Genomic DNA, 57,671 nt, shown 5'->3' with positions numbered 1-57,671 from the left:
TTTAGAACATGATCAGCCTATTATGCCAATATTCTTCTATAGAAAGATAGTAGGTTGGCATGCTTTATTGAATTTAAATAGAAAAAGCGAAACTTCTAAATATGAACCACCGTTTTTAAAAATAAGTGACAATAATAGAAGTGATCTTGATCAAGCTATAAATTATGTGGGGAGTTATGAATCACAAATATTTGATGGTGGTCATTTGTTAGGTAAATTTACTAAAAAATATTTTGATTTTCCATTATTCTATGGTAACCATAATAGAAAGAAAGTAAGAAATAGAAATATTTGGAATGAATATCCTCAATTTAAACGAGCGAATGAAAACACTACGAACGATGTAGGACAGTTGCGATTTGAGCAAGAAATTACTAAAGACAAAGATAATTCTATATTTTACTATGAAATAGAAGCTATTTTTAGAGAAGAGTATGATCAAATACCTATTGGTAATAGAATTAGAATTGAGAAATATTCTAAAGATAAAAAACAACTTTTAAAGCAACTATCACATACGTTTATTCCTAATTGTGACTATGCTGAAAATACCAATAAATCTACTATACTTAAAGAAAACACAATAGAAAATTATAGAGATTTTTTCAGAACTGGTAATATTGGTTATTTGAAGAAAAAGAATATTTATAATTAAAGAAAGAGCTATTAAATGTTTGGTAAAAAAAGTAAGGAAATTTATAATTTGAAATTAGAATTGGAGAATATTAAAAAGCAAGTTCCATTTAATTATCCAAGTAAATTAGTAAAAACAATTGACTATAAATCTTATGATCTTAATACTAATTATAATATGGGGGGTGGATTAATGTACTTACAGAAAATAATTTGTAATAGTATTATTTATAATGACTTTGCATATTCTGTTATACGAAATCCACATTCTGCACCTAAATTAGAAATATCAAATTTTATACCGAGGAATAATAATTATATCTATTATAATATATTTGATAAACCAATTTATTTAACTACAGAAAATACTCCTTTTATTACTTGTCCTTGGAGTAATAAAAAAATAATTAATAATATTTATAAATTAGGATTAGATGCTAATAATAAATTTGCTGCTACTACTGATAATATCAATAATACATATATTTATCCATTAGGAATTGTTATAGTAAATAATGGAAATCATAGTCAATTTAGTGCTCTACTAAAAAATGAATTAGATAAAATTAAAATAAATTCGGTATATAATATTTCATTTGAACTAGATAATCAAAAGGATATAAATTTTAGAGATTTTTATGCTCCTAAAAATAATTTGATTTATGACAAATGGTATTCTTTAATGATTATAGGAACTTATTTAAAGAATACAGAAGATTGTTTCCCATCTAAAATATTAAGTTTAATAAAAAATAATAGAAATAGTTAAAAGGATGAATTATATTAATTTATTGGTTGGAATATTTTGTTTAATAATAGCTATTATATTAGTTATTATTAAAGATATAAATGTTTGGTTGAAAAATACATTATTAACAATATTTTTCATTTTTCTTACTTTGGATTTTATATTTTGGATAGTATCATATTTTAATGATGGAATATGGGGTGTACCAGCTAATTGGCTAGGTAGTTTAATAACTTCTTTTTCAATTTTTATTGCATATTGGACATTTTTAGGAAATCATCGTCCCGAGTTATTACTGGATTTAGATAATCAATTTAAGCAAGTCATATTTAGAAAAAGTGATGAAGATTATTTACCTCTGTTAAAGTATTTTATCATTAATGTAGGCAATGAAGCTGCAAAAAATATAGTTATAGAATATAAGGTTGATAAAAATTTAATTAATAAATTAGATTTAGATTGGGAGATTAGTCCTGATAAAATAGTATGGACAGGGATAAACAAGTCTGATTCTATAAAAGCTTTTGATTTATCATTGTCAACTACTATAAATGGTCTTTTAAAGGAAAAACAATATGAGATTAAGATTCCTGAAACATATATTGCAGCACTAATTAATTACTCAAGGTCTATAGGTTCGAAATATAAAAATGATACAGAATATCTGGATAAACTCAAAGATTTTCCTTTATTACAAATAACTTTGTCATATAAGAATTTAAATGATAGAAGCTTTACAAAACGATTTTATATTGAGGGATATGCAACTGCGAAAGATAGAAAAAATATCAAAGAAAGTGATATGGTTATAAATTTACGTATGCATGAATCAAATTCTAAAATATTGAGTTTAGAGTCTAATAGAGATTTAACAAGTAAGTGACTTATTTATATAGATTAAACTTCAATTTTATTAGCAAATTACATGAAAAATGATATAATTTAATTGTCTATTGAACTCTCCGGTAGTAAATGAGGCATTTTATTACAAGGAGATGATTTTAATGGACATAAATTTACTTTTAGTAGTTTTATTGTTTTTAATAATTTATAAGACTACTAAGTAATAAGAAAGGCTTTCGGAATAAGATTCCGAAGCTTTTTTTATTAGTAAGAAGGTGCAAAAAGTGAGTATGGATAAACAAATAATTCCAATTGATGAAGAAGCATTTTATAATAATATAATTTCTTGGAAAAATCTAATTATAAAAGGTTATTTTGATTTTCAAGAGTTTAATAATCAAAATATTGATACGGAAGATAATGACTACGGTAAGACAGATGTAATATATCCAAATTATTTTAATTTAAAAGCAATTAATAAGTTAAATGCTTGGGAAACTCTAAAAAGAAAAAACTATAGTATTTGTAATACAACTCCAATATTATTTACAATTCCTAAGTCTCAAAATGTAAGAAGACCGTTAAAATTTCCAAATCTATATTCATATTGTTTATTGGCTAAGATTATTGTAGATAATAAAGATGAAATTATTAAAGGATTAATATCAGACACAGAAAGTACATCTAGATATTTTGGGTATAGTCCATATAGTTTTTCAGTTACTAAGTCTATACAAGATAAATTACTAATTGGACATACACATTATTTTAAAACTGATTTTAGTAATTTCTATCATTCGTTTTATACTCATGCTATTGCCTGGATTTTAATGGGAAAAGAAAAAGCTAAAAAATTCAGACATGATAGTGATAGTACGGCTAATTTATTAGATCATGCAATTAGAGCAGAACAAAATGGGGAAACGCATGGGTTACCAACTGGAAATCTTATAACTCGCATTATAGTAGAATACTTTATGTCATATATTGATAGAGAACTTCGAGAAAGTTTTAAAGAAACTGGGATAACCTTTAATAGGTATGTGGATGATATAACGTTTGGATATGATGTTCCAGAAGAATTATCATTAATAAAACGGGTATTACAAAAAATTACTCAAAAATATGATATATCTATTAATGATGAAAAAACTGAAGATACTACTTTTGTAGAAATTAAAAAAGGACCACATTTAATAGGATATTTTGATAATTTGTTGGAAAAAATTAAGCTTGATACAGTGACTAAAATATCAAAAAAGCAAATATCTAAATTAGAATTTGATTTTCTTAGTAACTATAATTCATACAATATAAAAAAGAGCTATGATAATTTTTATGATGTATTAAATAGAGAACAATTATCAAATACGAAAGGTGCAGAAAAACTATCGCTACGAGTATTAATGTTTTTTATAAATTCAATTAACTATGAAAAAAATATAGAAATTAAATCACAACAACCACTTTATAAAGCTCTTCATGCATTAATAGAAAAAGAAAATAAAGTAAATTTAGATTCTCAGGCTTCATTTATTGAAAGAATATTACAATTAGCACTTTCGGATTCAAAATTAATGTTACCATTTATTCAATTACTGGATAAAATACAAGAAAAGGAAAATAAGTTACACGACAATTTTGTTACTGATTATTTAAAACATTTTATAGAAAACTTAGGAATGGGATTAAATATAGATAAAGAAAATTTTTTCTCTGAAAGATTGTATTTTTATTTAGAAAATGAAATGAATCAAGAAGCATATAGCATTCTTCTATTATTTGACAAATTAAATATCTCATTATCATCAAAAATGAATAATAAAATACAAAAGTTAATTGTTAAAAAACAAATTGAGGTAGATGATTTTACTTTATTATTTTTAGTCCATAGTTTTATTTTACAAAGCAATATGAGTCAGTTAGATAAAAATAATTTCTTCGATATGATCGAAGGCTTGCTTGTAGTAGATGACTTTATCCATGATGCATTTACTGGAAAGCACTGGTTATTGAGATATGAGATATTATATAGAAGTATAACAAATGATAATTTTAAAAAAGATATAAAACAATATTACGTAGATCATAAGGATATTAAAATTCATAATATGGATTTTGATTATTTTAAAGAACAGATATATAAAGTTAAAGATAAGAGTAATAAGAGTAATAAGAATAATAACAGTAATAAAGTGAATGAGTTCTTTATAGAATTGTTAAATAAAAAAGTTTCATTTACAAATTTTGAATATAAATAGTTTTAATAAACTCAAGTAAAATATAATAATTCAACTAGTACCTCGCATAATTTCAATAATTAGTTAACTAATTCGACTTCAAAAACTCCCCAAGTTCAAGCGAACCTGAGGAGCTTTTTATTTTCTAGTAAATCTAAAAAATAATTCCACTTTCAGCAGCTATACAGATAAAGACAAATAGCATAATTATCCAGTTTAAGACTTTGAGAGCTTTTTTAGCATTTTTATCTACTAAGTACTTGTGCAGAATCAACATAGTAAACATTGCTGCTGTGATTAAGTTAATAATACCAGACTGGGAATTGAGTTTAATAAATTCAAAAATTGAAAAGCTTAAAGATAGTGTTAATCCTAGAATCATAATTACATAAAATTGAATATTTTTAATTTTCATTTTAAGCACCTACTTTTTAATTCTCATTGAAATAATGTCGAATCAAAGTATAAATTTGGCTTTTGCTTCGACTATTAATTATTTTGTTAAAGAGATTCTTATCTGAAATTATATTAATCAAATCAGCTAATGCTCTATCATGTTCATGGTGAAAGCCAGGAGATAGTACGATAATGCATTCAATTTTGGAGATTGATCCATTTACTTCTATACTTATTGAATTTTTTAAAATTCCAATTTGAATCCCAGCTTTTAAAGTATGAGAACTTGGTGCTGCGTGAGCTAAGAAGACATTAGTCGACATTAACATATAAGGTCCATATTGCTTAATTAGATTAAGAATGTCTTCTTTATAGTCGGATGTGATAACTTTTCTTTGTTCTAAACTAGAACAAAGTGTACAAATATTTTCATTTAAAGAGTTATGTTTAAGAAATTCAATATTAGTAGATGATAGTATATCTAATAATCTTAATTTAGTTTTTTCAGATTGCTCATTTGAAGAATAAGGATAAAGGTATTCACGTAGATCATTTTTGAGCTTTTCTTCATTATATATTTGTGCATTTTGGTCAATAATTTCCATTAATTTTTTAATAGATTTATTTTGATCTATAGATAATTGAGGAAAGAGCTTTTTTAAAGTTTTATCTACTTTATAGTTATCTCGCTGATCCATTAATGATTTTACTTTGATTACTGGAATATCAAATTTAGTCTCATTAATTGGGGCAGTAGTAATTATTAATTTTGCAGTATTTGGGATTCGGATTAGTTTTTCTAAATTATTAATACTTAATGATTTAGAAAACTTAATAAGAGGGTAGCGCTTGTGGAGATTAGAATAAAGGATTGTTGAAGAACTTACTCCACTAGTACATACTAGTAAAACGTCTGCATTTAAACTTTCTGTAATATCATTAGTTTTAGCAAGAAAATCAGAAATATCATCAGAGATTCCATTATAAGAAATAAAGTACAAACAAATTAGAGCAATTTCATCTATAGGAATAGGTTTTCCAATAATTTTTGATAGTGGATTACAAGCTAGTTGAACAAACTTTACCATTTCAGGAAACTTATTTTCAATAGTTTTTAAAATTGGAGTAGAAAAAGTAAAAGAATATTTACTCCTAAAATAAGTTGCATAAAGATGGTTACTCAATGCAAGAATAAAGTTCTTAGAATTGATATTAATACCAGAGATTTGATTATAACGATTGATAATTAACTTAGTAGTTGCTAACATCTTTTCTTGAAATTCAGAGTTAATATAATTGATTACCTTTACTTGTTCACACAAGATTAGTTTACTAAAGAAAATTATTTCTGATTTTTGATTAATATTATATTGCCTTAAAAAGTTTGTAATAGCCGTGATGAATTCAGGTTTTACTTCAGTTAAGTCACTGATAGAAGTATTTTCAATGATATTATTGTGAACAATTCTGTAACTTATAAAGTTAAGTAATTGAAGCAATCTTTTACGCGCGCTTTCTGTAAACTTTGATTGAAGCTGATGCTCTAAATTATTGAAATTAAATTTTAGTTGAGCAGAATTTATGGTAGATGTATTTAGGGATGCTATTTTATGATTGATAAAGTCATTATCTTGGAGTGCTTGATAAATAAACCTGCGTTTATTGTATTCACTACAATTTAAGACATGGCCATTTGTACTAGTTGTTAGATTCAGAAATGGGTATTTTTCTTTGATATATTTAAAATCATTAATAATTGTATTTCGAGAAACCTCTAAACAATCGACTAACCTATTAATTGAAACAGGGGTATCTTTAATAATTAATTGCCAAATTATTTCTTTAATTCTATTCTCTTTATTATTTTTTATATCAAGTTTTTGAATTTTAGTTGTTTGAAATTTATTATTTATATCTTTATCTAACCAATAGCCCATTCCACGAATATTTTTTATTTTAGGCAAATGATTTGCTTCTAATTTATTATTTGCCAGTTTAATTCGATAAAAAATAGTTCTTTTTGAAACATCAAAATATTTACATAATTCTTCTAAACTAACATAGCGCTTTTGATTAGTAATATAATTTATTAATTCTAAAGCTTGAGTTGTTTGTTGCATATTTTACTCCTATAAAAAAGGTTAAGACTATGGCAGTCTTAACCTTTTTAAATTAAGTTGATGTTATTCTTTGACTAGTTCCTCAATTTGGTCAATAACTTCGTCAGCTCCAATTCCTGTAAGAAGAGGTAAACCATTTAATACAGGGATTTTTATTTCATCATTATCATATTGGGTTGTAGTAATTGCCATATCAGCTTCATCTGCCATTGATGGGACCGATTGAACGCTTGTTTGAATCAACTTATAGTCTGTACCTTCTGTGTAGCCACGATCTGACAATTCTTCTTTAATTTTATTCATTGCAGTTGTACTTGTTACAACACCTGCACCACAAGCAACAATAATCTTTTTCATAATTTTATCCTCCTAATTATATTTAAATTTATATTACGCTTTTGCAATATCTGGTTTTTCTTGAGATTTATCTTTAGTACCTTTTTCACTTTTTACAATGCAGTGGTGATTCCAAGCCAAGAGAATACCGCACACTACAAGCCCAAAAAGATAAGCAATCCATTTAGTATGAGCTAATTGGAATAAGATCCATGGAAATGGGTTTGACTCATAGTCAATTGAACCAATTAAGGTTGAATTCTTAGGAATTGCAAAGTGCGCAGCTCTAGCAGCTTGAGTAAAGAATGGTGATAAGTTAGTACCAATCCATAATCCAATAATTACGTTAATTGCACCAATAATGAATGAACGGAAGAAATCACCGTGTACTACTGCAACGATTAATGGAAACATAAAGACAAATCCAACTAAACCAATTGTTGGTAAGAATTTGTTTCCTGGTAAAAGGAATGCAAATATCAAAGATAATGGAATCATTAAAGTAGCACAAGCCAAGACTACTGGACTACCAATACCTACAGCAGTATCCATACCAATGTAAAATTTACGTCCACCAAAGTGTTTTTGAGTTAATTTTTGAATTGAATTGGAAACAGGAACCACACCTTGAAGAAGTAAAGCAGCCATCTTTGGTGTAATAATCATAACTGCTGATAAAGTTACACCCATCAATAAAATTTTACCAATCTTGGTTGGCCAATCCATTCCAGGAACAAAACCATATGCAAGAAGTCCAACTAAGACACCAATAACAAAACCTAAAAGAGTAGGTTCACCCCAGTTACCAAATTTCTTATTAAAGTCTTTAGCATCGAGGTGAATTTTGTTAATACCGGGAATTTTATCAATAATCCAATTAATTACTACAGCAAATGGAACAAATGATGCTGCATAACCATGAGGGATTGATATACCAGGCAGTCCCAAGTATTTTTCTGATAAAGGTGCCGTTCTGTCAGCAATTACCATAATAATAATCATATTCACACTAGCTAAGAACAGACTTAATAACATATCATTAGTCAATGCATAGACGAGGGATCCGGTAAATGCAAAGTGCCAAAAGTCCCAAATATCAACGTCAATAGTGGAAGTTGTTTTGGTTAAAAGCATTACAACATTAATCGCAATTCCTAAAGGAATCATAGTTACTCCAACTACTGAACCATATGCGATTGCGGAAGCTGAAGGCCAACCAACGTCAATTACAGATAAGTTAATATGCATAACTTTGATAATTTGTTGGACGGCGGGATTCATAACTTCAGTTAGAATTGTAACAGTAGCATTTAAACCAATGAATCCAATACCAACCATTAAACCGCCACGAAGTGCTTTAGTGAAAGGTACTTTTACACATAATCCAAAAATCAGAAAAATAATTGGAATCATGACAGTTGGACCCAAATTGACAATATATTCGATAAAGTCAACTATATATTTCATTATTCATTAAACCTCCTTTTCAAAGTAATTTGATAGTTGTTCAAAAAGCCGAGAACTACTAGTTATTGAAGTAAGTTCTTTTAACAAATTCTGTTTTTGAAATAGTTTCATTAAGTTTTGTAATAAACTAACTTGACTATGTGGTTCTTTCATAGCAAGCATTGCAATAAAATTAACATCTATTTCTTGTGATTTATCTGCCATGTTTTTGAACTTAATTGGTTTTTCAAGGCTTGCAAATGCAATAGCTGGAGAATTTACATATTTAATATCTGTATGTGGGATAGCAACATTGACTTTGCCACTTGGAAGACCTGTAGGATAAATTTCTTCTCTGTCTAGTACTGCTTGAGCAAAATCTTTATTAACATAGCCTTGCTTTTGCAATAAGTTTGCTAGTTGAGTAATTGCATCTTTGTAGTCAGTAGCTTTTAGTTTAGCAAGTACTAGATTTTTATTAACATATTCCAAGCTATTAACCTCCTTTTCTTTTTTATTTCTCTTTACATTTATATAGTACTAGAAAAGCGCTTACATAAATTAGTGCAATTATAAGTTTTGTTTACTGCAATGAGTTGACTAGTGATTGGAAGTTTAAATATTAAAAAGTAATTTTAATGCAGTTTACAAATAATGATTGAATAAGTATATTTAAATAGTAAAGAAAATAAAAATATAAGTTTAATAATTAATAAGTTAATCACCATTTATTCCAATCTTTAAGAAAATAAGGTTATTAATTTTTGTAAGCGATTACATTAATATTGATAATGTAATAAGCAAGCAGAAAGGAAATTTAAAATGAAAGATTGGCTAAATATTAAAGACAGAGTTTACATTGTTACAGGTGGTTCATCTGGTATTGGAGCAGCAATTGTAAAAGAACTAGCAGATGAAGGGGCTATTGTTATTGATGCAGATTTAAATGAACCAAAAAATATGGATAATCGTATTATTTACTGTCATACAGATGTAACTAATAAAGATGATGTTGAAGCTACTGTAAAAACAGCAATTGATGAATTTGGACATATTGATGGTGTTGTTAATAATGCGGGAATTAATTTACCAAGATTATTAGTAGATAATAAAGAAGCACAAAGTCAATATGAAATGACTGAATCTGATTGGATGAAGATGTTTACAGTTAATGTTAAAAGCGTAATGTTATTATCTCAAGCTGTCGGTAGATATTTAGTAGCACAAAGGCATGGAGTAATTGTAAATATGTCATCAGAAGCAGGACTTGAAGGTTCACAAGGACAAAGTATTTATTCAGCTACAAAGGGCGCAATTAATGGCTTTACTAGATCTTGGGCTAAAGAACTTGGAAAGTTTAATGTTAGAGTAGCTGGAGTAGCACCAGGAATTATGGAAGCAACAGGATTAAGAACGCCAACTTATGAAAATGCACTAGCATATACAAGAAATATTACAGTAGATCAATTACGAGCTGGTTATAAGAGTACGACAACTACACCAATGGGACGAAGTGGTCACTTATATGAAGTTGCAGATTTAGTTGCATATCTTTTGTCAGATAGAGCAAGTTATATCACTGGTGTAACTATTAATGTGGCAGGTGGCAAATCTAGAGGCTGATAGAAAGGAACGAGATGGATAGTTGTTTATTTAAACTATTAAAACTTTTTGTTGAAAATGGTTCAATGACGATGCAAGAAATTGCAGTATATAATGATATTTCTGCTAAAACAGTTAATAAGCGAATAGCAGAGTTAAATAATATTTTAGGTGATTCTGCACATATTTCAGTAGGTGTTGAAAGATTTCAATTAACAATAAATAACTATTCAAAATTTATAAACTTAGAGACTCAATTTCTAAAAGGTGAATTAAATTTAAACGATCCAATAAAGCAAAAAGCATATATTATTGATATTCTAATTAAAAATCAAGATTATGTTTCAATTGATGAAATTGCTGATAAATTAACTGTTAGTAGAAAAGTTATTAATAAAGTTCTTAAGGATATTAGACAGGAATTAGTGTTATATAAAGGTAAAGTAATTTCTAAAACTGGTAAAGGAATAAAAATCACTTTTGCAACGAGCTTTGATGAAATTTCTGTCCTTCGAAATTTAGTTATTAATTATACTTCAAAATATGACTGGATTAATAGTCTACAACAATTTTCGGAATATTTAAGTAAAATTGAAATTCCAAAACAAACAGCTAATCGAATAATAAATAATATTATTTCATTAAAGCTATTTAATAAATATGGCTATACATTAAATAATTTGCCTAAAGGATTTTATCCTTTATGGAATAAAAATTTAGCTAATGATTTGCTTGAACAATTGCAGGAAATTTTTCCAAAAGTTACGGAATTAGAATTAACTTATATACTTTCTCCTCTAAATTTGTATAAAAATAAATATTTAAATTCTAAAAAAATTATTGCAGTTTTTCAAGAAAATTATCAAATGCTTTTTAAACCATTTAGAAAAAAGCTATTACAAAATGGTTTAGTTCCTGAAACAGTATATGAGAGATTCAAATGGCATTTACTTTATTCAATTAATCGGAGGTTATTGTATATTCCATTAGTTGAAGTGTTACCACAAAATATTTCAGATAGTTATCCTATTTCATTAGAACTTAGTTTGGAACTAGCAAATATAATTAATGAAAAATATGATATTGAACTTACTAAAAATGAAATAAATTATTATGTGATTTATTTTGAAATGTTTTTAGAAGAAATATCTGCAATTACAGTAAATCAAGTAAAAATAGCTTTTATCGGTTCAATAAGAAGTTCTGTTCGTGAATTTATTCAAAATAAATTAAATAATGTATTTGAAAATTTAAAGATAGATGTTTTTAATAATATAACTACTTTTAATCAATCGGATAAAAAATATTTATTAATTTTTGCAGATAAACCATTAGCAATTAATAATCTTCAAGTAATTAATGTAGGAACAGCATTTCGTCCAGAAGCACTAGCTATTATTATGCAAATTTCTGTAATTGAGCAACTAATAAAACAAAATAAAATTATTTTATCAGTGAATCATCTTGAGGCAGAAACATATTATGATGCTGTAAATAAAATGATTGATCAGCAAATAAAAATTGGTGAGTTAGATTTAAATTTTAAACATTCTTGGATGAATCGAGAAAAGAAAACAAATAATATTTTTGCTAATGGAATTGCTATTCCTCATGCAATTGATAATTCTAATAAAGATAGAATATTAGTTAGTGTTGGAATAGTTGATAATAAAATTTCATTTAGAAAAAATAAGTTAGAATTAATTTTTTTAATAGGAATACCAGACGGTATAAATAAGGATTTAGTTGACGCTACATCTCGATTATATGATTTTATAGGTTTGGTTTCTAGAAATGAAATATTACATAAAAATTTCATGGAATATGATAATTCTCAATCCCTAGTTCAAATAGCAGAAGGTATTTAAAATGGATGTTTTATGTATATCAATACTATTAGGAATAGTATTTTTACTTCAAAGTATTTTAGGTTTTTTACAAATTAGAAATTTTGTGAAAACATTTAGAAATATGAGTAGAAATGGAAAAATTTTAATAGGAAAAAATCCTAAAAAATTTAGAGCAGGTACATTAATTCTGTTAAATATTGATAGGGATGCAAATATAAAAGATGCAAAAATAATGAAAGGTGTAACTATATTTGCAAGATTTAAAGAATTCAAAGTATTAAATGGAAAGTCATTACCACTACTAGCTAGTGATTATAATCAACTTCAAAAATATGATTCATTGACTAGAGAATGTATCTTAAATGCTTATCGTAACTATATAAATTATAAAACTGGAAAATTGAGTCGATCAGATTTAGATACAAGTACAAATTTTCTTTCATTACCAGTTTTTGATTTATGGAAAAATGAATTAATAAGTAAATTTAATGCAATAAAGAGAAGGCGACAAATATGAAAACCGTAATTAACTTTGCTACATGGTTTATGGGACTGTTTCAAGCTGGTGGTAAACAATTTGCTAATTGGGTAGCAACCATTATTCCGTTAGTTTTAATAATGTTAGTATTTATGAATGCTTTAATAGCTATGATCGGGCAAAAAAAGATGAACAAATTTGCTCAGGCTTCTTCTAGTAACCCAATAATGAGATATATGGTATTACCTTATATTGCAGCATTTATGTTAGGCAATCCTTTGGCTCATACAATGGGAAAGTTTTTACCAGAATATTATAAGCCAAGCTACTATGCTTCATGTGCACAATTTTGTCATACAAGTAATGGAGTGTTTCCACATATTAATCCAGCTGAATACTTTATTTGGATGGGAATAGCAGCTGGTGTTCAAAAGTTAGGCTTAAATACTATGGATTTAGCTATTCGTTATATGCTTGTAGGATTGATTATGAATTTTATAGGTGGTTGGATTACTGATTTTACTACTGCTTATGTATGTAAAACAACTGGAATCAAGTTATCTAAAAAAGCTAATGTTTCTCAATAGTCTAATTATGGAGGTGAATTGAATTATGAATAAATGGAAAAGTGTAAAGATTGTTCATGGCTCTGGAGGCTGGGGTGGTCCTTTAATTATCACACCTACTGATGAAAAGCATACTATTTTATATGTAACAGGTGGCAATCGTCCAGCTATCATTGATAAATTAATTAAATTAACTGGAATGAAGGCTGTTGATGGGTTTAAAACATCAATTCCTGATAATGAGATTGCAGTAGCAGTAGTAGATTGTGGTGGTACTTTGAGATGTGGTATCTACCCAAAGAAAGGAATTAAGACGATAAATATTTTACCCACCGGAAAATCAGGTCCATTAGCACAATTTATAACTCCTAAATTATATGTATCAGCTGTTGATGTTGATCAAATTACAGCAACTGATAATACTGAATCTCAAAAAGTATCAGCTGTAAAAGTTGATACTAAAGATAATAGAGCTAATATTGATACTCAAAAGACATTAACTCAGCAAAATAATGATAGTTGGGTAGCTCGAATTGGTGTTGGGGTTGGTAAAGTAGTTGCAACCTTTAATCAAGCTGCTAAAAAGTCTGTAGATACTGTAATTAAAACAATTTTACCATTTATGGCATTTGTTTCTTTGCTTATTGGTATCATTAATGCTTCTGGAATTGGTAAATGGTTTGCTAAACTTATGACACCTCTAGCCGGTAATATTTGGGGATTAATGATTTTAGGATTTATTTGTTCTTTGCCATTTTTATCTCCATTACTTGGACCAGGTGGTGTAATTGGACAAATAATTGGAACTTTAATAGGTGTAGAAATTGGTAAAGGAAATATTCCACCTCAATATGCTTTGCCTGCTTTATTTGCTATTAATACTCAAAATGGATGTGATTTTATTCCAGTTGGATTAGGATTGATGGATGCAGAAGCAAAGACAGTTGAAGTCGGTGTTACTTCAGTATTATATTCACGCTTTATTAATGGTGTACCGCGTGTATTTGTTGCATGGTTAGCAAGTTTTGGTTTGTATACAGGAAAATAGAAAAAAGGAAGGTTTTTTAAATGAAAATAATGTCTCGACCAATATTTAAAACTGTAGTTAAAGAAATCGGTAAAGATGCAAAAGATTTTGAAGCAGTAAATATGTTAATATTTTTTGGAGATGAAGCACCTAGTGCTCTTCGTGATTCGTGTTTTATTATTGATATTAATAATCTTGAAAGAGATATTCAGGCAGGAATGATTCTTAAAATTGGTAAGAGTAGTTACAAAATTACTGCAGTTGGTAATGAAGTTAATACAAATTTGAAGAATCTAGGGCATATTGCTGTAAAATTTACAGGAGAAGAAAAGGCAGAATTGCCAGGTTCATTATACGTGCAAGCTAAAGAATTTCCATGTGTAGAAGTTGGAACTAGAGTTGAAATTTTTTAATATAGATAAAATTACTATTTTTGAAAAATAAAAGAATTAAAAAAATATACCAGTGCTAAAGCTTTTGAATAAGTTTTAGCGCTATTTTTTGACCGATTATTGCTTAAAATATACCGTTAACTAGATAAATTATTATTTCTTTTATAAATTTAATATACTTAATTACGAAAGGAGAAAAAATGAAATTTAAGCTATCAATTAATTCTGATAAAGAAGAATTTGTACATGCACAATTACATCGTGAAAGTATATTTAGTGATCAGCTAAAAAGATTTGTTCAAAATAGTGATAATATCCAATCAATTATCGCTTTTGATAAAGAGGGTAATTTGATTAATCTAAATTTTAACGAAATTGCATTAGTTACTATTATTGAAAATAGAATTTATGCTTTGACTGTTAATCAAGAAAAATTACTTTTAAAAGAACGTCTTTATCAAGTTGCAGAAAAATTACCAAATTTCTTTTGGAAAATTAATAAATCAAGTATTATTAATCGCTTTGAAATCAAGAAGTTTACTGTAAATTATGGAGCTGGAATCAATGTGGTCTTAAAAAATGGAATTAGTGATTATGTTTCTCGTCGTTGCTTTAGAAAAATTAGGAAGGAGCTTCAAAAATGAAAAACTTTTGGAAACACTTTTTTATAAATGGTCTGATGGGGATGGGCTTTGGTCCAATTATTTTAACTGCAGTGTATTTTTTTCTAAAAATAAATAATGTAATTAGTGTTTTAACGGTTAATGAAGTAAATCTAGCTATTGTTTCTGCTTTAATTATTACTTTTGTTCAAGGAAGTAGCATGACAATATTTCGAATAGAAAAATTATCTCTAGGTAAAGCTACTTTGATTCAATCTCTACTAATATATTTCACTTTGATTTTTATCTATATTATTAATAAGTGGATTAAATTTAATTTTATTGAAGTTTTAATTTTTACTATTATATATTGGGTTGGTTATCTAATTATTTGGTTAAGTATTTACTTAAATATTCGTAGACAAATAAAAAGTGCTAATTTAAAGTTATAAAATCGAACTATTTAGATAATTTGTTGAAAATCTAGTTTTTAGTATTCGCGTGAAACTATCAAATCTTTTGTGTAAATAAAATCTCTTTTGTATCAATGAATTTAATAGAAGGTGAGTAAGAGTAGATGAATAAAAAGAGTTATACTGGAAAAAATATAATTGATTTACCACAAAACTTTACTGTGGTTCAGTTAGAAAGTGCAGATTTAAATTCTGTCACAGATGATATTACTGAATTTTCAGCAAGAAAGTATAAGAATAATAAGCTTGTTGATCAGCTTGATAATGAAAATGTTATGGATAATCCAGTAAATGCTTTTGCATCCTTAAGTGATTTTATTGGAAATGATATTGTGGTTGTTAATCGTACCGCATATTTTTGGCCTTTCATTGGTAATGCATATTTAAGTTTCTTAAATAGACCATTTCCTAATGATATTGTTGATATTCAAAGATTATTTAAATATATTGAGAATAGTCAACGTGCAAAACTTGATATTATGATTAAATTCTTTCAGTTGAATACTACACATAATTTAATTGCGAGGGATGATATTGAGTCAGTAAGTCAAGTTTATCAAAAACTTAAAGAAGATTTTAACAAGAAAAAATTGACTATCAAGAATATTCAACCTAAGCATAAAAAATTCCGTATTAGTGATTTAGAAGATAATCCAGAGAAGCATGATTCTACTAATAAATTTTATGGAAAAGTCGTTTCTGCTTCTGGTGAAATAAGTAGTTATACAAGAAAAGAAATCGCACAATTAATTACAGATATTGGCGGAAAGTTTCAAATTACTCCAGGAAAGAAAACGGATTATTTTATTTTGGGTGAGTTAAAAGATGGTATAAGTAATAAAGAAAAGAAAGCTAAAGAATTTGATGTAGAAACCCTAACAGAAGAAGAATTTTTAAATATAGTTGCTAGTTATAATAATTGATAAAAGTTATTCAAAGCTCTTTAAGTTTCTAACTTGAGGGGCTTTTTTATTTTGTCTATTATATATTGTGAAATGCTAACCGAGTTAGTTAGTTACATTTATTTTGTAGACTGAGACCAAAATCATGACCGCTTATTTAACTCAAGTGTTTAGTTCAATATATTTACTAAAAAATATTTTAAGTGGAAAACTAATCTGTTTAATCAGCAATATGTCAATTTAATATCGTCTAATGGATATGCGATGCAGCTTAATTGAAATTTTGCCTAAAGGTATCAATTGGAATGAAGGAAAACAGATAAATAGTAATACATTTAAAGTATGTCCAAATGATCTTAATAAACATCATAGTATAGTTTTGTGGTCTATAAAGGCTTATAAAGAATTTTACAAAGAAAATAGTGCACTATATATGAAAAATACAAGAAATATGGTAAGATATAAAAGCTAAATAAGTGTGAGATAGAGGGTTTTATATGATTGATTTAAATGGATTTCAAGCATTTACTTTTACTACTGGAGAAAATACTATGACTGTTACAAGCTATGGGATACGCTTTTCAAAAGCAACTATTGTACAGTTAGGCATGCCCAGATATGTAAATATTTTAATTAACTATGATAGTAAAGAATTTGCAATAAAAGTTACAAACTCTAGTGATATTCAAAAAACACAGTTTTTAAATCCAGAGCGTAAAAAAATGGAAGTACAATGGAATAATTCGCTTTTAAAAGATAATTTAGTAAATTTAATGGGGTGGGATTTAAAGAATGTGAGCTATAAGATTAAAGGAAAATATATTCCCGATCAAAGTTTAATGTTGTTTGATTTAAAGGAAGCTAAAGTAGAAAAAAAATAAAATAAAACACCTGCTTTTATCCCAAAAGGATAAGGAGCAGGTGCATAAGTATTTATTTTATTTATCGAGGTAATAGACTTTATCCGTTGGGATAAGGCATCTAATTACACATCTATATTCTCATAAAAAGCATATTTAGTCAAGGATGATGTTATGGAAAATCAATTAAATATTTATATGGATGAATCTGGTAAAGAAAAAAATAATGTCTCATTAATGGGTGGAATTTCAATACCTAAGGATTATTATAAAGAAGAAGGCATTCAAAAATTAAATGAAAAGTTAAAGTCGAATGCCATTAAGCTTCACTTTACAGATTATAAACCTCATAGTTTGGAACTTTATGTAGAAGTTTTTGATGCGTTTTTTAAAATAAAAGATGCGATGAATATAAATATTATGGCATATAAGAGATCTAATTTTAAAAATCATCCACTTTTGGCTAGTAAAATTAATGATATGATTTATGAGAAAGTCCCTCAAAGAGTGATTTATGGATTGTTAAGGAAACAAAGTGATTTAACTCCTGTAATAGCAAACGTATATGTTGAAAGTTCAACGGAATATCATAATAGAAATTTAGATAAAAAGATAAAAAAGCAAGTAAATGAGCATGCCCTATATAGATTTAATAATTTTAAAATTCAAATATCAAAATTAATTCCTAAAAATACAGAAATTGGTGTAGAGTTTACAGATTTAATTATCGGTATTGTTCGATTTATTATGTTAAATAGACCAGTCGTGAATGAAGATGGACAAATATCAAAAACGGCGATACATAAATATGAATTGATATATAAATTGATGCCTAAACTAAAAATTTTATTGTCAGAAATAAAGCTTTATGAATTAAGTCAACAGGATCATCTTGATGAAATACCTTTTAAAAACTATCTTAAATTTTTTGAAGCACATATGAACTTACTAGCTGAAAAAGGATATTTAAAAGTCTAAAGAGATGCCAACAAAATACTACACAAGTGGCGAATTTGCTAAAAAGGCACATGTGTCGATTCGGACAATTCGCTATTATGATCAAAAAAATTTACTAAAACCGGCAGTACGAACAAGCGGTGGCGCACGACGTTATACAGAACAAGACTTAGTTAAACTGCAACAAATACTACTGTTAAAATATCTAGGATTTTCTTTAGAAGAAATACGTGAAATGACGATTGGGTCTGGAGACACACAACTATTAATTAATTCGCTTCAAATTCAAAAGCGGCTTGCTGAAGAACGCCTTGAAGAAATGAAGAATGTGATTAATGCAATTGATTCAACAAGGGATGCTCTAGAGGATAATCAGCAAGTGGATTGGAGTAAGATGCTAGATTTAATTCATTTAACATCGATGAATCAGTCTCTAAGTGTGCAATATAAGAATGCAACTAATATTTCAGCTCGAATTCGCTTGCACAGTGATTATTCAACTAATAAGGAAGGTTGGTTTCCTTGGCTTTATAGTAATTTGCATTTGAAGCCTGGAATGAAAATTTTAGAATTAGGAGCAGGTAATGGTGCATTATGGTCACAGAATATTGATAAAGTGCCTGAAGATGTAACGATTATTTTGTCAGATATTTCCGAGGGAATACTTGCAGATGCTAAAAAAGAGATTAGTTATCATCCGCAGTTTCAATATGCTGTTTTTGATGCAGAAAAGATTCCGTTTGCTGATGAAACTTTTGATATTGTAATTGCTGATCACATGCTTTTTTATTGCGATGATATTTCAGAAGTCTTAAGTGAAGTTAGTCAAGTTCTTAAGTCAGAGGGACGCTTTATTTGCAGCACTTATTCTAAGAAACATATGCATGAAATCACTGATTTAGTTCAAGGCTTCAATTCTAATATTGTATTGTCTTCTACTAACTTATATGAACGATTTGGTTTAGATAATGGTCAAAAAATTCTTGAACCATATTTTAGGAATATTTCTTGTCATAAATATTATGATTCGATTGAAATCTCTGAAGCTATACCAATAATTTCCTATATTTTGTCTTGTCATGGTAATCAAAACTCAATTTTATTAGATAATTATCAGGATTTTAAGCAATATGTGGATGATAAGGTTCAGGATGGTTTTCATATTAGTAAAGATGTGGGCTACTTTATAGGAAGAAAAAAATAATTTTTTATTTACTCTTGAAACTTACGTTACGTAAGGTTGTATACTTCATATGAACCTGAATTTTTTCAATGTGGAGGATTTAATATGAAAGTTATTGTTACTGGTGGTGCTGGTTTTATCGGCTCAAACTTTATTTTTTATATGATGAAGAAGCACCCGGATTATGAAATCATTTGTTTAGATAAATTAACTTATGCAGGCAACTTATCAACCTTGAAAGATGTAATGGATAAGCCTAACTTCAAGTTTGTTAAGCTTGATATTTGCAATCGTGATGGGGTTTACAAGTTATTTGAAGAAGAAAAGCCTGATGTTGTAGTTAACTTTGCTGCAGAAAGTCACGTTGATCGTTCAATTGAAAATCCAGAAATTTTCCTTGAAACTAACATCATTGGTACTTCCGTTTTAATGGATGCATGTCGTAAGTACGGTATCAAGCGTTTCCACCAAGTATCAACTGATGAAGTATATGGTGACTTACCACTGGATAGACCTGACTTATTCTTCCACGAAGATACACCGCTTCACACTTCAAGCCCTTATTCATCAAGTAAGGCAAGTGCTGACTTACTAGTTGGTGCGTATGGTAGAACTTACCACTTACCAGTAACAATTTCACGTTGTTCTAACAATTACGGTCCATATCAATTCCCAGAAAAGTTGATTCCATTAATGATTCAAAGAGCACTTAATGATGAAAAATTACCAGTTTATGGCGATGGTAAAAACGTTCGTGACTGGCTTTATGTAGAAGATCACTGCAAGGCGATTGACCTTATCTTAGAAAAGGGTACTCCTAGTGAAGTCTACAACATCGGTGGTCACAACGAAATGCACAATATTGATATTGTTAAGCTTATTTGTGACTACTTAGATAAACCTTACTCATTAATTGAACATGTTACTGATCGTAAAGGCCATGATCGTCGTTATGCAATTGATCCAGAAAAAATTCATAATGAATTAGGTTGGCTTTCAGAAACCATGTTTAAAGATGGTATTAAGAAGACTATTCAATGGTACTTAGATAATAAGGAATGGTGGGAAAACATCATTTCTGGTGATTATCAAAACTACTACGATGAAATGTATGGTAATAAGAAAGTTTTAGATAAGGACTAATATTAATGAAGGGAATTATTTTAGCAGGTGGATCAGGTACACGTCTATATCCATTGACTTTAGTAACTAGCAAGCAATTATTGCCTGTTTATGATAAACCAATGATTTATTACCCACTGTCTACCTTGATGTTAGCTGGAATTAAGGATATTTTGGTTATTTCAACTCCTCAAGATACACCGCGTTTTGAAGAGTTGCTTGGTGATGGATCACAATTTGGTATTAAGTTAAGTTATAAAGTACAACCAAGTCCTGATGGATTAGCTCAAGCCTTTACTTTAGGCAAAGATTTCATTAATGGTGAACCTTGTGCTATGGTTTTGGGTGATAATATCTTTTATGGAAATGGCTTTACTGATTTACTTAAAAAAGCAACTAAAGATGCTCAAGCAGGTAAGGCTACTGTATTTGGTTATTATGTAAATGATCCAGAGCGTTTTGGTGTTGTTGATTTCGATAATAAGGGTAACGCAATCTCAATTGAAGAAAAACCAGAAAATCCTAAGAGTAACTATGCAGTAACTGGTCTATATTTTTATCCAGGAGATGTTAGTGAAAGAGCTGCTCAAGTTAAGCCAAGTGAACGTGGCGAAGTTGAAATCACTAGTTTAAATGAAATGTATTTAAATGATAACAATTTAGGTGTTCAACTTCTTGGACGTGGTTATGCATGGCTTGATACGGGAACTATGCAAAGTTTAGTTGATGCTGGAAACTTTGTTAAAATGACTGAAGAAAGAGCTGGAGTTTCAGTGTCTGCGCCTGAAGAAATTGCCTTTACTCATGGCTGGATTGATAAAGATACATTAGTTGAAGCAGCTAAGCGTTATGGTAAGAGTCCATATGGTCAACATTTAAAGTCGGTTGCTGAAGGAAAATTGCGTTACTAGTTTTTAGGAAAGAAGATTAAAAATGGGACAAATTAAAGTTGAAAAAAATGTTGGTGGTATTGAAGGATTAGCAGTTATTACTCCAACTGTTCACGGTGATAATCGTGGTTATTTCATGGAAACATTTAATCAAAGAGACATGATGGATGCTGGTTTTAGTATAAATTTTGTTCAAGATAATCAATCAAGTTCTACTAAGGGTGTACTTCGTGGCCTTCACTTTCAAAAGCATTATCCACAAATTAAGTTAGTTCGTGCTGTTCGTGGATCAGTATTTGACGTTGCAGTTGACCTTAGAACTGATTCTAGAACTTATGGTAAGTGGTATGGGGTAGAACTTACTGAAGAAAACAAGAAGCAATTTTTGATTCCTCGTGGTTTTGCACATGGTTATCTTGTTTTGAGTGATTTTGCAGAATTTGCTTATAAGGTTGATGATTTTTGGCATCCAAATGATGAAGGTGGTCTTGTATGGAATGACCCTGAAATTGGTATTGAATGGCCACATCTTAAAGGTGAATACCCAGGAAATGGTTCAGCTGCTGGTTATGAATTAGAAGATGGCACCAAGCTTAATATGATTGATCGTGATCAAGAATGGAAAGGCATCAAGGATACCTTTAAGTTTTAGTTAGGAGAAATCAATGAAAGTTTTCGTAACTGGAGTCAATGGTCAATTGGGCCATGATGTAATGAATGAACTTGCTAAGCGCAATTATGAAGGCGTGGGTTCTGACTTAGCACCTGAATATGCAGGTGTAAAAGATGGTAGTAGTGTTACATCTGCCCCATATATTTCATTAGATATCACTGATGGGGATGCAGTTGATAAGGTAATCACGGAAGTAAATCCTGATGTAATTATTCACTGTGCTGCTTGGACTGCAGTTGATATGGCAGAAGATGATGATAAGGTAGAAGCCGTTAAAAATGTGAATGTCAATGGTACTCAAAATATTGCAAATGTTGCTAAAAAGCTTGATGTGCCAATGGTTTACATTTCAACTGATTATGTCTTTGATGGTCAAGGAACTAAGCCGTGGAAACCAGACTTCAAAGGTTATAAGCCAATGAATGTTTATGGCGAAACTAAGCTTGGTGGTGAAGAAGCCGTTGCTAATACTTTAGATAAATACTTCATTGTTCGTATTGCATGGGTATTTGGTGTCAATGGTTCTAACTTTATAAAAACAATGCTCAAGGTTGGTTCAAATCATGATGAAGTCAAGGTTGTAGATGATCAAATTGGTACTCCGACTTATACCTTTGACTTAGCCCGTTTACTTGTTGATATGATTGAAAGTGATAAGTATGGTTATTATCATGCAACTAATAGTGAACTTGCGCCTAGCCGAGGTGATTATGATGAAAATGGTACTAAAACTGGCTACATTTCATGGTATGATTTTACTAAAGAAATTTATCGTCAAGCAAATTACACTACTAAAGTTACTCCAGTAACTACTGTGGAATATGGATTATCTAAAGCGGTTCGTCCTTTTAATTCTCGGCTTGATAAGACTAAACTTACTGAAAATGGCTTTAAGCCGTTACCAACTTGGCCAGATGCAGTTAGTCGGTACTTAGAAATTTTGAAGAAACAAGGTTTCTTTGATGAATTAAATAAGTAAAATTAAAATCAAGCAGTCGAAAGATTGCTTGATTTTTTTGTATAAAATTACCAATGAAACCACTTACACCGCCATACTGTCTTTCAAAAGCTCCCTTAACATGATATAATTACACCGCTAAATATAGGGAGGAACAAATGATTATTAACAAAAAGCGTTCAATTATAACACTAATGTCAACTGCAGTTTTGCTTAGTTTGTACACTGCAAATACTAGCCAAACAGTTCATGCTGATACTGTTAAAGGTGCAGATGTTGTTCAAACTAATAATCAAAATAATAAAGAAACTCAAAAAACTGTTGCTGATTCCAAGACCACCACTAATAATGTAGCTACTCAAAAGCAAAATGGGGGAGTAAAAATACCTACCCCAACCACTACAGATAAGGAATCTAAGACTGAAACTGATAAAACCGCTACAGTAAATCCTAAAGCCACAGTTAATACTGATAAAGCTGCAACTAATACTACTGCAACTGAAGCTACTAACACTACTAAAGAAATCGTACCAACTAAGGAAGACTCAAAGACTGATAACACCACTCAGGATTTGAATAATAATACAAATCAAGCTAATAATACAGCTCAAACTAACAAGAATGAAGTTCAAGTTGATATTGATGTTCAACCAGCTAATGAACCTACTGTAGGTAATGTGGTTTTACCAGATACTGTGCATAGTAATGGTGACAAGGTTAACTTAGTACCATCAATTTCAACTAGTTCTGATACTCAAACTGATAAAAAAGAGGAATCTAAATTTAAGTTAAGTAGTTCAGCTTTAGAAGTATTAGCTGATGCTGAAATTAGTCTTAGTTCTTTAACTAAGGATCAAATTGAACAAATTAATAAGATTGATTTCAAAGGAAGCAATCTAGACAATAGCACTAAGTGGACTTATGCTGAATATGCTGGTGTTGCTAATAAGATGCTTAAGCAGAACAAGAAGTACCGTGTTCCTTACTTCAATGCTAAGCTTATGAAGAACATGCCTGCTCTTAGAACTCGTGATGCTCAAACTGGAAAAGTTGAAACTCTTGAAATTTGGGATGCATGGCCAGTTCAAGATGCTAAGACTATGAAGGTAGCTAATTACAAAGGATACCAATTAATGATTGCTATGATGGGTATTCCAAAGCAAAATGATGCCCACATTTATTTGTTATACAATAAGTATAATGACAATAATTTCAGTCACTGGAAGACAGCTGGAGCAATTTTTGGCTACAAAGCTACTCCAAAGCATCAAGAATGGTCAGGTTCAGCTACTGTTAATAAGAATGGTACAATTCAATTATTCTACACAGATGTAGATACCACTGAAAATACTAACCATCAAAAGATTTCAACTGTTAATTTGAAGTTGAATGTAAATAAGAAGAAAAATAAGATTACAATTGCTAAAAGAAGCAATCGCCATGTCATTTTTGAAGGTGATGGTGCTTACTACCAAACTTATGACCAATGGAAGTCAACTAATAAAGGTGCCGATAACGTTGCAATGCGTGATGCTCACGTTATTGAAGTTAAAGGACGTCGCTATTTAGTATTCGAGGCTTCAACTGGTGATCATAACTACCAAAGTGCAGATCAAATTTATAACTGGCAAAATTACGGTGGAACTAATAAGGAAGCAATCAACAATTTCTTGAAGATTACTTCTAATGCTGATATGACTAGCCGTGCAACTTGGGCTAATGCGGCTATTGGTATTATTGAATTAACTAAGAATGAAAATAATCCAAAAGTTGCTAAAGTAATGGCACCACTTGTTACTAGTTTAATGGTTTCTGATGAAATTGAACGTGCTAATGTTGTACCTTTAAATGGTAAATATTACTTATTTGCTACTACTCGTCTTAACCGTGGTACTGGTGACGATTTATGGCAAGAAGCAGATAAAAAAATCGGTGATAATGTTGCCATGCTTGGTTGGGTATCAGATCATCTTGATTATGGCTACAAACCACTTAATGGAGATGGTACTGTATTAGTTGCAAGTGTGCCATTTAATTGGAGAACTTCAACTTATTCATACTATGCTGTTCCAGTAAAAGGTAGCAAAAACGAATTACTTGTTAATGCGTATATGACTAATCGTGGTATGGCTGCTGGAGAAGGTAAGATTTCAACTCTATCTCCTTCATTCATTATTAAAGTTAATGGTGATAAAACTTCAGTAGTACAAAAAGCTACTAACCAAGGTGATTGGGTATACGATAAGAAGAGCGTTAACAAGAAGATGCTTGTTAAGACTATTAAAGGTGCACATCTTAAAGGTGAACCAACTGATCGTAGTTTCCTCAAAACTCAAAAAGCTTAATTAAGAAGTCATGTTTTCGATATGAAAGCATGGCTTTTTTATTTCCTGGGAAATAATAACTTTTTGGCAAAATAAAGATAAAAAACAATAAGAAGGATATTATTACGTTTATAGCAGCTGGTTTAGTTGTTTTGAGACTATTGCAACAACTACTTCTCAACTTCTAATAGATACCAGTATTGTAGTTTAAAAAATAATAAGTTTTGTTTTAAATGTGTTGGACGTTTAAGGGATAGGAATGACACTCAAGTTATTTATAATATTAAAAAATATGTGGATTAATATGTAGAATTTGCTAATGTGAGGATGACACATTACAAAAGGCAAATTAAAAATTTACTGAACATAAAGGATGAACTTTAATTTTAAAATAAATAGTGCAAAATTAATTCCTGGGAAATATTTGAGTTATAATAAAAACATAAATTTCGTGGAGGAGTAAAAAATGAAGAAAAATATCATTCCATTAATTGCAGCAAGTGCAATTCTTACAATAGGGACAATCGCAACTGACACAGTAGATGCGGCTACTATGCATGTAACACATAATTCATATGTGTATAATGCTAAAGGAAAACGAACTAAACATAAGTTATTGCGCCGTGGTAAGAGTATTAAGACTTCTGGCTTGAAAAAGATTAAGGGTAAGTATTACTGGCGAATTGGTAAGAATCAATATGTTCGCAAGACCAATATCTCCAAGACTGTCAAAAGATCTGTTAAGAATTATAAAAAAGACAATCAAATTTATAAACCAGTTGTAACTAAAAATACTGACATAAATTTAGATAATAATCCTAGTTTGCCAGATGCAAAGACTGTTGTAGAAAATGCTTCAAGTTTACCAGCTGGAACCAAGTTTAGCTGGGATAAAGATTCTACACCTGAATTTAAAGCAGATGGTCAAAATAATGGTACAGTAAATATTGTTTATCCAGATGGTTCAAAAGATAGTGTAGATATTGAATATACCTACCATGGTACTAATCATATTAAGCTTCCAAAGACCTATACTTTAGCTGGACTTGAAGAAGCAGATAATAATCCTACTGAACAAATGAACAAGGCTTCAGAAGAAGGAGATAAAATAAATAATTTTATTTCAGAATCTTCACAAGATGATAAAGAAAAGCTTGACCCACTTCATTTAACTAAGGAACAAGAACAAACAATCAGTAAATTTGCTTTGAACCTAATTAATGAAGCACGCAGTCAATTAGGTCGTCCAGCTTGGTATTATAGTGATGATGCTCAAAATTTAGCCGATGACATTGCTGCAAAATATCAAAAAGATAAGCGCGGAATTCAAGATGGTGACCATTACGTTTCGGGAATTGTAGAAGTTGCAGCTAAACATGGCTATGATTTAGATGGTGTTAATCAAGTTGAAGATATGTATGGTGATACGACTGACAAGCCTAAAACTATGACTGATTTAAAAGGAATGGTATATAATGGGATTACTTGTTTCTTGTTTAATACCGATGAATATCATCATGCTGCAGATATTATGAGTGGTCATAGTGATGAAGATTGGAACGCTAATACGCAGAACAATCCATTTGCTATTTCGTATTCACGAGTTGGTGGTTGGAATTCAGTCCATTATATTAGTATTCCAAGTAATGTAAGATAAATAAATTGATTAGGACATGTTTAAGTAAAACATGTCTTATTTTTTCTCTCAAAAATTCACTAAAATTAACTTTTTAGTGAAAAATCTCCAAAATAAATTCAAAAAAGTGTAAAATCTTAAAATGTAGTATTGATTTTTGGGAGGAAAAGAAAATGAAAGTAAAAAGATTATTGATTGCGTTGATGGTTAGCTTATCAATGACTGTGGGAGTAATTGATGTTGAGCAAACTATCAATCATAACGATGCGCAAGTTGTAAATGCAGCTAGAAGAAGACATAGAAGACGTACACGTAAAACTCACAAGAAACGTACGCGCCATTATGTTGATCGCACCAAGATTTACACTTCAACTAGACCAGTAATTATTGGTAATAAAAAATCACATATCTATCATGTTTATCGCCAGCATAGTTATCGCATGAATCGCGGAAATGCAGTTTACTTCAAGTCTGAAGCTGCAGCACGTGCCGCTGGTTACCGTAAGTCATTGAGATAGGTGACTAGAATGCAAAAATTTTGGAATATAATTCGCTGGATACTTTTTTGGTATTATTTAATTCCATATTATCTGCTTAAGAAATATATTTTTCGTGGAAAACATCAAATTGCTTGGTCAAGTATTGGATCATTAGTAGTTGTTTTTGCACTATTTATAACTTGGATGAACAACATTTCTGATGATAGTGAAAGTGCCGAAAGTGCATCGAAACCGCGGGTTCATTATGTTGTAAAAAAGGTAGGAAAAGCTGAACTTGCTAGTGCAAAAACCAAAAATAAACTCTTAGCAAAAGAAGAAGCTAAAAAAGAAGCTGAATATGAAAAGCTCAAAGATGAATTAGATTCACAAAAAGAAAAAGAACAAGCGGAAAAAGAACAAGCTGAGGAAGCAGCAAAAAAGCAAAAATCAGAAGAACAAAAAGCTGCCAGAAGAGTCGCAAAACAAAAGCGTGAAGCCGAAGATATTCAAAAGTCAGATGATGATTCTGATAATGATTCTGATTCTGGTACTGGAGCTGGTCGTGGAGGCGATATGAATACCGCTGAAACTGGAAAAATTGTTGGAAATGTCAATTCCCACATTTATCATACTCCAGGTCAAGCTGGCTACAGAATGAATTCTGCAAACGCGGTTTACTTTGATTCAGAGCAAGATGCAATTAATGCAGGATATCGAAAGGCTAAGAGATAATGAAGAGAAGATTTTTAACAATTGCTTCAACATGTCTGGTTTTACTAGGGATAGTCGGTTATAATAATCAGGCTATTGATGGACTAGTTTTAGCAAAAGATAAAGTTATCACTAAGTATAAATATGATCGAAGTGATGAAGAAAAAGCTACCAAAATTGAAGCTGATAATAATAAAAAAGAAAAGCATATTCAATCGTTAGATAAGAAAATTGCAGCTTTAAGAAATCAACTTAAAAAATATTCTGGTGCTCATAGTGTCGAATCAGTTAGTCAGGCAAAACTGGCAAGTCTCAATTATTCTGGTCAAAATGTGATTACAGTGAATAATAATGAGCCAGAATTTTCTAAGAGTGATTTAAGTACAAGTCAAGGTGCTTGGCAACGTTATGGCAATCTTGATAGTGAAAATCGTGTCACTGCAGCAAATGCACTACTTAATCAATCTTTAATGCCGACTAGCAAACGCGAAGCACTTCACGTTAATCCAACTGGTTGGCACAATAAGCGTATTTCTAGTGGATGGCTTTACAATCGTTGCCACTTGATTGGGTATCAGCTAACTGGACAAAATAATAATTTGAAGAACTTAATGACAGGAACTCGTCAATTAAATGATCCAGATATGCTTCGTTATGAAAATGAAGTTGCGGATTATATTAAGCAAAGTCCTAAGAACTATGTTCGCTATCGTGTAACGCCGATTTTTAGAGGTAGTGAACTTTTGGCGCGCGGGGTTGAAATGGAAGGACAATCTGTTTCTTCAAATAGTGTTCACTTCAATGTGTATATCTTCAATGTTCAAGATGGTGTAAAATTGAATTACACAGATGGAACAAGTCGAATAGAATAATAAAAAGCTCAAGTTAAACTTGGGCTTTTTTAGTTAGATAGAACTAAGCATAGCTATTTTATAAAATTAAAAATATAAAACTACATTTTCTAGGAAATAAATTCGGGTGTAAAATAGTTTTATGAATTATTAAATCAAGGACTTATATAATGAAGAAAAAATTTTTAATCTTAATAGGACTTTTACTAACAGCATATCTTATAGGCTATTTTATTTTTAAGCCGCAAACTAACCCTAATGCTACTGGTCCAAGTCTTACACAAGATCAAATTACTCAAATTCAAAATACGGTAAAAGAGTCACAATTTAAAGGCACAGTAACAGTTTATAAAGATCGCAAAAAAGCATGGCAATTAACAACTGCTAACAATCCTAATTCTGCCTATTTAATTAATTCGACTCAAAAAATCCTAACTGCTGGGTTAGTTATGCAACAAGTTGATGCTCATAAGTTAGACTTAAATGCTAAATTAAATCAATTTTATCCCAATATCCTCGGCGGAGATAAAATTAGTGTGATGAATTTGCTTGAAATGACCAGTGGCTTAACAGCATCTGCCTTAGGCAATTCTCCATATCAAAACGATGATGATAATGTTAATAAATTGATTTCAAGTTTGAATTTTGACCAAAGTAAACTGGGTCAGTGGAATTATCAAGATGTGAACTATGCCTTGCTTAGCCATATTTTAGAAAAAGCAACTGGGCAGAGTTATGAACAACTTTTCAATAATATGTATACTGATCCATTGAAATTAAAACACACTGGTTTCATGTGGAATGATGATGCTACTAAGAATAGGATTCAGTTGGCGCCTGCAACTAAACCTGTAGACATGAATGCAGTACATGGACTATTGGGAGCAGGAAGCGTAGCGATGTCTAATGATGATTTATATAATACAACTGAAAGTTTACTTGATGAAAAATTACTATCTGATAATAGCCGCGTAGTTATTTATGGTACAGGAAATAATTCTCCACATTATCGTGGTGGTTTTTATGATAATGGTTCTTACTTTAGTGCTAATGGAGCCGGATATAATTATTTTACGTTTTTACGAATTTCTAAAGATGGAAAAGATGCGGTGATTTTTCAGACAAATACTGGCGGCAACTTTAACGATTTATCTAACAAAGTTACCCAAATTTACAAGAATATTGCGCAATAGAAAAAGACCTAAGTCTGCGTATGGCAGAGTTTAGGTCTTTTGTTTAGTTAATTTTTATTAATAAAAGTTAACAGACTTGATGTATCTCTTGTTGTTGTCACGACAACCTTCAATACGGTAGTATTTCTTACCGTTCTTGAACTTGTATGGAGCACCATAAGTTGTGATAGTTTGACCCTTGTAGTACTTAGTAGTGCCAGGTGTGCGACGGTATGATGACCAGTAAATGTAAGCATTGTGCTTTAAAGTACGCTTATTACCAGTAATGTTAGTTACACGAACATAAGTATCTTTTCCGTCAACTTTGTACTTGTCACCAACTTTGTAGTAAGTCTTACCCTTGATAGTAACAACAGTTGGAACGATGTCAATGTCTGAGTAAGTTTCAAAGTTGTGGTTTAAGTAATTACCATCTTTATCAAATGCACGTGATTCAACCATAACTGTCTTAGTTTCAGTCTTTTCAGTAACTTGTGGCTTTACAAGAGTTGAAGTCTTGATCCAAGTATTACCGTTGTTTGCATCAGTCTTAGATTGAGTTGAAATCTTTGAGTAAGATACATTGTTAATGGTTCTAGTATCATCACTTACGTAAACCTTTGTACCAGCATTAATTGTGCTACCAGTAGCTACAGGGTTGTTACCATACATGTTGTAAGTTTCAGCATTAGTATAAACTTCTTGTTGACCATTTGAAACAACTAAAATAGTGTAAGTAAGCTTAGAAGTTTTATTGTTACTGTTAGTTGCAGTTAAAGTTACGTTATAGAAACGGCCTTCTTCTGAAGTATTAACTGGGTTTGAAGTAGCAGCTAAACTAGCAGCTTGAGTATTAGTGTTGCTTTGTTGAGCTGAGAACTTAACTGAATCACCGTTGCTTGTAGTAAAGTCAAGTGGGTTAAAGTTGCTACCAGCTGCTACTTGGAAGATGGTCTTAGTAGTTGCGGCACCATTTTCAGTAATATTGATTTTTGGTTCACCACTAGTTACTGTTGTAGAACCAGCAAATGGAACAGTTACTTGAACAGTATTACCATTGATTGAACTAGTACCAGTTAAAGTAATATTTAAGAAACTGCTTGGGATGTTTTCAACTTTACCATCTTTAAAAGTTACACCTTGCTTAGTAAGTTGATCTTGAACTTGTGAAGCAGTGGTTGAAATATCACCAGTTGAGGATTGACCTTCTTGATTGTAAACAGTTAAACCTGATTTAGCTGTATTTAAAATAGCTGCAGGAGTTTCACCCTTCTTAATTTGAACTGGGTTGGTAATTGGAACAACTCCACCAGTTACCTTTTGTCCATTATATGAAAAGAATGGAACACTAGTATTACTTGAATCATAAACATGGATGGTAAAAGTAATAGGAACACTAGTAATGATATTGTTGCTTACTGAAAGTGTCTTTCCAGAAGCATCTTGATAAGTATTCTTTGAACTATCTAAACCACCAATGGCAACATTTGCGGTATACTTGTAATTTTTTCCACCTTCAAATGAATTACCAATAGTTTCGTCAGCCTTAACATCATTTACAGAAATAATGTTACCAGTTGAGGAAGAGATATTCTTTTGTACCCAATCTTTGTTAATTTCTGAAGGTTTTACTGAACTCTTGATATTAACAGTTTGAGTACCAGCAGTAATAGTTACAACGTTCTTTTTTGGTGTAACTTTAGTGGTTTTTTTACTTGAAGCAGCATTGACAATATTACTATTGGTTGCAATAGCATTTGTTGCTACAGGAGCAACTGCTAATAGTGCAGCAGCTGCTGCACTAATCATACGTACATTTTTCTTCATTATATAAATTTCTCCTTAAAATACAAACGAATAAGTAGACATTTTACTCACTCTATCTGTATTTTATTGAACCTCTTTATAAAAAGCAAGCAGGATAAAACAATGTACACGAAAAGTAAGAAAAATGTAAGAATTATATTTTTAATTTTAACTTATATATAAAGCTTGCTTTCCTTGTTGATTATAACTTTTTTCAATATTTTTCCAGTTGATTGTTTTGTTTTTTGTGCCGTATGGATCATTAACATAAACTTTTTTAGTTTTTTTGTTATATCCAGTAATTACGCAGGCATGACTTGAAGGAGTTACCTTGACTTTTCCTTGAGGAGTATTCCAAGCTTGCATATCATCTACATGGTTAAATGTAAGAGTAGTGATAATCATTACGGGATGTCCATCGGATACTAGTTTTAATACATCTATGAAATTATGTCCGGTGTAATTTTGAATTCGATTAGTATATTTACGTGCCACATTATAAAGTGGTTCATTGTATACACACCACCCAGCATTTTGAACACTCATTGAACCAACAAATCCTACATGTGGATTTCCGCGCATTTTTCCATCTTGAGTATAAGAATCTACATGTTTGATTTGACTTGCTAGAGTATCTTTTGAAACATTAATTTTATAATAATTAAGCAGCATTGCTAAAGATGTAACTTCACACCCATTAGGTAAGTCAGGGAGTTGCTTTATTTCAGGTACATCAAGTTTTTGCTCTTGCTTCATAGTTAACCAGTTCCATTGGTCTTGAATTTTTTGAAAATTTAATCCGATTACAGTGAGCAGAATGATTAAAGGGATGCCTAAAATTACGAGTCGATTATTTTGTTTATTTTTTTGTAAATTTCTTCTTGATTCCATAGCAAGTATTTAATCATGGTTTTTGTAATTTGTCGAAAATAATTTCTTTTCACTTTTTAACTGATAATGCTAATATTTAAGTAAAGAAATTAATATTAGAAAAAAGGAAAATTTGTTTTGAAAATCAATTTAAAAGACTTAACAGAAAAAATTGAAAATGAAGACTATTTACAAGATTTAGAAACCGTTAAATATGGAGACATTAGTAAATCTAAAAAGAAATTACGTGAATATGCAGATAAAATGATTAAGGAAGCTGTAGCTGCATTAAAGCATAATTCCTTGATTCAAACTCAACTTGCGGTAACAGGGCAACGTCCAGCAACATTTGCTTTAGAAATTAATATTATTAATTTACCATATAGCAATTATAAGAAAATCTCTAATTTCTTTGAAGATGGAATTGATTATGATGTAAATGTCTACTTTGAAACACGTTCAGATTATGTTAATGTTTCAAAATTTAGAATTGATCAATTAGCAACTGAAAAAGAATTATTAGCAGATCCAGATGCAATGACAGATATTTTAACTGATTCAATAATTGAAAAGCTTAAAGTCATTCGTGAATATCAAAAACCTGAAAAAAAGGATACAACTAAAAAAGCATCTACCAAGAAAAATGAAAAAACTGAAAAGAAATAAAATAAACCACTGCTCAAAATGAAGCAGTGGTTTATTTTATTATTTTTCTTCTTTAAAATGAATTAAAGTATTGTCATTTTGATAGAAGAAGAAATCTTCAAAGACAGCATTTTTAATAATACCGCGTTGAATAGTTTGATTAATTGATTCAGCACTATCAGGATATGGAGTTGGAAAACCTAGATTCATGTAATTCTTATTGATAGTATAGCGGAAGTAGTGCTTAGCTCCATCGCCAAAGTTAGTATCAACATATAATTCATCTAGGTGTTTTTCTACTAATTCATTAAGATCAGCAACAAAAGTATCTATCCAAACTTTAACATCTTCTTGCTCATCTTTAGAGAGTTGGTCCCAATCTGCACGGAATTTAACTCCCGGATACATTGCATTAAAAGAAGTAGTACGAATTGCAAGTTTAGCAATTTCTGCTGTGCGTGCTAATTTACCATCACCAAAAATGAACAAAGGTGCATAATAATCAGCATGATAAACAGACATTTCTACAAATGAAAGGACAATTTTCTTTTGTAAAATACTTCCCTTTAAATAGACATCTCCAATTAAAGTTGCAATATCTTGTAAAATGTCAGAGTTCTCTGCCCACTCCATATAGTCGTTAACTTTAAGTGGGTCAGCTAAATTTTGAACTACATTGCTATAGCCTTTGTTAGCAATTGATTCTAGATAGCTCAAGGCATTGAATACAGAGTATTCAATTTGAGTTGATGAATCTTTTTTAACAATATCATTTCCTAGCTTTACTTGCATACTTGAGATGAAGGCTAAAGCTGAAAATGATTTTAAGAAAATATCTTGTACTTTTGGATCAAGCTGAATAAATTCTTTTTTATCTTTTTCAACTGGAATTCGTTCAGGTTCCCAAATAAAATCATTTAATCTAGACCAGGCTGAATAATCTACTCGGTTTTCTATTTTATTCCAATTAATTGTTGTATATTTCTTTGTCATATTACCTATAGTCACTTAAAAAGCTAATATTTCCACGTAATTCTTTAGGCTTTTGTACCTCTTTCGTACTTTGACCCTTAGAAAGATCCTTAATGATCCGCTTTACGCTTTTAACGTCTTTGTCTGTACCACTAAATTCTAGTAAATAAAGGATGGGAACTTTTAGAGTAACGGATAATTTTTTTGCGGTTTGTGCAAAAAGGTCGTTGAAGTTACGGTTCCCACAACCAATTATACCGACTAAATTTTTCTTATTATCTTTATAATTTAGAAAATCAACTAGCGAGTCCATCATAAAATCTTGATAAGATGGGGTTATTAAAACATACTTTTCTCCCATCTCATATTGTGGCCACGCGTCGTCAATTTCATGGGCATCAAGACCAGTTTTGATAACAAACTTTTTAGTCTGCCCAGTTATTGAATAAAATGCTACTGCTACCATAAAAAACTTTCCTATAACTTAAACTATTACAAGATTATTTTCCCACTTAATAGGTAAGGTTTCAATTGTTAAGTTAAGGAAAAAACAATATAATATAAAATATCTAGGAGGGCTATATATGATTAGCTGGAACTTACTTGGAATCCTTTTATGGGTTGTTATATTACTTTATTTAGTTTTTGTTGTACAAAATATTCGCAGACGCCGAATCAAAATGATTATTAAGCAACATAAGCGTTTTAGCTGGCCTAATTTTATAATTGATATTGTAGAAGTATTAGTATTAATTATTGTGACAGGTTGGATGTTTAATCAATCGGCGATGGATAATCCTAACTTAGAAGATTCAAGCCGCATTACTTCAAGTGTAAAATATGAACCTCTTGTTATGAATACAGGAGTAGGTAATTCTAGTTATGTGACAATTAATTCTGCTAAGAAAAAATTTGGATCACAAACTTATACTTATTATCGTGCAGGCACTAAAGTTACTGTGGGTAGTGATTATGCATCTGTTGCTTATGGAAATAGCCCATTAAATGTAAGTGCAGAAAAGATTCCTTATGAGTTAAAAGAACTTAAAAAGATGGATAAAAAGTATCAAAGAGCTTATGTGGCTGTATATACTGCAAGATATAAGCAAACTTGGCAAAATGGGATTGGGATGCATGCTGGACGAATTGCTACAAGATATTATTTAATTAGAATTCCAGATCAAAGTTTTATTAAGCAATGAAATATTTTATAACTAGCTAGAGCTAAAAAAATAAGACCTAAGTCTTATTTCGATTGTTATTAACTTGGACTAATAAACTTCCTTCAACAAATGCTAAAATGAAGCTTGCAGTTAAAAAGTCCATTACATTTCCAGAATAATATGCCGCAAAAAGCATAAAAATAATTGATAAAAGCATTGAACTTACCAAATAAGTTCTTGCTTTTTTATTTTTACTCCATTTATAAATTCCATATAGCAGGATTGCCACATATGGACCGATGAATAGGAGCATTCCAATGTAGCCAAGTGAATAGACCTGGGAAGTAAAATCACGTTCTAAATTAAAAATATTAGTTTCTCGAGTATATGAAATTCCTAAAAATTTATCTAGTTTATTATTATTGTAATTTCTAACTTGATTTAGCATTGCTCGTTCAACATAGCGATTCTGCATTCGAGTTTCGCCAGGTTCTTTCATGATTTTTAACCAAAATTCAGGATCGTATTGGTAGGGATAGCTCTTAAATACGAATTTTTTATTTAAGGCGTATTCTTGATAGTTATTTTTGATAAAATCGCGTAAAAATTGTTCACGTGCTTTACCTTTATATTTTTTAAGACCATCATTTAATTTTTGATTAGTAGCAGTTAAGTTATGGTCAGATTGCTGAGCTAAGTAGATTTCATAATTATAGCGCTGAATTGTAGGTCCAAATGGTAAAATTGCTAAACTACCAATTTCGATTAAAATTGCGGCAATTGTTGCTTTAGTGTTTTTTTGTATATTCTTAAATAAAAAGCGATGGGCAAAATAAACTAGAATACTGATAATAATTCCGCCAACTAGTCCAATTGCTGCGACTTTAGTACCAAGTTCAATCATAGCTAGAGCTTGAACTACATTCAAAGTTACAATTTTCCAATTAAAGTTTTCAAACATAAAGTAAAACATAATTGGAACTAACATAAAGAGAACCGCACTAACCATATTAGCAAAATTGAAGAAACCCTTTGAAGCCATATGTGAATAGCCGATATTTGGATTAAAGAACCACATAAAAATATTAGAGTTGATGAATCCTGTTTCATAAGATTTAAGTGAAATAATAAAAAGATTGGAAATCACAATCGTGAATGAAAAAAGACCAGAAATTCCTGTGATTACTTTTTTAAAGTTTTCTTTTTCAAAATTTAATTCATACGTGAAAAAAATTACCAATAAAGGAAGGAGCATTCTAATTAAATAAAATACTTCACTAATTGTTGAATAATTATAGTCAGATGGATTAATACTGTTGAAATTTCTTACATGGAATAAATGTAATGCAGAATAAATAATCAATAAAGCAAAATAAGCTAATTGCCACTTTTCATGTCCTAATTTTTGCCAGTTTTGTTTTTGACTGAAAAACATACAAAAAATTACAAATACTGCTAAAATTCTAATGATAGTCGGCAATGTGAATGGCAATATTTCGGCAAGTTTTCCATTATAGAACCAGTAAAGGTCTAGAAATGGTTGAATAAGTATAAACCAGAAAAGAATAGTTTTTGTTTTTTCTTTCATATTTCCTCCTAGAATAAGTTTATTCATATATTTTAGGAAAAAATAGCTTAGAAAAAAAGAGTCGAGAATTTTTTTCTCGACTCAATAAAAGAATTTTACTTAGAATCTTCTTTTTTAGTAGCTGGTTTCTTGATTTTTTCAACTTTCACTTCATTTGCCTTAGCAGTTTTAGAGTTCTTAAGACTGCGTGCACTCTTCAAGTTCTTAAAGTTTACTACAATCTTATTATTTAAGTCGCTGATTGCAGTTTCATCAACTGGATCATAAGAAGTGATTGCAAGAAGAGCTGAATTTTCATAAATCTTTTCAACTTTACCAATAAAAGGTTTTTTAAGTTCTTCTTCTGACTTTGCACCAACAAGTGCGCCAACTTTTACGTCTGATTTTTTCATAAGGAATTTTGCTCCTTTCCACCTTTTCGATTACAATAGTAAAATATTATTACGGAAATGAAAAGTTTGCAAGGAAAGTGGCAGTGTTTGATGAAGAAAATTATTTTAATCGCTGGTCCAAGCGGTGCTGGTAAGACAACAATTTCAGAATATTTAACTAGAAAATACGATATTCCGCGTGTGATTACCCACACAACTCGACCTATGAGAGAAGGAGAGGTGCCGGATAAGAGCTATTATTTTGAAAGTCCAGAAAGTTTTAGTAAATTACATTTTTTTGAACATGTAAACTATGGAAAGTTCCAATATGGTTCTAGTAAAGAAGCGCTAGAAACAGCTTGGAAAAATCATGATATTGTTTCTTTGATCGTAGATATTCAAGGAATTAAATCCTATTTGACTCAATTAAAAGGACAAGCATATTTTTTATATGTTACTGCTTCAAACATTGATGAATTGAAAGAGCGTTTAATTAGACGCGGAGATAGTGTTGAAATGGTTAGAGAGCGTTTAAGCGGAAGCGAATTAAATCCTTTACCAGATTCTTTAAGACAAGATGCGCATATTCTTTATAATGATGTGTGGAATGATACGGAAGAAAAGTTAGATTTGATAATTTCTAAAATTGAAAGCGCATAAATTATCTTTTTTACAGATTTTATCCCTGAAAATGTATTTTCTTAACGGTATGGTAGTTTTTTTGACACAATTATGTAACATTTAAAAGGTATCATATTAAACGTTGAATGATTTAAGAAATGAATGAGGAACCATTCAATATTTTTAAAAAAGCAAACAAAAAATATTACATAATTTTAGGGAGAGAATTAATTTTGAAGTTTAAGTCTAGTTTAGTTAAGTTTACAGCAGTTTTATCAGTGTTCTTTACTGGTATTTCCGTAGTTAATGTACCAGTTAGTGCTGATACTACTGCCGCAAGTGCTTTTGATACTACTGCTACGGTTCAAAAACCAAAGAAGAAAACTTCAGCAAAGACTAAAAAGTTAAACGCAGTTGTTAAGCTTGCTAAAAAGCAAGTTGGTAAAAGTTATATCTACGGTGCTACTGGTCCATACGCATTTGACTGCTCAGGTTTAGTACAATACGTATATAAACAAGCTGGTAAGAAAGTTCTTCCACGTACTACTTACGCACAAGTTAATGTTGGTAAGCGTGTTTCATTAAGCCACTTGAAGAAGGGTGACCTTTTATTCTGGGGTTCTGCAAGTGCTCCATACCACGTAGGTATTTATGTTGGTAATGGTCAATATGTTCATGCTGCAACTCCTTCACAAGGTGTTCGTAAGCAAGCATTGTCTGGTTACTTCTACCCATCAGCAGCTAAGCGAGTTTTATAATATTTAGAATTAATTCTCGTTCTAAAATACGAAATAAACGTCTAAAGTAATTGCTTTAGGCGTTTTTTATTTTGTGTATTATTTTTGTAACAATTTTGTAATATTACAAGGGTACTATATAAATGTGTTAGATATTTAAGAAAGTATAAAGATTACCTGTAATTAATATAAATGTTTTGCTAATACAGGAATTAAGGAGATTTGAATTTGGAAATTTAATAATAAGTTTGTAAAGGCTGCAGCAGCTGCTACGCTGACTGTTACTGGCGTTACAGCAGTTCATGAATTTAATGCACAATCTGGTCATGTTCAAGCTGCTACAATGTCTGTCAAGATTAATTATGTACCAGGTTATGGAATTAACATTTGGGACAATTTTAATCATGGACACTTTACAGGTGTACGCGCCGCTCATGGAACTACTTACCAAGTTTTAGATACTCAAATTGATAAAAAGGGTCGTACTTGGTACAGTATTGGAGAAAATCAATGGATTTTAGCAAAGTACACAGTAAATGCTAATTCTATTGTTGCTAAGCGAGTTAAAACTAAAAAAGTAAAAAAGATAAAAAAGGCAAAAACAGCAACTTCTGCAGTTAGCCAAGCACCAACTAATCATCAGGATGATAAAGCTACTCCATCTACTGGAGATGCTTCAGCAGTTGTTGCGTTAGCAAGTAAGCAAGTTGGTAAAAACTATGTTTGGGGCGGTTCTACTCCTAGCGGTTTTGATTGTTCAGGACTTATTCAATATGTTTATAAGAAGGCTGCAGGCGTAGATGTTAGCCGTACAACTTATTCACAAGTAAATCAAGGTAAAAAAATTTCATTAAGTAACTTGCAACCAGGTGATCTTTTATTATGGGGCTCTGCAAATGCCCCATATCATGTAGGTATTTATGTTGGTAATAATCAATATATTCATGCAGCTACTCCTTCCCAGGGTGTAATTAAACAAAGTATAAGTTCATACTTTTATCCTTCAGCTGCCCGTCGAGTACTTAATTAATAACATTAAATTAAAAACAAGTAGCATTTTTAAAGAAAAAGTTTAGAGATGCTGCTTTTTTGTTGCATAATTTTTAGGTTTAAGTGTTATCTATTAATTAAATAAATATAGAGGTAAAAATAATTTAATTTATCAAATTTTGTAACACAATTGTAACTATTCACCCGTTACAATAGAGATGTATAGTCAGAAAATATTAGCGTAATTTGCTTAATTTTTCGCTACCAAAGGGGATTGAAGAATGACACAACACAAATTATTTAAAATAGGAGCTGCTGCTGCTTTAACTTTGACCGGTATTAGCACAGTGAGCTCACTTAAGACTGTTTCTGCTTCAAGCTTTGTAGCTTTGAAGCGTGTGAAAATCCACTATCTGCCTGGTAAAGGTGTAAGAATTTGGACTAGTTATAATAATGGTCAGTTTATGGGATTCCGCGCAAAAGATGGAACAGTATGGAATGTGGCTAAAACCGCATTAGATAAGCAAGGTAACTTATGGTATAAAGTTGGAACTCGAGAATGGATTCCAGCCCGATACACAGTTGATATTGAAAAAGAAACAGTTAAAAAGCCTGAAAAGAAAAAAGAGGTAAAAATAAAAGTTAAAAAAGTAAATAATCAAAAAACGCCGCAGATTTCACAAAAACCAAAAAAGGCAAATACAATAACAAAAAAGACAAATCAAGTAAAAACTGTTAATAATTCTGTAATTAAAAAAACCATTAGTAAAGTCAAAAAAGTAAATATGGCTAAGAAAATAGTTAAAGCTGCAGTTCAAAATACTGCACAATCAAAGCCAGCAACGCAAGCACCGACTGTAAATTCAACTAATCGTGCAGATGCAATAGTTTCTTTAGCAAAGCATGAAGTTGGTAAGCCTTATGTTTGGGCTGGAGCTAGTGAAGATGGCTTTGATTGTTCAGGACTTATTCAATATGTTTATGGACATGCGGCAGGAATTAATATGCCAAGAACAACTAGTGACCAAGTAAAAGTTGGAACTTCTATAGCAATGAATCAGCTTCAAGCAGGCGATTTAATTTATTGGGGAGACCCAAATGCACCATATCATGTTGCAATTTATATCGGCAATAATCAGTACGTAAATGCTGCAACTCCAGAACAAGGGGTAATTTTGCAAACATTAACATCATATTATTACCCATCTGTAGCAAAGCGCGTACTTTAATAGTAAGAGCAACTTCAGAGGTTGCTCTTATTTCAGTTTGATAGAAAAAGTAAATGTTATATTTATGTTTCAAATTGATTAATATCGTTGTCACAATAGGTTTTACCTTATAAAATAAGTAATATCATAAGGAGGATTTTTACTATTCATGAAGACCAAATTTGTCGCAGGAGTAGCTGCAGCTACTCTGTTAACTGCAGTTATGCCTGCAATTAATAATTTACCAATTGCTAAAAATGCTAAAGCTCAAAAAGTAGAAGCTACAACAAATATTGAACAAGCTTTTTTGGATAAAGCAGCTAAGCAAGCTCAAAAGGCAGCTAAAACTTATGGAGTATATCCATCAGTTATGATTGCACAAGCTATCGTTGAATCTGGTTGGGGTCAATCAAAGTTAGCTACTGAAGCAAATAATTTATTTGGGATGAAGGCTAACGATGGCTGGGATGGTGCATCTTATACAGCTAATACCCGAGAAGAAAATGCAAGTGGGAAGAGTTACTATATTAACGCAGCTTTTAGAAAGTATCCTTCATATGAAGGCTCTTTTGATGATAATGGTAAAAAGTTGCGTTTAGGTGTTACTTGGCAACCAGATCGTTATAAGGGTGCATGGATTGAAAATGCATCTACTTATGCTTCTGCAACTAAAGCACTTACTGGAACTTATGCCACTGATCATCGTTACAATATATCTTTGAATAACCATATTACAACATATGATTTAACAAAGTATGATCCACAAATTTCAACCCAAGCCAAGTCTTATAGTGTAGCTAAATCTGGTGCAACTTATGCTTGGCCAACTGACCATTCTATTTCTGCTAAATCAGGCTCAGTATCAAAAGGACAAACAGTTACAATAGATAAGACTATTACTTATTACAATGGTTCTAAGCGTATGCATATTGTAGGTAAAGGCTGGGTAAACGACACTTTGTTTGAAAACAATAGTGAACAACCAGCTGCAGCTATTTCTCAAGCTCCAAAGAGTGCAAGTGTTAAAGTAAGTAAAAACTTAATGCATAATGCCTATATTTATGATTCAAAGGGACAAAGAATCCGTAATATTAAGATGCTTAAAGCTGACAATGTTATCCCAACTTATGGTCAGGAAACTATCAAGGGTAAGAAATATTACCGAATTGGTGAAAATCAATACATTGCAGCTGGCAATATTGATGGAACTTCCCGCGTTTTGAAGCATAATTCATATGTTTATAATGAATATGGCAATCGCGATAACAATCTTAAATATAAGAAGAATCAGTCTGTAGCAACCTACGGTAGTGCAGTAACTATTAATGGTCAAAAGTATTACAAAGTTGGTATACGAGAATTTGTAAAACGTGCTAACTTTGCTAGGAACTAATTTTTTCGATTGGGAATGGAGAAAATTAAATGAGACTAAAAAAATGGGCCATTGCTACACTTGGACTAGCTTATAACTGCAGGAAGCTTGTCAATTAGCGATAAACCGCAAGCAGCTGATATTAATTCAACAGCTAAACAATTTAGTTATGGAGGAACGACTTACCTCTATAAAATGCTTAAAACAGAAAATATTAAATATAATAAATTTTATGAAAAAAATCCTATTAAATATAAAAATAATGGAAAACCAGATGGTGTAGTTATTCATGAAACTGCAACCCCTGGAGCTAGTGCGCATGATGAGGCTATTTATTTTAACCGTGAGTGGATGAATATGTATGCTTATGTTCATGCTTTCGTTGATAAAAATGGAACAATTCAAATGATGACACCTGATTATGGAGCGTGGGGCGCAGGTCCAATGGCGAATAATCGTTTTGTACAAATTGAATTGTGTGAAGAAACTGACCGCAATGACTTTGCGAAAAGTATTAATAATGATGCAATTTATGCAGCTAAAATTTTGCACCGTTATGATTTAACTCCAACTAATGCTACTCACGATGGGAATGGGACAGTTTGGTCACACTTAGCAGTATCTAAGTTCTTAGGTGGAACGGATCATGGTGATCCTGATGGCTATTTTGCTACTTGGGGTTATTCTATGGATCAATTCTTTGATTTAATTAAATATTATTATGACTTGCAAGCCAGCAATTCAACTGCTCAAAAAGCTGCAACTCCTACTACTTCAACTACTCCAGTTGCACAAGCTCCATCTTCTGCAACTACTAAAACTTTAATGCATGATGCTTATGTTTATAATGAAAAAGGTAAGCATAATAAAGAGTTAAAAAAGGCAGGAGTAGCTATTAAAGTAACTGGTGAAAAAGAAATCAAAGGTAAAAAATATCTTCAAATTGGTAAAGATGCTTATGTTAATGGCTCTAATGTTGAAGGGATGGACCGTGAATTAAAAAAGAACGCTTATGTTTACGATACAGTTGGTGTAAGAGTTGGTAGTGCTAAGTTGTTAAAAGGCAATGCTGTTAAAACTTATGGTTCTAAAGTTACTATTCAAGGAATTAAGTACTACGCAATTAGTGCTACTCAATTTGTAAAAGCTGGTAACTTTTAAATTAAGAAAATACGCTTTTTCTCTTTAGGAATAAGCGTATTTTTTGTACAATGGTTAGAATGATAAAAGGGGGTTTTAACTTGGAGCAATTATCATTATTCATAGTCGTTTTATTAGCCTTAATAATTCCAATTTTTATGGCACGATTTAAAGTAAATAATGTACCTACAGCAGTTGCTGAAATTATTGTTGGAATTATTATGGGATCAAGTGGATTTAATTTGATTTCTACAACACATGATTTAACTTTTTTGTCGAATCTAGGAGTTATCCTTTTGATGTTTTTATCAGGGATGGAAATTGATTTTGAATTATTAAGCAGAAAAAATAATCCAAAAGGAAAATCCCATGCTGGAAAAATGGTAGATCCATTAAAGACTGCTGGAATTGCTTTTTTTAGTGTAGCAGTTAGTGCTATAGTTTTAGCTTTTATATTAAAATGGATCGGTCTCTTTAGTGAAGTGATGCTAGCAAGTATTATCTTTATGACTGTAGCTTTAGGAGTAGTAATTGCTACTTTAAAAGAAAAAGAAATTCTAAGTCGACCAATTGGTCAAACTATTCTTTTAACAGCAGTAATGGGTGAAGTTATTCCACTGTTATTGCTTACTATTTATGCATCAGTGCATGGTGGAAATGCTGGCCAATTATGGTTGATTATTTTACTTTTTGTTGCAGCAATTATTTTGTTGCATCGCTTTAAGCAGCCTTATCTGTGGTTTGTAAAAGTGACTAAGTCAACAACGCAATTAGATATTCGATTGGCATTTTTTCTAATATTTGCATTAGTAACTGTAGCAGAACGTGTTGGTGCAGAGAATATTCTAGGTGCTTTTTTGGCTGGAATGGTAATGAAGCTGCTTGAACCTAGTGAATCAACGAAGGACAAATTGACTTCAATTGGATATGGATTTTTTATTCCGATTTTCTTTATTATGACTGGAGTTAAATTAAACTTAAAATCACTGTTCACTAATCCTGATGCTTTGATGCTTTTGCCAATTTTGATTTTGTTCTTATTCCTTGCTAAAGCTCCAGTGGTAGCAGTCTTTATGAGGAAGTTTGATAAGCGTAATGCGTTTGCTGGTGGCTTTTTAACAGCTACAACGATTACAATCGTGCTTCCAACTTTGCAAGTTGCACAAAAGCTTCATGCAATTACTTCTACTCAATCTGATGCTTTTATTTTAGCAGCTGTAGTAGTTTGTATTGTTAGCCCTATTGTATTTAATTCATCATTTAAGCTTTCACCAGAAGATAGAATTAAGCAGCGAGTAGTAATTATGGGGGCCAACACTTTAACTGTACCTGTGGCTCATGACTTGCATGATAATTGGTATTCTGTGGCAATGTTTACAGATGATAAAGAAAAATATAATACCTACAAGAGTCGTGCAGAAAACTTAACTTTAATTCAAGATTTAGATCAAAAAACACTTGAAAAGGTTGGTGCTTTTGATGGTGATATATTTGTTGCTGCAAATCACAGCGATGAAGTAAACTTGAAACTTGCAAAATTGGCTAAGGCTAGTCAAATTCCTAAACGAATTATTGTTCGTTTAAGACAGCCCGATGCCAAAACCGTGGAAGAATTGATACAGGATAATATTGAAATCTTTAACTTTATCAATATTAGATCTGCTCTAATGAGAGCTTTAATTGAATCACCCGCTGTTTACCAAATTATCACGGATACTAAAAATATTTTATATTCAGCTACAGTTCATAATCCTCGTTACATTGGTAAGGAATTGAAAGATTTAGACTTTATTGATTCAATTACTGTTAGTCGAATTAGACGTAATGGTCAATGGTTATCACCGCATGGCTCAACTGTAATTGAAAAAGGTGATGAAATAATTTATTCAGGACAATTTAACAGTGTTGATCGAGTTAGACGATTATTAACTAGAAAATGAAAAAATCTCGCTACTTTGTAGCGAGATTTTTAATATTATTAATATGAACGTTTAGCAGCTGAAAGAATATCTAAAACTTGAACACTATGTTCAAACCATTCATCAGCTTGCTTAGTATCATGCTTGTCAATGACTTCAACAAAATCATTAAATTCACTAGCCATTCGATGGTCATATTTATTAAAGTTATATTCTTGAACATTTTGTCCGCGAAGTTCTAAACTGTAATTATTTAATTCTCCTGGAGAACCATCAAAAAAGATACTACCTTTTTCTCCTTCAATAAATGAACGAGGTGAAGTATATGAATCTTTAGAAGCAATTAAACTAGCTTGCATACCCTGATAGGCAAGATTGAGAATACCTGAAGTATCAATTCCTCGTTGCATATTTGGGTAATATTGAACTGCTTTAGGGTTTTTGAATAGACCAACAGCTAAATGAATATTATAAATATTTAAATCTTTTAAAGCACCGCCATCTTTTTTCGGATCAAAAACCGGAGCAATTTTTCCCTTTAAAAAGTCATCATAACGACTAGAATATTGGGTATAATTCAAAGATAAAATATGAACTGGAGCAATTTTTTTCAAATCTTCTTTAATATGTTTAAAGTTCTCTAAGTGAATATTAGTAATTGCTTCAACAATTATTACGTTATGTGCATCAGCAATTTCTTTTAATTCACGAGCTTCTGTTGTGGTAGAAACAAATGGCTTTTCACAAATAACATTTTTGCCTGCTTCTAAAGCTTGTTTAGCAATAATATAATGTAAAGAATTGGGAACTGCTACATAAACTGTGTCGACATTTTCATCATTAAAAAGGTCTCTGTTAGATGTATAAGCCTTTGAAATGTGATATTTTTGTGCAAGTTCTTGCCCAATTGTGCTACTGCGTTTAGTAGTTGAAATAGCTGCTAACGATAATCCATTAATTTTATCTGCAGTTGTTAAAAAATCATGAACGATTTTTCCGCTACCAATAATTCCTAATTTCATAAGAATCTCCTTACTTAGATTTTGTACTTGACTTAGGTAATGGTTTAGCATTCAATGCACTGTCTGGAAGCTTTAAGAAGTCATAATTGCCAAAGTTGCCATAGCTTTGACCTAAGCGAACTTTCATGAGTTTTCCGAGTTTCATGTTAATAAATAAGCTATATGATACCATTTTATTTTTTACTACAGCTTTAACAGTCATATCTTGGTATTTACCATATTTTTGAATTCTACGGAATACTTTTTCTTGTTCTGCACTTTGAGCAGTTGTTGAAAAGATTGGGTCTGCTGCATCTTTCATGATAGATTTATCTTTAATAGTTGCAGTTAAAGTGTAAGTGTTTTTCTTACGGGTCATTTTAAAAGCATCTACTAATTTTTTATCAGGATTCATCATTGTTTGATTATTTATCACAGCATCTAAAAGTTCAGCGTAGGAGTGACCGCTTAATTTTTCAAAATTAGTTTTATACCAAGTGCTACGTCCATTTAAGTAAACGTTATTAGAGTTTACCCATTCTTCAGTATTTTGAGTTTTGCCTTTGCTAGTAGTTTGATTATTAATATGAAAAATGGTTGGCTCTCCTCCAAAGCTTGTATTAGCAGATACAAGCTGAGTTGAAGTATCAGTAGATAAGCGAATAGATTGAACTATTTGTCCGCTTTTGAAAGTTTGTTGCGTTTTTTTGATAACTTGATTTTTAGTTAAAACAGGAGCAGCTGTCTTTTTTTGTTGCGAGCAGCCGCCTAATACTAATGCAGTACATAAGCCAATTGCGATAAAAACTTTTTTAAATTTCATTTGATTATACTTTCTCTTTTCCTTAATTATTATTTACATTTATATTGTAACTTAAAAAGCCACTTCTTTATTAAAGATAGTGACTTTTTCTAAAATTATTTATTTTTTTCTAAGTTTACAGCATTTTTAGTTACCGAAGATGGTACTTCAAGTTTTCCTAATTTGTTAATATCGGTAACTTTCATTGACAAAGTCTTTAATTCATTTTGATTTTTATATTTAGCTAAAACTTTTAAATTAGTTAACTTATAGTCCTTGTCAGTATTGATAATAATATCACTGTTGACAGGTTTAGCACTAGAAAAATCAATACCGATTGTTGAAGTTAGACAAGAATTTTGCTTAATTATATCCCAAATTTTTTCACTTGAACCTTGATAAGTTAAAGAATAACCATTAGAAGTTTTTTTAACTTTAAATAACTTAGCAGTTGAATCATCAAAATTAAGTAGAGCATTTTTAGCAATACTATCTGCTAATTGTGAATAAGATGAAGTATTAGTAAGTTTAGTCTTGAACCATTTATCAGTAGCAGTACCACGCATTTGGATATAGTTAGTTTTATTATTGATCCACATTTTGTAATGATTAGAAGATGTAGTAAAGTCTGCAAACATTACTAAAGGTTTTTTGTTATATTTAACAAGAGCTTTTTGTTCTATTTGTTTCTTAGAATTAGCTTGAGTCCAAGTAGCTTGCAAGGTGTTTAAGTCAGTATTTTGAGCGCCGGATAAAACTGTTTTTGCACTAGGTAAACTGTTCGTTTTTGACTTAGATGTTGAACAAGCTGAAAGAGTGAATATTAAAATTAAACCTAATACTGTCTCTATAAATATTTTAAAAAATTTTTTCATAAATATTGCCTCGATTTTTTTAAAACTAAGGCTAGTATAAGCTTTTCGTCTTAAAAAATGAAAAAATATAGGGTAAAATTAATGCTTTTTAATAATATTTAAGATATTGCGAAGCTTACTTCCACTAACTTGTAAATTTTCCACAGGCTGAGTCACTTCAATGCAGCCAATGTATTTACCTTGTTTATCGTGAAGGCTATAAAAAGATATGTTAACAGGAATACCATTTTTGTGAATCATAATTGATAAATTATTGCGTTTATTATCATGCATTTGCTTTAAAACAGCTTTTACATGATTTTGGCTGTGACCTGGATGAACTTGATATACTGTTTTTCCAATGTCTTTTTCGGTGCGCTTAAATAAACGATGCTTGTTCATTGACGACCAAACAACTACATCATTTTTATCTAAGACGTCCATTTCCTGGGGAATAGTTTCAAAAATTGCATTTAATACGTCAATTGATAGGCTTCCACCATCAAGTTTTATTTGTTTTTCCATAATTTATCTTCTTTCTTGAAAATTAAAAGGCTTACATTATTAGTTTACCATTTTTTAGGTCGGTTTTTTCCTGCTCATTTTCTTAGATTGTGGTAGAATATTTGTTGAAACATTGAATTTTTAAAGGAGATATTTCATGTCTAAATTAGTATTGATCCGTCACGGACAAAGTGAATGGAACCTTTCTAACCAATTTACTGGTTGGGTTGATGTTAACCTTTCAGAAAAAGGTGTTGAAGAAGCTAAAAAAGCTGGTCGTTTAATCAAGGAACACGGTCTTGAATTTGACCAAGCTTACACTTCATTGCTTACTCGTGCAATCAAGACTTTGCACTTTGCACTTGAAGAAAGTGGTCAACTTTGGATTCCTGAAACTAAGACTTGGAGACTTAATGAACGTCATTACGGTGCTCTTCAAGGTTTGAACAAGAAGGCTACTGCTGAAAAGTACGGTGACGAACAAGTTCACATTTGGCGTCGTTCATACGATGTTTTGCCACCTGAAATTGATGATGACAATGAATACAGCCAAGCACATGACCGTCGTTACTCAAACTTGGATCCACACATTGTTCCTAAGGCAGAAAACTTACACGTAACTTTGGACCGTGTAATGCCATTCTGGGAAGATCACATTGCTCCAGACTTACTTGACGGTAAGAACGTAATTATTGCAGCTCACGGTAACTCACTTCGTGCTTTAACTAAGTACATTGAAAACATTTCTGATGAAGATATCATGGACTTAGAAATGAAGACTGGTGAACCTGTTGTTTACACGTTCGACGAAAACTTGGATGTTGTTAACAAAGAAAAGCTTGACGACTAATTATTAGTTCGATAATAAAAAACTCGACCTTTTTGGTCGAGTTTTTTATTTTGGTATATAATAGAGTATAGAGTAAAGGTTATTTTAAGATAGGGGGAATATAATTGGATCATAGAATTGTAACTTATCCAGCAATTTTTAAGCCGCTTGGTCATGATATTTATGTGATTAGCTTTCCAGATGTTAAAGGTGCAATTACTGAGGGAGAGGGCTTAAGAGAGGCTTTAAAGATGGCTGCTGATACTTTAGCTAGTCGTCTTTACAATAAGGAAAAGTTGCCAGATGCAAGCGATCCAAACGATATTAAAACAGCAGATGATGGTTCTTTTGTAGCAAAGGTATCAGCTGATTTAACACAAGCATTTCGTGATAGAATCGATTATCAAATTTGACAATTTATACGTGCTTTTTAAGTAAAGCACGTTTTTTTAAAAAATAATATTTTTCGCGTATTTACTGTCACTGTAAGAAAAGATAGCAAGTGAATCTTCTAGCTAAATTGACATTTAACCCCTATAAGTGATATTTTCAAAAAGGGGAAAAGTTGGGAGAACACTATGCAAACAATTGAAAATTCTCTCTTGCAAGTCTCTGTGGATGAGAATGGGGCAAGATTAACTAATCTTGCTAATCAACATGATAAGTTTGATTATCTTAAAAACAGTGAAAAACAAGAGAATATGGCAGTTGCTTTTCCAGCAATTGACCAAGAGAAAAACTGGGCGCTAAAGTTGCCTTGGACGGTTGTAGATAAAGGTGACAGTCGCGTCAGTCTTACTTTAATCGATACTGAGGAAAGCTACCATAGTTTTCCGTTTCACTTCGAAGTGGTTTTAACTTATGCACTTGAAGGAAATCAAGTAATTGTGTCTTTTTATTTGAAAAATAATTCACATAAAGAGATGCCATTTTCTTTAGGATTAATAATACCAATTTTAGCAGGTTGGCAAGTAGATAATGGTCTTAACCAATTAATTCTTAGTGGAGTTAATAATCATGAATTAAAGATTGCTTCTACTGATTTTAAATTATCTAATTCTGAAAAAACTATCACTGCTTTAACTGATGAACTTAGTTTGGGCGGAGATAGTTCTCAAAACTTTGAATTAGTACTGACATTAAGCTAAAGAAATGTAACGATTTTAATAAGAAAATAAAAGCAAACCTACGGTGGCTTGCTTTTTTTGTTATAATACTTAACTGTTAATAAAATTAATTAAGGTATAAAAATGCGGAATAATAAAAAACCAGACGTAAGTCGCGTCCAACTTCATTCAGATGATAATAAGAAAAAGAACGTATTGCTGTCTTGGGTAGTAAGCATTATTGCAATTGTAGTAGTAGCTGCAGCTAGTTATTCAGCTTATGTTTATTTTAAAGCGAAGAATGCTGTTGATCAAACCTATGATCCAAGCAATAAGGTTGAAATCAAGAGTGGGGAGTTTAATGGCAGTAAAAATTTTGCTGTTCTTTTAATGGGTACTGATACTGGAGCTCTTAATAGAACCGACAAAATGGGAAATACTGACACAATGATATTAGCAGTTGTTAATCCAAAAAAGAAGCGCTATTCGCTAATGTCTATTCCTCGTGATACGATGGCACAGATGGTTGGCGCACCAAAATTTAAAGTTCAAAAAATAAATGCTGCTTATTCTATTGGCGGTGCAAAAATGGCAATGGACAGTGTTTCTAAATTGATTAATGTTCCAATTAAATATTATGCGATAGTCAATATGGGCGGAATAATGAAAATGATTCGTTATGTTGGCGGAATTGACGTGAAACCTACCTTAAGTTTTGAATATGGCGGATATGTATTTAAAAAGGGTAAAACAAATCATATGGGAGGCGCTGGTGCATTAGCTTATTCAAGAATGCGCTATGATGATCCAGAAGGGGATTATGGTCGCCAGAAGCGCCAAAGACAAGTAATTACTACTTTGATTCAGAAAGCTGTTTCGCTAAGTTCATTATCTAATTTAGACTCAATCCTTGAATCAGTATCAGGTAATGTACGTACAAACTTGCCATTTAGTGCATTACAAGCAATTGCAATGAATTATCGTAATTGTGCAAGTGATTCTAAGAGTGATTACTTACATGGATATAGTGTTGAGATTGATGGTTCATCTTATCAAGTTCAGCCAACACGTGAATTGCAGCGTGTCTCAGATTACGTAAGAGAAGAGTTAGGCTTAGAACAAGAAGTAGTTAACAATAATGAAACTTATCAAAATCAACGTAATGTAGCTTCAGGATTTGATTTTAATAGTTCTAAAACGCAAAAATATAAGATTTATGATGATTACACTGAAGAAGGTGATAATTAATGGCACCAATTTGGAGTATCTTAATTGGATATTTATTTGGTAATTTTTTGTTTGCAATGATTATTGGGCGCTTTGGTTTGCATCTAGATCCTACACAATATGGTTCTGGTAATCCTGGTACAGCTAATATGGGAGCTGTTTTTGGAAAAAAATGGGGAATATTGACGTGTGCAGGGGACTTATTAAAAACAGCAATAGCTTTAATAATTGTTTATTTTTTGTTTCCTGGAAAGGTTTACATAGCTTATACTGGTTTAGGACTTATTTTAGGACATTGTTTTCCAATCTGGAACCACTTTAAAGGTGGGAAAGGTGTAGCTGTGTCAATTTTAGTTGCACTTGCATATGATTGGAAAGCAGGCCTGATTACAGTCTTAATTGCTCTGTTGTTAACAGCAATTATGCAAAATTTAACGATTCCCCCAATCGTATTTATGGTACTATTTAGCATGTATGAATTTACACAGTCGATAACTGCTGGAATCATATTTTGTATCATTACTGTTATTATGATTTTTAAGTTTCGTCATGATATTGTTGATTTTTTCATGGGACGAGGCAAGAAAGTCGATATTTTATATTCAATAAAGAAAAAATTGGGTATAAAGAAATAATGTAGTGAAAGGAAAATTATAGTAAGGACATAGATTAGAACTATGAGTGAAAATAAAATAAAAAAATCACTATCATTTTGGCAAATTCTTTGTCTTGCTGCAGCAACTTTCTTGATGTTAACTGAAGCTTATAGCTTTGGTAGCAGTATGGGAAGATTGCCGCTTGGAAGTTTGCTTAGATTTATGCCGAAGATGCTAGAAAATGCCACACTTATTTTTGTACCTATGGTATTTGGTGCGGTATATAGTAAGAAAAAAGTGCATCCAAGTGAAGCATTTAGATTTTGGATAATAGCTGTTGTAACATTAGTTTTACAATATCTAGTATATTTCTTTAGATTTCCAGGTCGTTTTAATATGTGGCGGCTTTGGGGGGTATTTTTCCCAATCTTAACTAGTACTTCAGTGCTTCTTGCTGGATTAGTATTTAGTATCTTGGCTCAGCCATATTTATATGATTTGCAGCGCAAGCTTACTTCTAAACAAAATATTTTAATTTTAAGCACTTTAACTATTGTTGGTTTTGCAACAAGTGCTGGTACTATGCTATTTAATTACTCTATTTATGGCGTGTATTTAATTTTATATTTTGCTTGGGGGATGTTTTTAGCCAAAGAAAAAATCACTACTAATATTTTTAAGTGGACTTTTCTTGGAGGAATTGTATCTTTTGTTATCGTGTTAGTTGGTGTAGCTGGCTTTAACGGTGTATATTGGTATCAAGTTCTTTCAGGCAGAAGCATTAGCTTTTGGAATCGTCAATTCTTAAATAATCCAACTTCTCCATTTATGGTAATTGTTGTTATTACAGCATTTTTGATTTTTAAGAAGACAATTTTATCATTTACTAAGCGTGAAATGCGCTACTTTATTCCAGTAATTATCTTTATGCAAGCTCCAATTGCTGGTGGCTTTATGACGCCATATCCTATTACTAGAAGTGCTGGATTTAATAAGCTTTTGATGCTTGTTCTGATGATGCTTATTAGTTTAGTTTTAACTAAGATTTATGAAAAATTCTTATTTAGAATTAAACCATTTAGACATGCAGTCCTATTTTTAAATAAATATGATGACTTAGCTGATATTGTTGTAGCAACCTGGAGTAGCTTTAAGCATTGGGCATATGAACACCGAGTGAAATTGATGACTTGGGGTTGGTTCTATATCTTAAGTTTTGTATCATTCTTAATTGAATCTGATAACTTAAGAATTCAAATTACAACTGCTACAGATATTAATGCAGTTATCTTCTTATTGGGAACTAGATTTTTTGCTATCATTTTAACAACAATTTTTCTTGATGCAATGTTCTCAATTTTCTATTTCATTACTACTCGTTATTGGACTTCTACAGTTTTAGTTAGTGTAATTACTATCGGTTGGGCAATTGCTAACAAGATTAAGCTTGACTTGCGTGGTGAACCAATTTATCCAAGTGAATTAAGTGAAGCAGCTAACTTTAAGACTTTAGCACCAATGGTTGGTGCCCAGAAGCTAATAATGATTGCAGTAGCATTGATAATTGTTATTGCAGTATGTGTATTTCTTGAAATCAAGTTCCCAATTAAGAAAAAAGGTTCTTGGAAGAGAAGAGGAATTTGGGCACTTCTTAGTGTATTGCTATTTTTAACTCCAACTCGCTTTAATCATGATGGTGGTCTTATTTATCATATTAATCGTGGTTTTGATAATAAGCAATCATTTAGAAATCCAGAACGTGATATTCAAATCAATGGTCCAGTATTAAACTTCTTGAACTATATTGATTTGCAGATTATGAATAAACCTGAAAACTATTCACAATCAACAATCACTCATTTAAATGATAAGTATAAGAAGTTAGCTGATGAAATTAATAAGACAAGAAAGAATAATATTAAGGATCAAACAGTTGTATTTAACTTAAGTGAAAGTTTTGTTGATCCATATACTTTCCCAACTATTAAGATTGATAAATCAGCTCCAAATCCAGTTAAATTTATTCAATCAATGCAAAAGAGAGCTACTTACGGTAATATGCTTAGCGCAGGTTACGGTGGTGGTACTGCCAATATGGAATGGGAAACTTTGACTGGACTTAACATGGGAATGTTCAGATCAACTTTAACTCCTTATGTTCAAGTTGTGCCAAGATATAAATTCTATCCAACAATTGGTATGAATTTTGATTATAAATCAGCAGTTCACCCATTTATTGGTACCTACTACTCAAGAGTTGAAGATTATAAGAGATTTAAGTTTAATAAATTTGAATACTTAGGTTCTAAGTATAAGATTATTGATCAAAAGAAGCTTGGCAAGAGTAGCTATAATTCAGATTTCACTACTTATGCAAATGGACTTCGTCAGATTAATTCTGAAAAAGGTGGTCAATTTATTAACTTGATTTCTATTCAAAACCATATGCCATATAATGATTGGTATCCTAAGAATGAATACATGGGTAAAATTTCCGGTGATTTATTCAAGAGTGGTGCTGTTAAAGAACAGATGGCAACTTATATTAAGGGTGTTCAATATACTGATGAAGCAGTAAAGGAATTTATTGGTAAAATTGATAAAATCAATAAACCAATTACAATTGTCTTTTATGGAGATCACTACCCAAGTATTTTGTCACAAAGTTACACTGCTAAGTATCCTGTTGAAATGCACTCAACTCGTTACTTTATTTACTCAAATAAATATGCTCGCGAACATGGTGCTAAGGAGAAGCTTACTAATAAGACTAACTTTGTAAATACGAGTGACTTTATTGCTTTAATGCTTGAACAAACTAACTCTAAGGTAACACCTTACCAAGCGCTTCTAACTGAAGTACATAAGAAACTTCCAGCTATTACTATTAATTATGATGGTGATAAAGGATTTGAACTTATTGACCAAAAGGGTAAGAAAGTTGATCCTAAGACTTTAACTTCAGAGCAACGTGCATTGTTAAATGATTATGAAGCTGTTCAATATGACATGACTGCTGGGGATGCATATGGATTAAAGGCAGCTGGCTTTTATCGTTAAACAAATTAAGTCGATTCGAAAGAATCGGCTTTTTGTTTTTAGGTTGACTATTTAAAAAAAACTAAGTATTATCATATTATTGAAGTAATAAATTAGTTCAGTGTTCAGAGAACTGACGGTGTGGTGTGAGTCAGGCAGGCTAATTTAATGAAATACACATTGGGGTAGCTTCCATATCAGCTATAAAGGCGCAAAAAGCGCGAACGTGGGTGGTACCACGGCTAATAAAAGGTAATTAGTCGTCCCTTGGATTATTCCAAGGGACGTTTTTTATTGGAGGAAAACATGGCAAAATTTGATATTTTAGAAGATTTAAAATGGCGCGGTGCAATTAATCAAGAAACAGATGAAGAAGGATTACGCGAATACTTAAAGAATCATGATGATTTGGCTCTTTACTGTGGTACTGACCCTACAGGAGATTCACTTCATATTGGTCACCTTATTCCATTTATGATTTTAAAGAGATTTCAATTAGCAGGTTACCATCCAGTAATTTTAATTGGTGGGGGAACTGGTGCTATTGGTGATCCATCTGGTCGAAAAACAGAACGTGTTCTTCAAACTGCAGAACAAGTTAAACAAAATGAAGAAAAACTTACTGCTCAAATGAAGAAGCTATTTGGTACTGAAAACTTTGAAATTGTTAACAACGCAGAGTGGCTTGGTAAGATGAATTTACTTGATTTTTTGCGTGATTATGGTAAATTCTTCCAAGTTAACAATATGCTTAATAAAGATGTTGTTGCAAGTCGTCTTGAAAATGGTATTTCATTTACTGAATTTTCATACCAAATTTTGCAAGCCATTGATTTTTACCACTTGAATAAAGATCATAATGTACAAATGCAAATTGGTGGTAGTGACCAATGGGGAAACATCACTGCAGGAATCGATTTGATTCACAAGCTTGAAGGATCTGATCAAAAGGCGTTTGGTTTGACTATTCCTTTAATGCTTAAAGCAGATGGTACTAAATTTGGTAAATCAGCTGGTGGTGCAGTATGGCTTGATCCTGAAAAGACCAGTCCTTATGAATTTTACCAATTCTGGATTAACCAAGATGATCGTGATGTAGTAAAATATCTTAAGTACTTTACTTTCCTTTCTCATGAAGAAATTGAAGAACTTGCTGAAAAGACCGAAAAAGAACCTTGGAAGCGTGCAGCTCAAAAGAAGCTTGCAGAAGAAGTAACTAAATTCGTTCATGGAGAAGAAGGCTTGAAAGAAGCTCAAATGATTACTGAAGCTTTATTCTCAGGCAATATTAAAGATTTATCTGTTAAGCAAATTGAACAAGGTTTGAGTTCTGCACCAAGTGCTGAAGCAGATAAGGAAAAGAAGAACATTGTTGAATTTTTAGTTGATACTAAGATTGAACCATCTAAGCGTCAAGCTCGTGAAGATGTTAAGAACGGTGCTATCTATGTTAATGGCGACCGTCAACAAGACCTTGATTTTGAAGTAGATCCATCTAGTGCATTTGATGGTAAATATGTAATTATCCGTAAGGGTAAAAGAAAGTATACTTTAGTTCACGTAAAATAAATAATCTAACCACATGGAAAAAATCCATGTGGTTTTTTGTTAAAAAACGTTATTAATAACAAAATTATTTTTATTTTTTGTTATTAATTTTTAGCGTTTTCAACTCCATATCCCTTGCCAGAGTAAGACTTCAGCTCTTAAAACTTTTTATAAAAAATACTTGCATTTATAGATCACCTCAACAGTTCCGCCAGCGGCTTCAACTGCTTCTTTAGCAGCTGCTGAAACTTTGTTAACCTTTACAGTTACCTTAGTCTTTAATTCACCGTTAG

58 protein-coding genes (1 of these 58 running past the window's edge) are annotated in these 57,671 nt (G+C 31.1%); 42 read left to right on the top strand and 16 right to left on the bottom strand.

All coding sequences use genetic code 11. The annotated features are described in order from the left end of the window. The 4 genes from ACTHPI_RS00290 to ACTHPI_RS00275 all read left to right on the top strand — a co-directional run. Nucleotides 1-655 carry the 3' portion of a hypothetical protein gene (locus ACTHPI_RS00290; protein WP_445352180.1) on the top strand. The gene continues 188 nt to the left of window position 1, outside the view, so 655 of the gene's 843 nt are visible here — the last part of the coding sequence; the start codon falls outside the window, past its left edge; it ends in the stop codon at nt 653-655. Between the two features lie 15 nt (nt 656-670). Continuing rightward, complete coding sequence (locus ACTHPI_RS00285) at nt 671-1,402, top strand: DUF6710 family protein (RefSeq protein WP_445352179.1); 732 nt, start codon at nt 671-673, stop codon at nt 1,400-1,402. 4 nt (nt 1,403-1,406) lie between these two features. After that, on the top strand, nt 1,407-2,264 hold the full coding sequence (locus ACTHPI_RS00280) for a hypothetical protein (RefSeq protein WP_445352178.1): 858 nt from the start codon (nt 1,407-1,409) through the stop codon (nt 2,262-2,264). A 250-nt stretch (nt 2,265-2,514) separates the two neighbouring features. Continuing rightward, nucleotides 2,515-4,485: an RNA-directed DNA polymerase gene (locus ACTHPI_RS00275; RefSeq protein ID WP_445352177.1), complete on the top strand. Its 1,971-nt coding sequence runs from the start codon at nt 2,515-2,517 to the stop codon at nt 4,483-4,485. Between the two features lie 133 nt (nt 4,486-4,618). Here the strand turns inward: ACTHPI_RS00275 and ACTHPI_RS00270 are convergent, their stop codons facing one another. The 5 genes from ACTHPI_RS00270 to ACTHPI_RS00250 all read right to left on the bottom strand — a co-directional run bounded on the left by ACTHPI_RS00270 (nt 4,619) and on the right by ACTHPI_RS00250 (nt 9,254). Further along, nucleotides 4,619-4,879, bottom strand: a complete 261-nt coding sequence (locus tag ACTHPI_RS00270) for a hypothetical protein (protein WP_445352176.1) — start codon at nt 4,877-4,879, stop codon at nt 4,619-4,621. 16 nt (nt 4,880-4,895) lie between these two features. Further along, the gene (locus ACTHPI_RS00265; protein ID WP_445352175.1) at nt 4,896-6,980 is read right to left on the bottom strand and encodes a BglG family transcription antiterminator; all 2,085 of its coding nucleotides are present in this window, start codon (nt 6,978-6,980) and stop codon (nt 4,896-4,898) included. Between the two features lie 63 nt (nt 6,981-7,043). Further along, entirely contained in the window at nt 7,044-7,337 is a 294-nt protein-coding gene (locus tag ACTHPI_RS00260; RefSeq protein ID WP_445352174.1) for a PTS sugar transporter subunit IIB, read from the bottom strand. Nucleotides 7,338-7,370: 33 nt separating this feature from the next. Then, nucleotides 7,371-8,783, bottom strand: a complete 1,413-nt coding sequence (locus ACTHPI_RS00255) for a PTS galactitol transporter subunit IIC (RefSeq protein WP_445352173.1) — start codon at nt 8,781-8,783, stop codon at nt 7,371-7,373. Between the two features lie 6 nt (nt 8,784-8,789). Next, nucleotides 8,790-9,254 (bottom strand): PTS sugar transporter subunit IIA, encoded by a 465-nt coding sequence (locus ACTHPI_RS00250; RefSeq protein WP_445352172.1) that lies wholly within the window; start codon nt 9,252-9,254, stop codon nt 8,790-8,792. A gap of 330 nt (nt 9,255-9,584) precedes the next feature. Between ACTHPI_RS00250 and ACTHPI_RS00245 the strand changes: the two genes are divergently transcribed. From ACTHPI_RS00245 to ACTHPI_RS00140, 22 genes are all read left to right on the top strand, one after another. Beyond that, nucleotides 9,585-10,385 (top strand): SDR family oxidoreductase, encoded by an 801-nt coding sequence (locus ACTHPI_RS00245; RefSeq protein WP_445352171.1) that lies wholly within the window; start codon nt 9,585-9,587, stop codon nt 10,383-10,385. Between the two features lie 14 nt (nt 10,386-10,399). Beyond that, nucleotides 10,400-12,232, top strand: a complete 1,833-nt coding sequence (locus ACTHPI_RS00240) for a helix-turn-helix domain-containing protein (protein WP_445352170.1) — start codon at nt 10,400-10,402, stop codon at nt 12,230-12,232. 1 nt (nt 12,233) lies between these two features. Beyond that, on the top strand, nt 12,234-12,731 hold the full coding sequence (locus tag ACTHPI_RS00235) for a transcriptional regulator GutM (protein WP_445352169.1): 498 nt from the start codon (nt 12,234-12,236) through the stop codon (nt 12,729-12,731). Then, nucleotides 12,728-13,279: a PTS glucitol/sorbitol transporter subunit IIC gene (gene srlA, locus ACTHPI_RS00230; RefSeq protein WP_445352168.1), complete on the top strand. Its 552-nt coding sequence runs from the start codon at nt 12,728-12,730 to the stop codon at nt 13,277-13,279. Before ACTHPI_RS00235 ends, srlA begins: the two co-directional genes overlap by 4 nt. A 25-nt stretch (nt 13,280-13,304) precedes the next feature. Continuing rightward, nucleotides 13,305-14,306, top strand: a complete 1,002-nt coding sequence (gene srlE / locus ACTHPI_RS00225) for a PTS glucitol/sorbitol transporter subunit IIB (RefSeq protein WP_445352167.1) — start codon at nt 13,305-13,307, stop codon at nt 14,304-14,306. Between the two features lie 20 nt (nt 14,307-14,326). After that, on the top strand, nt 14,327-14,698 hold the full coding sequence (locus ACTHPI_RS00220) for a PTS glucitol/sorbitol transporter subunit IIA (RefSeq protein ID WP_445352166.1): 372 nt from the start codon (nt 14,327-14,329) through the stop codon (nt 14,696-14,698). 179 nt (nt 14,699-14,877) lie between these two features. Next, a complete protein-coding gene (locus ACTHPI_RS00215; protein ID WP_445352165.1) occupies nt 14,878-15,321 on the top strand; it encodes a LytTR family DNA-binding domain-containing protein in 444 nt (147 codons plus the stop codon). Beyond that, complete coding sequence (locus tag ACTHPI_RS00210) at nt 15,318-15,731, top strand: DUF3021 domain-containing protein (RefSeq protein WP_445352164.1); 414 nt, start codon at nt 15,318-15,320, stop codon at nt 15,729-15,731. The genes ACTHPI_RS00215 and ACTHPI_RS00210 overlap by 4 nt, the downstream gene beginning before the upstream one ends. Before the next feature lie 125 nt (nt 15,732-15,856). Continuing rightward, the gene (locus ACTHPI_RS00205) at nt 15,857-16,675 is read left to right on the top strand and encodes a BRCT domain-containing protein (protein ID WP_445352163.1); all 819 of its coding nucleotides are present in this window, start codon (nt 15,857-15,859) and stop codon (nt 16,673-16,675) included. A 476-nt stretch (nt 16,676-17,151) separates the two neighbouring features. Next, nucleotides 17,152-17,535 carry a hypothetical protein gene (locus tag ACTHPI_RS00200; RefSeq protein ID WP_445352162.1) on the top strand — a complete coding sequence of 128 codons (384 nt, stop codon included), beginning with the start codon at nt 17,152-17,154 and terminating at the stop codon, nt 17,533-17,535. Between the two features lie 153 nt (nt 17,536-17,688). Then, nucleotides 17,689-18,492 (top strand): hypothetical protein, encoded by an 804-nt coding sequence (locus ACTHPI_RS00195; RefSeq protein WP_445352161.1) that lies wholly within the window; start codon nt 17,689-17,691, stop codon nt 18,490-18,492. 4 nt (nt 18,493-18,496) lie between these two features. Beyond that, a complete protein-coding gene (locus ACTHPI_RS00190; RefSeq protein ID WP_445352160.1) occupies nt 18,497-19,675 on the top strand; it encodes a MerR family transcriptional regulator in 1,179 nt (392 codons plus the stop codon). A gap of 84 nt (nt 19,676-19,759) precedes the next feature. Beyond that, the gene (gene rfbB, locus ACTHPI_RS00185) at nt 19,760-20,797 is read left to right on the top strand and encodes a dTDP-glucose 4,6-dehydratase (protein WP_445352159.1); all 1,038 of its coding nucleotides are present in this window, start codon (nt 19,760-19,762) and stop codon (nt 20,795-20,797) included. Between the two features lie 5 nt (nt 20,798-20,802). After that, the gene (gene rfbA / locus ACTHPI_RS00180; RefSeq protein ID WP_445352158.1) at nt 20,803-21,687 is read left to right on the top strand and encodes a glucose-1-phosphate thymidylyltransferase RfbA; all 885 of its coding nucleotides are present in this window, start codon (nt 20,803-20,805) and stop codon (nt 21,685-21,687) included. 22 nt (nt 21,688-21,709) lie between these two features. After that, a complete protein-coding gene (gene rfbC, locus ACTHPI_RS00175) occupies nt 21,710-22,318 on the top strand; it encodes a dTDP-4-dehydrorhamnose 3,5-epimerase (RefSeq protein ID WP_445352157.1) in 609 nt (202 codons plus the stop codon). A gap of 13 nt (nt 22,319-22,331) precedes the next feature. Then, on the top strand, nt 22,332-23,318 hold the full coding sequence (rfbD, locus tag ACTHPI_RS00170; RefSeq protein ID WP_445352156.1) for a dTDP-4-dehydrorhamnose reductase: 987 nt from the start codon (nt 22,332-22,334) through the stop codon (nt 23,316-23,318). A gap of 137 nt (nt 23,319-23,455) precedes the next feature. Further along, a complete protein-coding gene (locus ACTHPI_RS00165) occupies nt 23,456-25,642 on the top strand; it encodes a glycoside hydrolase family 68 protein (protein ID WP_445352155.1) in 2,187 nt (728 codons plus the stop codon). A 445-nt stretch (nt 25,643-26,087) separates the two neighbouring features. Then, complete coding sequence (locus tag ACTHPI_RS00160; RefSeq protein WP_445352154.1) at nt 26,088-27,278, top strand: SEC10/PgrA surface exclusion domain-containing protein; 1,191 nt, start codon at nt 26,088-26,090, stop codon at nt 27,276-27,278. A gap of 152 nt (nt 27,279-27,430) precedes the next feature. Next, a complete protein-coding gene (locus ACTHPI_RS00155; RefSeq protein ID WP_445352153.1) occupies nt 27,431-27,775 on the top strand; it encodes a sunset domain-containing protein in 345 nt (114 codons plus the stop codon). 9 nt (nt 27,776-27,784) lie between these two features. Beyond that, nucleotides 27,785-28,468, top strand: coding sequence for a sunset domain-containing protein (locus ACTHPI_RS00150; protein ID WP_445352152.1), 684 nt, complete (start codon nt 27,785-27,787; stop codon nt 28,466-28,468). Continuing rightward, nucleotides 28,468-29,319, top strand: coding sequence for a DNA/RNA non-specific endonuclease (locus tag ACTHPI_RS00145; protein ID WP_445352151.1), 852 nt, complete (start codon nt 28,468-28,470; stop codon nt 29,317-29,319). Before ACTHPI_RS00150 ends, ACTHPI_RS00145 begins: the two co-directional genes overlap by 1 nt. Before the next feature lie 149 nt (nt 29,320-29,468). Next, the gene (locus tag ACTHPI_RS00140) at nt 29,469-30,491 is read left to right on the top strand and encodes a serine hydrolase domain-containing protein (RefSeq protein WP_445352150.1); all 1,023 of its coding nucleotides are present in this window, start codon (nt 29,469-29,471) and stop codon (nt 30,489-30,491) included. Between the two features lie 57 nt (nt 30,492-30,548). Here the strand turns inward: ACTHPI_RS00140 and ACTHPI_RS00135 are convergent, their stop codons facing one another. Both ACTHPI_RS00135 and ACTHPI_RS00130 read right to left on the bottom strand, forming a co-directional pair. Next, the gene (locus ACTHPI_RS00135) at nt 30,549-32,297 is read right to left on the bottom strand and encodes an SLAP domain-containing protein (RefSeq protein ID WP_445352149.1); all 1,749 of its coding nucleotides are present in this window, start codon (nt 32,295-32,297) and stop codon (nt 30,549-30,551) included. 147 nt (nt 32,298-32,444) lie between these two features. Next, nucleotides 32,445-33,167 carry a C39 family peptidase gene (locus ACTHPI_RS00130; RefSeq protein ID WP_445352148.1) on the bottom strand — a complete coding sequence of 241 codons (723 nt, stop codon included), beginning with the start codon at nt 33,165-33,167 and terminating at the stop codon, nt 32,445-32,447. Nucleotides 33,168-33,284: 117 nt separating this feature from the next. On the opposite strand from ACTHPI_RS00130, the gene ACTHPI_RS00125 reads away from it, so the two are divergent. Beyond that, nucleotides 33,285-33,812, top strand: coding sequence for a hypothetical protein (locus ACTHPI_RS00125; protein ID WP_445352147.1), 528 nt, complete (start codon nt 33,285-33,287; stop codon nt 33,810-33,812). Between the two features lie 39 nt (nt 33,813-33,851). Here the strand turns inward: ACTHPI_RS00125 and ACTHPI_RS00120 are convergent, their stop codons facing one another. Beyond that, on the bottom strand, nt 33,852-34,784 hold the full coding sequence (locus ACTHPI_RS00120; RefSeq protein ID WP_445352146.1) for a ribonucleotide-diphosphate reductase subunit beta: 933 nt from the start codon (nt 34,782-34,784) through the stop codon (nt 33,852-33,854). A 1-nt stretch (nt 34,785) separates the two neighbouring features. Continuing rightward, nucleotides 34,786-35,229: a class Ib ribonucleoside-diphosphate reductase assembly flavoprotein NrdI gene (gene nrdI, locus ACTHPI_RS00115; protein ID WP_445352145.1), complete on the bottom strand. Its 444-nt coding sequence runs from the start codon at nt 35,227-35,229 to the stop codon at nt 34,786-34,788. A gap of 118 nt (nt 35,230-35,347) precedes the next feature. Here nrdI and ACTHPI_RS00110 point away from each other — a divergent pair, with 118 nt between their 5' ends. Next, nucleotides 35,348-35,965, top strand: a complete 618-nt coding sequence (locus ACTHPI_RS00110; RefSeq protein ID WP_445352144.1) for an LVIS_2131 family protein — start codon at nt 35,348-35,350, stop codon at nt 35,963-35,965. A gap of 37 nt (nt 35,966-36,002) precedes the next feature. Here ACTHPI_RS00110 and ACTHPI_RS00105 read toward each other — a convergent pair whose 3' ends face one another. After that, the gene (locus tag ACTHPI_RS00105) at nt 36,003-37,514 is read right to left on the bottom strand and encodes an O-antigen ligase family protein (protein ID WP_445352143.1); all 1,512 of its coding nucleotides are present in this window, start codon (nt 37,512-37,514) and stop codon (nt 36,003-36,005) included. 95 nt (nt 37,515-37,609) lie between these two features. After that, nucleotides 37,610-37,906 carry a DUF2187 domain-containing protein gene (locus ACTHPI_RS00100; protein WP_445352142.1) on the bottom strand — a complete coding sequence of 99 codons (297 nt, stop codon included), beginning with the start codon at nt 37,904-37,906 and terminating at the stop codon, nt 37,610-37,612. Between the two features lie 90 nt (nt 37,907-37,996). Here ACTHPI_RS00100 and ACTHPI_RS00095 point away from each other — a divergent pair, with 90 nt between their 5' ends. The 7 genes from ACTHPI_RS00095 to ACTHPI_RS00065 all read left to right on the top strand — a co-directional run bounded on the left by ACTHPI_RS00095 (nt 37,997) and on the right by ACTHPI_RS00065 (nt 45,893). After that, on the top strand, nt 37,997-38,545 hold the full coding sequence (locus ACTHPI_RS00095; RefSeq protein WP_445352141.1) for a guanylate kinase: 549 nt from the start codon (nt 37,997-37,999) through the stop codon (nt 38,543-38,545). A 194-nt stretch (nt 38,546-38,739) separates the two neighbouring features. Further along, a complete protein-coding gene (locus ACTHPI_RS00090; protein ID WP_445352140.1) occupies nt 38,740-39,264 on the top strand; it encodes a C40 family peptidase in 525 nt (174 codons plus the stop codon). Between the two features lie 205 nt (nt 39,265-39,469). Then, nucleotides 39,470-40,273 carry a C40 family peptidase gene (locus ACTHPI_RS00085; RefSeq protein ID WP_445352215.1) on the top strand — a complete coding sequence of 268 codons (804 nt, stop codon included), beginning with the start codon at nt 39,470-39,472 and terminating at the stop codon, nt 40,271-40,273. A gap of 241 nt (nt 40,274-40,514) precedes the next feature. After that, nucleotides 40,515-41,462 carry a C40 family peptidase gene (locus tag ACTHPI_RS00080; protein ID WP_445352139.1) on the top strand — a complete coding sequence of 316 codons (948 nt, stop codon included), beginning with the start codon at nt 40,515-40,517 and terminating at the stop codon, nt 41,460-41,462. A 148-nt stretch (nt 41,463-41,610) separates the two neighbouring features. After that, nucleotides 41,611-42,834 (top strand): SLAP domain-containing protein, encoded by a 1,224-nt coding sequence (locus ACTHPI_RS00075; protein ID WP_445352138.1) that lies wholly within the window; start codon nt 41,611-41,613, stop codon nt 42,832-42,834. 87 nt (nt 42,835-42,921) lie between these two features. Further along, nucleotides 42,922-43,974 carry an SLAP domain-containing protein gene (locus ACTHPI_RS00070; RefSeq protein ID WP_445352137.1) on the top strand — a complete coding sequence of 351 codons (1,053 nt, stop codon included), beginning with the start codon at nt 42,922-42,924 and terminating at the stop codon, nt 43,972-43,974. 80 nt (nt 43,975-44,054) lie between these two features. Continuing rightward, nucleotides 44,055-45,893, top strand: coding sequence for a monovalent cation:proton antiporter family protein (locus tag ACTHPI_RS00065; protein WP_445352136.1), 1,839 nt, complete (start codon nt 44,055-44,057; stop codon nt 45,891-45,893). A 38-nt stretch (nt 45,894-45,931) separates the two neighbouring features. On the opposite strand, the gene ACTHPI_RS00060 is transcribed toward ACTHPI_RS00065, so the two are convergent. The 4 genes from ACTHPI_RS00060 to ACTHPI_RS00045 all read right to left on the bottom strand — a co-directional run bounded on the left by ACTHPI_RS00060 (nt 45,932) and on the right by ACTHPI_RS00045 (nt 49,054). Then, a complete protein-coding gene (locus ACTHPI_RS00060; RefSeq protein WP_445352135.1) occupies nt 45,932-46,894 on the bottom strand; it encodes a Gfo/Idh/MocA family protein in 963 nt (320 codons plus the stop codon). A gap of 10 nt (nt 46,895-46,904) precedes the next feature. Next, the gene (locus ACTHPI_RS00055; RefSeq protein ID WP_445352134.1) at nt 46,905-47,696 is read right to left on the bottom strand and encodes a DUF6612 family protein; all 792 of its coding nucleotides are present in this window, start codon (nt 47,694-47,696) and stop codon (nt 46,905-46,907) included. A 95-nt stretch (nt 47,697-47,791) separates the two neighbouring features. Then, nucleotides 47,792-48,550, bottom strand: coding sequence for a hypothetical protein (locus ACTHPI_RS00050; RefSeq protein WP_445352133.1), 759 nt, complete (start codon nt 48,548-48,550; stop codon nt 47,792-47,794). Nucleotides 48,551-48,628: 78 nt separating this feature from the next. After that, the gene (locus ACTHPI_RS00045) at nt 48,629-49,054 is read right to left on the bottom strand and encodes a PAS domain-containing protein (RefSeq protein WP_445352132.1); all 426 of its coding nucleotides are present in this window, start codon (nt 49,052-49,054) and stop codon (nt 48,629-48,631) included. Between the two features lie 136 nt (nt 49,055-49,190). Here ACTHPI_RS00045 and ACTHPI_RS00040 point away from each other — a divergent pair, with 136 nt between their 5' ends. The 7 genes from ACTHPI_RS00040 to tyrS all read left to right on the top strand — a co-directional run bounded on the left by ACTHPI_RS00040 (nt 49,191) and on the right by tyrS (nt 57,399). After that, nucleotides 49,191-49,883 (top strand): 2,3-diphosphoglycerate-dependent phosphoglycerate mutase, encoded by a 693-nt coding sequence (locus tag ACTHPI_RS00040; RefSeq protein ID WP_445352131.1) that lies wholly within the window; start codon nt 49,191-49,193, stop codon nt 49,881-49,883. A gap of 104 nt (nt 49,884-49,987) precedes the next feature. After that, complete coding sequence (locus ACTHPI_RS00035) at nt 49,988-50,275, top strand: type II toxin-antitoxin system HicB family antitoxin (RefSeq protein WP_445352130.1); 288 nt, start codon at nt 49,988-49,990, stop codon at nt 50,273-50,275. Between the two features lie 165 nt (nt 50,276-50,440). Further along, entirely contained in the window at nt 50,441-51,010 is a 570-nt protein-coding gene (locus ACTHPI_RS00030; RefSeq protein WP_445352129.1) for an aldose epimerase family protein, read from the top strand. A gap of 102 nt (nt 51,011-51,112) precedes the next feature. Continuing rightward, on the top strand, nt 51,113-52,216 hold the full coding sequence (locus ACTHPI_RS00025; RefSeq protein ID WP_445352128.1) for an LCP family protein: 1,104 nt from the start codon (nt 51,113-51,115) through the stop codon (nt 52,214-52,216). After that, complete coding sequence (locus tag ACTHPI_RS00020) at nt 52,216-52,830, top strand: glycerol-3-phosphate acyltransferase (RefSeq protein WP_445352127.1); 615 nt, start codon at nt 52,216-52,218, stop codon at nt 52,828-52,830. The genes ACTHPI_RS00025 and ACTHPI_RS00020 overlap by 1 nt, the downstream gene beginning before the upstream one ends. Nucleotides 52,831-52,872: 42 nt before the next feature. Continuing rightward, on the top strand, nt 52,873-55,851 hold the full coding sequence (locus ACTHPI_RS00015; RefSeq protein WP_445352126.1) for an LTA synthase family protein: 2,979 nt from the start codon (nt 52,873-52,875) through the stop codon (nt 55,849-55,851). A 285-nt stretch (nt 55,852-56,136) separates the two neighbouring features. Beyond that, nucleotides 56,137-57,399 carry a tyrosine--tRNA ligase gene (gene tyrS / locus ACTHPI_RS00010; RefSeq protein WP_445352125.1) on the top strand — a complete coding sequence of 421 codons (1,263 nt, stop codon included), beginning with the start codon at nt 56,137-56,139 and terminating at the stop codon, nt 57,397-57,399. Nucleotides 57,400-57,546: 147 nt separating this feature from the next. Here tyrS and ACTHPI_RS00005 read toward each other — a convergent pair. Further along, on the bottom strand, nt 57,547-57,671 hold a 125-nt coding region (locus ACTHPI_RS00005; protein WP_445352214.1), incomplete at its 5' end, for an uL15 family ribosomal protein.

This window comes from Lactobacillus sp. PSON, assembly GCF_052615405.1.
The sequence above is the reverse complement of the archived record's forward strand: the minus strand, read 5'-3'. Positions and strand labels throughout refer to the sequence as shown.

Bases quoted from the DNA above. Each gene is read 5' to 3' on its own strand.
- ACTHPI_RS00100 (WP_445352142.1), bottom strand. From the start codon at position 37,906: ATGAAAAAATCAGACGTAAAAGTTGGCGCACTTGTTGGTGCAAAGTCA.
- ACTHPI_RS00150 (WP_445352152.1), top strand. From the start codon at position 27,785: ATGCAAAAATTTTGGAATATAATTCGCTGGATACTTTTTTGGTATTAT.
- ACTHPI_RS00050 (WP_445352133.1), bottom strand. From the start codon at position 48,550: ATGAAAAAATTTTTTAAAATATTTATAGAGACAGTATTAGGTTTAATT.
- ACTHPI_RS00145 (WP_445352151.1), top strand. From the start codon at position 28,468: ATGAAGAGAAGATTTTTAACAATTGCTTCAACATGTCTGGTTTTACTA.
- ACTHPI_RS00130 (WP_445352148.1), bottom strand. From the start codon at position 33,167: ATGGAATCAAGAAGAAATTTACAAAAAAATAAACAAAATAATCGACTC.
- ACTHPI_RS00220 (WP_445352166.1), top strand. From the start codon at position 14,327: ATGAAAATAATGTCTCGACCAATATTTAAAACTGTAGTTAAAGAAATC.
- rfbA (WP_445352158.1), top strand. From the start codon at position 20,803: ATGAAGGGAATTATTTTAGCAGGTGGATCAGGTACACGTCTATATCCA.
- ACTHPI_RS00080 (WP_445352139.1), top strand. From the start codon at position 40,515: ATGACACAACACAAATTATTTAAAATAGGAGCTGCTGCTGCTTTAACT.
- ACTHPI_RS00110 (WP_445352144.1), top strand. From the start codon at position 35,348: ATGATTAGCTGGAACTTACTTGGAATCCTTTTATGGGTTGTTATATTA.
- ACTHPI_RS00240 (WP_445352170.1), top strand. From the start codon at position 10,400: ATGGATAGTTGTTTATTTAAACTATTAAAACTTTTTGTTGAAAATGGT.
- ACTHPI_RS00280 (WP_445352178.1), top strand. From the start codon at position 1,407: ATGAATTATATTAATTTATTGGTTGGAATATTTTGTTTAATAATAGCT.
- ACTHPI_RS00210 (WP_445352164.1), top strand. From the start codon at position 15,318: ATGAAAAACTTTTGGAAACACTTTTTTATAAATGGTCTGATGGGGATG.
- ACTHPI_RS00285 (WP_445352179.1), top strand. From the start codon at position 671: ATGTTTGGTAAAAAAAGTAAGGAAATTTATAATTTGAAATTAGAATTG.
- srlE (WP_445352167.1), top strand. From the start codon at position 13,305: ATGAATAAATGGAAAAGTGTAAAGATTGTTCATGGCTCTGGAGGCTGG.
- ACTHPI_RS00105 (WP_445352143.1), bottom strand. From the start codon at position 37,514: ATGAAAGAAAAAACAAAAACTATTCTTTTCTGGTTTATACTTATTCAA.
- ACTHPI_RS00195 (WP_445352161.1), top strand. From the start codon at position 17,689: ATGGAAAATCAATTAAATATTTATATGGATGAATCTGGTAAAGAAAAA.
- ACTHPI_RS00165 (WP_445352155.1), top strand. From the start codon at position 23,456: ATGATTATTAACAAAAAGCGTTCAATTATAACACTAATGTCAACTGCA.
- ACTHPI_RS00120 (WP_445352146.1), bottom strand. From the start codon at position 34,784: ATGACAAAGAAATATACAACAATTAATTGGAATAAAATAGAAAACCGA.
- ACTHPI_RS00045 (WP_445352132.1), bottom strand. From the start codon at position 49,054: ATGGAAAAACAAATAAAACTTGATGGTGGAAGCCTATCAATTGACGTA.
- rfbD (WP_445352156.1), top strand. From the start codon at position 22,332: ATGAAAGTTTTCGTAACTGGAGTCAATGGTCAATTGGGCCATGATGTA.
- rfbC (WP_445352157.1), top strand. From the start codon at position 21,710: ATGGGACAAATTAAAGTTGAAAAAAATGTTGGTGGTATTGAAGGATTA.
- ACTHPI_RS00095 (WP_445352141.1), top strand. From the start codon at position 37,997: ATGAAGAAAATTATTTTAATCGCTGGTCCAAGCGGTGCTGGTAAGACA.
- ACTHPI_RS00060 (WP_445352135.1), bottom strand. From the start codon at position 46,894: ATGAAATTAGGAATTATTGGTAGCGGAAAAATCGTTCATGATTTTTTA.
- ACTHPI_RS00160 (WP_445352154.1), top strand. From the start codon at position 26,088: ATGAAGAAAAATATCATTCCATTAATTGCAGCAAGTGCAATTCTTACA.
- ACTHPI_RS00075 (WP_445352138.1), top strand. From the start codon at position 41,611: ATGAAGACCAAATTTGTCGCAGGAGTAGCTGCAGCTACTCTGTTAACT.
- ACTHPI_RS00020 (WP_445352127.1), top strand. From the start codon at position 52,216: ATGGCACCAATTTGGAGTATCTTAATTGGATATTTATTTGGTAATTTT.
- ACTHPI_RS00265 (WP_445352175.1), bottom strand. From the start codon at position 6,980: ATGCAACAAACAACTCAAGCTTTAGAATTAATAAATTATATTACTAAT.
- ACTHPI_RS00270 (WP_445352176.1), bottom strand. From the start codon at position 4,879: ATGAAAATTAAAAATATTCAATTTTATGTAATTATGATTCTAGGATTA.
- ACTHPI_RS00235 (WP_445352169.1), top strand. From the start codon at position 12,234: ATGGATGTTTTATGTATATCAATACTATTAGGAATAGTATTTTTACTT.
- ACTHPI_RS00190 (WP_445352160.1), top strand. From the start codon at position 18,497: ATGCCAACAAAATACTACACAAGTGGCGAATTTGCTAAAAAGGCACAT.
- ACTHPI_RS00055 (WP_445352134.1), bottom strand. From the start codon at position 47,696: ATGAAATTTAAAAAAGTTTTTATCGCAATTGGCTTATGTACTGCATTA.
- ACTHPI_RS00255 (WP_445352173.1), bottom strand. From the start codon at position 8,783: ATGAAATATATAGTTGACTTTATCGAATATATTGTCAATTTGGGTCCA.
- nrdI (WP_445352145.1), bottom strand. From the start codon at position 35,229: ATGGTAGCAGTAGCATTTTATTCAATAACTGGGCAGACTAAAAAGTTT.
- ACTHPI_RS00260 (WP_445352174.1), bottom strand. From the start codon at position 7,337: ATGAAAAAGATTATTGTTGCTTGTGGTGCAGGTGTTGTAACAAGTACA.
- srlA (WP_445352168.1), top strand. From the start codon at position 12,728: ATGAAAACCGTAATTAACTTTGCTACATGGTTTATGGGACTGTTTCAA.
- rfbB (WP_445352159.1), top strand. From the start codon at position 19,760: ATGAAAGTTATTGTTACTGGTGGTGCTGGTTTTATCGGCTCAAACTTT.
- tyrS (WP_445352125.1), top strand. From the start codon at position 56,137: ATGGCAAAATTTGATATTTTAGAAGATTTAAAATGGCGCGGTGCAATT.
- ACTHPI_RS00245 (WP_445352171.1), top strand. From the start codon at position 9,585: ATGAAAGATTGGCTAAATATTAAAGACAGAGTTTACATTGTTACAGGT.
- ACTHPI_RS00205 (WP_445352163.1), top strand. From the start codon at position 15,857: ATGAATAAAAAGAGTTATACTGGAAAAAATATAATTGATTTACCACAA.
- ACTHPI_RS00025 (WP_445352128.1), top strand. From the start codon at position 51,113: ATGCGGAATAATAAAAAACCAGACGTAAGTCGCGTCCAACTTCATTCA.
- ACTHPI_RS00140 (WP_445352150.1), top strand. From the start codon at position 29,469: ATGAAGAAAAAATTTTTAATCTTAATAGGACTTTTACTAACAGCATAT.
- ACTHPI_RS00040 (WP_445352131.1), top strand. From the start codon at position 49,191: ATGTCTAAATTAGTATTGATCCGTCACGGACAAAGTGAATGGAACCTT.
- ACTHPI_RS00135 (WP_445352149.1), bottom strand. From the start codon at position 32,297: ATGAAGAAAAATGTACGTATGATTAGTGCAGCAGCTGCTGCACTATTA.
- ACTHPI_RS00030 (WP_445352129.1), top strand. From the start codon at position 50,441: ATGCAAACAATTGAAAATTCTCTCTTGCAAGTCTCTGTGGATGAGAAT.
- ACTHPI_RS00215 (WP_445352165.1), top strand. From the start codon at position 14,878: ATGAAATTTAAGCTATCAATTAATTCTGATAAAGAAGAATTTGTACAT.
- ACTHPI_RS00200 (WP_445352162.1), top strand. From the start codon at position 17,152: ATGATTGATTTAAATGGATTTCAAGCATTTACTTTTACTACTGGAGAA.
- ACTHPI_RS00155 (WP_445352153.1), top strand. From the start codon at position 27,431: ATGAAAGTAAAAAGATTATTGATTGCGTTGATGGTTAGCTTATCAATG.
- ACTHPI_RS00015 (WP_445352126.1), top strand. From the start codon at position 52,873: ATGAGTGAAAATAAAATAAAAAAATCACTATCATTTTGGCAAATTCTT.
- ACTHPI_RS00275 (WP_445352177.1), top strand. From the start codon at position 2,515: ATGGATAAACAAATAATTCCAATTGATGAAGAAGCATTTTATAATAAT.